The 56,009-nt window shown below is 61.4% G+C and carries 53 protein-coding genes and 1 pseudogene (1 of these 54 running past the window's edge); 24 read left to right on the plus strand and 30 right to left on the minus strand.

Annotation, left to right across the window (positions count from 1 at the left end):
- Positions 1-153 precede the first annotated feature (153 nt).
- Positions 154-1,032 (minus strand): DMT family transporter, encoded by an 879-nt coding sequence (locus CXF97_RS20605; RefSeq protein WP_101160797.1) that lies wholly within the window; start codon positions 1,030-1,032, stop codon positions 154-156.
- Positions 1,033-1,422: 390 nt separating this feature from the next.
- Between CXF97_RS20605 and CXF97_RS20610 the strand changes: the two genes are divergently transcribed.
- Positions 1,423-2,307 carry a neutral zinc metallopeptidase gene (locus tag CXF97_RS20610; protein WP_073475567.1) on the plus strand — a complete coding sequence of 295 codons (885 nt, stop codon included), beginning with the start codon at positions 1,423-1,425 and terminating at the stop codon, positions 2,305-2,307.
- Positions 2,308-3,261, plus strand: coding sequence for an alpha/beta fold hydrolase (locus tag CXF97_RS20615; protein ID WP_101160531.1), 954 nt, complete (start codon positions 2,308-2,310; stop codon positions 3,259-3,261).
- 141 nt (positions 3,262-3,402) lie between these two features.
- Here CXF97_RS20615 and CXF97_RS20620 read toward each other — a convergent pair.
- From CXF97_RS20620 to CXF97_RS20630, 3 genes and pseudogenes are all read right to left on the minus strand, one after another.
- Positions 3,403-3,995, minus strand: a pseudogene (locus tag CXF97_RS20620) (HAD family hydrolase).
- Positions 3,992-4,861 (minus strand): acyl-CoA thioesterase II, encoded by an 870-nt coding sequence (gene tesB / locus CXF97_RS20625; protein ID WP_101160533.1) that lies wholly within the window; start codon positions 4,859-4,861, stop codon positions 3,992-3,994. The pseudogene CXF97_RS20620 and the gene tesB overlap by 4 nt, the downstream one beginning before the upstream one ends.
- 111 nt (positions 4,862-4,972) lie before the next feature.
- On the minus strand, positions 4,973-5,542 hold the full coding sequence (locus CXF97_RS20630; protein ID WP_024014420.1) for a GNAT family N-acetyltransferase: 570 nt from the start codon (positions 5,540-5,542) through the stop codon (positions 4,973-4,975).
- 82 nt (positions 5,543-5,624) lie between these two features.
- Between CXF97_RS20630 and CXF97_RS20635 the strand changes: the two genes are divergently transcribed.
- Together CXF97_RS20635 and CXF97_RS20640 are read left to right on the plus strand one after the other, a co-directional pair.
- On the plus strand, positions 5,625-6,545 hold the full coding sequence (locus tag CXF97_RS20635; protein WP_101160536.1) for a histone deacetylase: 921 nt from the start codon (positions 5,625-5,627) through the stop codon (positions 6,543-6,545).
- Between the two features lie 173 nt (positions 6,546-6,718).
- Positions 6,719-7,963: a TIGR03862 family flavoprotein gene (locus tag CXF97_RS20640; protein WP_101160538.1), complete on the plus strand. Its 1,245-nt coding sequence runs from the start codon at positions 6,719-6,721 to the stop codon at positions 7,961-7,963.
- A gap of 149 nt (positions 7,964-8,112) precedes the next feature.
- Here CXF97_RS20640 and CXF97_RS20645 read toward each other — a convergent pair whose 3' ends face one another.
- The 5 genes from CXF97_RS20645 to CXF97_RS20665 all read right to left on the minus strand — a co-directional run bounded on the left by CXF97_RS20645 (position 8,113) and on the right by CXF97_RS20665 (position 12,710).
- Complete coding sequence (locus tag CXF97_RS20645; RefSeq protein ID WP_039761769.1) at positions 8,113-9,453, minus strand: DEAD/DEAH box helicase; 1,341 nt, start codon at positions 9,451-9,453, stop codon at positions 8,113-8,115.
- 52 nt (positions 9,454-9,505) lie between these two features.
- Positions 9,506-10,441, minus strand: coding sequence for a drug/metabolite exporter YedA (gene yedA / locus CXF97_RS20650; RefSeq protein ID WP_101160539.1), 936 nt, complete (start codon positions 10,439-10,441; stop codon positions 9,506-9,508).
- A gap of 247 nt (positions 10,442-10,688) precedes the next feature.
- Positions 10,689-11,294 (minus strand): PolC-type DNA polymerase III, encoded by a 606-nt coding sequence (locus CXF97_RS20655; RefSeq protein ID WP_101160541.1) that lies wholly within the window; start codon positions 11,292-11,294, stop codon positions 10,689-10,691.
- A 35-nt stretch (positions 11,295-11,329) separates the two neighbouring features.
- The gene (locus CXF97_RS20660; RefSeq protein ID WP_056790604.1) at positions 11,330-11,809 is read right to left on the minus strand and encodes an NYN domain-containing protein; all 480 of its coding nucleotides are present in this window, start codon (positions 11,807-11,809) and stop codon (positions 11,330-11,332) included.
- A 139-nt stretch (positions 11,810-11,948) separates the two neighbouring features.
- The gene (locus tag CXF97_RS20665) at positions 11,949-12,710 is read right to left on the minus strand and encodes a DUF2076 domain-containing protein (RefSeq protein ID WP_101160543.1); all 762 of its coding nucleotides are present in this window, start codon (positions 12,708-12,710) and stop codon (positions 11,949-11,951) included.
- Positions 12,711-12,887: 177 nt separating this feature from the next.
- Between CXF97_RS20665 and CXF97_RS20670 the strand changes: the two genes are divergently transcribed.
- Together CXF97_RS20670 and CXF97_RS20675 are read left to right on the plus strand one after the other, a co-directional pair.
- Positions 12,888-13,562, plus strand: a complete 675-nt coding sequence (locus CXF97_RS20670) for a YciC family protein (RefSeq protein WP_016773061.1) — start codon at positions 12,888-12,890, stop codon at positions 13,560-13,562.
- 75 nt (positions 13,563-13,637) lie between these two features.
- On the plus strand, positions 13,638-14,717 hold the full coding sequence (locus CXF97_RS20675; RefSeq protein ID WP_101160544.1) for an endonuclease/exonuclease/phosphatase family protein: 1,080 nt from the start codon (positions 13,638-13,640) through the stop codon (positions 14,715-14,717).
- Between the two features lie 11 nt (positions 14,718-14,728).
- Here the strand turns inward: CXF97_RS20675 and CXF97_RS20680 are convergent, their stop codons facing one another.
- From CXF97_RS20680 to hrpB, 3 genes are all read right to left on the minus strand, one after another.
- The gene (locus CXF97_RS20680) at positions 14,729-15,154 is read right to left on the minus strand and encodes a hypothetical protein (RefSeq protein ID WP_101160546.1); all 426 of its coding nucleotides are present in this window, start codon (positions 15,152-15,154) and stop codon (positions 14,729-14,731) included.
- Positions 15,155-15,167: 13 nt separating this feature from the next.
- Positions 15,168-15,740: a hypothetical protein gene (locus CXF97_RS20685; protein WP_101160548.1), complete on the minus strand. Its 573-nt coding sequence runs from the start codon at positions 15,738-15,740 to the stop codon at positions 15,168-15,170.
- A 130-nt stretch (positions 15,741-15,870) separates the two neighbouring features.
- Positions 15,871-18,390, minus strand: coding sequence for an ATP-dependent helicase HrpB (gene hrpB, locus CXF97_RS20690; protein WP_101160550.1), 2,520 nt, complete (start codon positions 18,388-18,390; stop codon positions 15,871-15,873).
- Positions 18,391-18,491: 101 nt separating this feature from the next.
- Between hrpB and CXF97_RS20695 the strand changes: the two genes are divergently transcribed.
- Both CXF97_RS20695 and CXF97_RS20700 read left to right on the plus strand, forming a co-directional pair.
- On the plus strand, positions 18,492-18,911 hold the full coding sequence (locus tag CXF97_RS20695; RefSeq protein WP_101160552.1) for a polyribonucleotide nucleotidyltransferase: 420 nt from the start codon (positions 18,492-18,494) through the stop codon (positions 18,909-18,911).
- A gap of 13 nt (positions 18,912-18,924) precedes the next feature.
- The gene (locus CXF97_RS20700) at positions 18,925-19,821 is read left to right on the plus strand and encodes a cation diffusion facilitator family transporter (RefSeq protein ID WP_101160553.1); all 897 of its coding nucleotides are present in this window, start codon (positions 18,925-18,927) and stop codon (positions 19,819-19,821) included.
- Here CXF97_RS20700 and CXF97_RS20705 read toward each other — a convergent pair.
- Complete coding sequence (locus tag CXF97_RS20705; RefSeq protein WP_101160556.1) at positions 19,815-20,753, minus strand: DUF6515 family protein; 939 nt, start codon at positions 20,751-20,753, stop codon at positions 19,815-19,817. The genes CXF97_RS20700 and CXF97_RS20705 overlap by 7 nt on opposite strands.
- Positions 20,754-21,203: 450 nt before the next feature.
- Between CXF97_RS20705 and CXF97_RS20710 the strand changes: the two genes are divergently transcribed.
- Together CXF97_RS20710 and CXF97_RS20715 are read left to right on the plus strand one after the other, a co-directional pair.
- Positions 21,204-21,683 carry an Lrp/AsnC family transcriptional regulator gene (locus CXF97_RS20710; protein ID WP_007909658.1) on the plus strand — a complete coding sequence of 160 codons (480 nt, stop codon included), beginning with the start codon at positions 21,204-21,206 and terminating at the stop codon, positions 21,681-21,683.
- Between the two features lie 169 nt (positions 21,684-21,852).
- Entirely contained in the window at positions 21,853-22,062 is a 210-nt protein-coding gene (locus CXF97_RS20715; protein WP_007909655.1) for a DUF2788 domain-containing protein, read from the plus strand.
- On the opposite strand, the gene CXF97_RS20720 is transcribed toward CXF97_RS20715, so the two are convergent.
- The 4 genes from CXF97_RS20720 to CXF97_RS20735 form a co-directional block, all read right to left on the minus strand.
- Complete coding sequence (locus tag CXF97_RS20720) at positions 22,057-22,692, minus strand: pseudouridine synthase (protein ID WP_101160559.1); 636 nt, start codon at positions 22,690-22,692, stop codon at positions 22,057-22,059. The two genes, CXF97_RS20715 and CXF97_RS20720, sit on opposite strands and share 6 nt — an antisense overlap.
- Positions 22,693-22,764: 72 nt before the next feature.
- A complete protein-coding gene (amn, locus tag CXF97_RS20725; protein WP_178081222.1) occupies positions 22,765-24,264 on the minus strand; it encodes an AMP nucleosidase in 1,500 nt (499 codons plus the stop codon).
- A 185-nt stretch (positions 24,265-24,449) separates the two neighbouring features.
- Entirely contained in the window at positions 24,450-26,099 is a 1,650-nt protein-coding gene (locus CXF97_RS20730; protein ID WP_101160561.1) for an acyl-CoA dehydrogenase family protein, read from the minus strand.
- 95 nt (positions 26,100-26,194) lie between these two features.
- The gene (locus CXF97_RS20735) at positions 26,195-28,543 is read right to left on the minus strand and encodes a hybrid sensor histidine kinase/response regulator (protein ID WP_101160564.1); all 2,349 of its coding nucleotides are present in this window, start codon (positions 28,541-28,543) and stop codon (positions 26,195-26,197) included.
- Positions 28,544-28,844: 301 nt separating this feature from the next.
- Here CXF97_RS20735 and CXF97_RS20740 point away from each other — a divergent pair, with 301 nt between their 5' ends.
- The 4 genes from CXF97_RS20740 to CXF97_RS20755 all read left to right on the plus strand — a co-directional run bounded on the left by CXF97_RS20740 (position 28,845) and on the right by CXF97_RS20755 (position 32,362).
- On the plus strand, positions 28,845-29,642 hold the full coding sequence (locus CXF97_RS20740; RefSeq protein WP_101160567.1) for a hydroxymethylpyrimidine/phosphomethylpyrimidine kinase: 798 nt from the start codon (positions 28,845-28,847) through the stop codon (positions 29,640-29,642).
- 18 nt (positions 29,643-29,660) lie between these two features.
- Positions 29,661-30,284, plus strand: a complete 624-nt coding sequence (gene thiE / locus CXF97_RS20745; protein WP_101160571.1) for a thiamine phosphate synthase — start codon at positions 29,661-29,663, stop codon at positions 30,282-30,284.
- 15 nt (positions 30,285-30,299) lie between these two features.
- Entirely contained in the window at positions 30,300-31,583 is a 1,284-nt protein-coding gene (gene hemL / locus CXF97_RS20750) for a glutamate-1-semialdehyde 2,1-aminomutase (RefSeq protein ID WP_101160574.1), read from the plus strand.
- A gap of 224 nt (positions 31,584-31,807) precedes the next feature.
- A complete protein-coding gene (locus tag CXF97_RS20755; protein ID WP_101160577.1) occupies positions 31,808-32,362 on the plus strand; it encodes a tetratricopeptide repeat protein in 555 nt (184 codons plus the stop codon).
- A gap of 49 nt (positions 32,363-32,411) precedes the next feature.
- On the opposite strand, the gene CXF97_RS20760 is transcribed toward CXF97_RS20755, so the two are convergent.
- Complete coding sequence (locus CXF97_RS20760) at positions 32,412-32,741, minus strand: DUF1820 family protein (RefSeq protein ID WP_016773045.1); 330 nt, start codon at positions 32,739-32,741, stop codon at positions 32,412-32,414.
- A gap of 132 nt (positions 32,742-32,873) precedes the next feature.
- Between CXF97_RS20760 and miaB the strand changes: the two genes are divergently transcribed.
- From miaB to lnt, 5 genes are all read left to right on the plus strand, one after another.
- Positions 32,874-34,202 (plus strand): tRNA (N6-isopentenyl adenosine(37)-C2)-methylthiotransferase MiaB, encoded by a 1,329-nt coding sequence (miaB, locus tag CXF97_RS20765; RefSeq protein WP_101160579.1) that lies wholly within the window; start codon positions 32,874-32,876, stop codon positions 34,200-34,202.
- Between the two features lie 214 nt (positions 34,203-34,416).
- On the plus strand, positions 34,417-35,409 hold the full coding sequence (locus CXF97_RS20770) for a PhoH family protein (RefSeq protein ID WP_101160582.1): 993 nt from the start codon (positions 34,417-34,419) through the stop codon (positions 35,407-35,409).
- A complete protein-coding gene (gene ybeY / locus CXF97_RS20775) occupies positions 35,402-35,896 on the plus strand; it encodes an rRNA maturation RNase YbeY (protein WP_101160585.1) in 495 nt (164 codons plus the stop codon). Before CXF97_RS20770 ends, ybeY begins: the two co-directional genes overlap by 8 nt.
- Positions 35,897-35,901: 5 nt before the next feature.
- A complete protein-coding gene (locus CXF97_RS20780) occupies positions 35,902-36,741 on the plus strand; it encodes an HlyC/CorC family transporter (RefSeq protein ID WP_007909641.1) in 840 nt (279 codons plus the stop codon).
- Between the two features lie 17 nt (positions 36,742-36,758).
- Positions 36,759-38,282 carry an apolipoprotein N-acyltransferase gene (gene lnt / locus CXF97_RS20785; RefSeq protein WP_101160588.1) on the plus strand — a complete coding sequence of 508 codons (1,524 nt, stop codon included), beginning with the start codon at positions 36,759-36,761 and terminating at the stop codon, positions 38,280-38,282.
- 86 nt (positions 38,283-38,368) lie between these two features.
- On the opposite strand, the gene CXF97_RS20790 is transcribed toward lnt, so the two are convergent.
- Entirely contained in the window at positions 38,369-39,130 is a 762-nt protein-coding gene (locus CXF97_RS20790) for a YdcF family protein (protein WP_101160591.1), read from the minus strand.
- Between the two features lie 104 nt (positions 39,131-39,234).
- A complete protein-coding gene (locus CXF97_RS20795) occupies positions 39,235-39,558 on the minus strand; it encodes a hypothetical protein (RefSeq protein WP_101160594.1) in 324 nt (107 codons plus the stop codon).
- Positions 39,559-39,804: 246 nt separating this feature from the next.
- Between CXF97_RS20795 and leuS the strand changes: the two genes are divergently transcribed.
- From leuS to CXF97_RS20820, 5 genes are all read left to right on the plus strand, one after another.
- A complete protein-coding gene (gene leuS, locus CXF97_RS20800) occupies positions 39,805-42,411 on the plus strand; it encodes a leucine--tRNA ligase (RefSeq protein ID WP_101160597.1) in 2,607 nt (868 codons plus the stop codon).
- An 87-nt stretch (positions 42,412-42,498) separates the two neighbouring features.
- Complete coding sequence (gene lptE, locus CXF97_RS20805) at positions 42,499-43,104, plus strand: LPS assembly lipoprotein LptE (RefSeq protein ID WP_101160600.1); 606 nt, start codon at positions 42,499-42,501, stop codon at positions 43,102-43,104.
- A gap of 39 nt (positions 43,105-43,143) precedes the next feature.
- Positions 43,144-44,181, plus strand: a complete 1,038-nt coding sequence (gene holA, locus CXF97_RS20810) for a DNA polymerase III subunit delta (protein WP_101160601.1) — start codon at positions 43,144-43,146, stop codon at positions 44,179-44,181.
- Positions 44,182-44,371: 190 nt separating this feature from the next.
- Entirely contained in the window at positions 44,372-44,536 is a 165-nt protein-coding gene (arfA, locus tag CXF97_RS20815) for an alternative ribosome rescue factor ArfA (protein WP_016773035.1), read from the plus strand.
- Between the two features lie 61 nt (positions 44,537-44,597).
- Positions 44,598-45,920: a lytic murein transglycosylase gene (locus CXF97_RS20820; protein WP_101160603.1), complete on the plus strand. Its 1,323-nt coding sequence runs from the start codon at positions 44,598-44,600 to the stop codon at positions 45,918-45,920.
- Positions 45,921-46,030: 110 nt separating this feature from the next.
- Here the strand turns inward: CXF97_RS20820 and CXF97_RS20825 are convergent, their stop codons facing one another.
- From CXF97_RS20825 to rlmH, 10 genes are all read right to left on the minus strand, one after another.
- Positions 46,031-46,981: an LD-carboxypeptidase gene (locus tag CXF97_RS20825; RefSeq protein ID WP_101160605.1), complete on the minus strand. Its 951-nt coding sequence runs from the start codon at positions 46,979-46,981 to the stop codon at positions 46,031-46,033.
- Positions 46,982-47,151: 170 nt separating this feature from the next.
- Positions 47,152-48,150: a lipoyl synthase gene (gene lipA, locus CXF97_RS20830; RefSeq protein ID WP_178081223.1), complete on the minus strand. Its 999-nt coding sequence runs from the start codon at positions 48,148-48,150 to the stop codon at positions 47,152-47,154.
- A 25-nt stretch (positions 48,151-48,175) separates the two neighbouring features.
- A complete protein-coding gene (lipB, locus tag CXF97_RS20835; protein ID WP_024014445.1) occupies positions 48,176-48,823 on the minus strand; it encodes a lipoyl(octanoyl) transferase LipB in 648 nt (215 codons plus the stop codon).
- A complete protein-coding gene (locus tag CXF97_RS20840) occupies positions 48,823-49,098 on the minus strand; it encodes a DUF493 domain-containing protein (RefSeq protein ID WP_093098020.1) in 276 nt (91 codons plus the stop codon). Before CXF97_RS20840 ends, lipB begins: the two co-directional genes overlap by 1 nt.
- Positions 49,099-49,185: 87 nt before the next feature.
- A complete protein-coding gene (locus tag CXF97_RS20845) occupies positions 49,186-50,343 on the minus strand; it encodes a D-alanyl-D-alanine carboxypeptidase family protein (RefSeq protein WP_016773028.1) in 1,158 nt (385 codons plus the stop codon).
- A 187-nt stretch (positions 50,344-50,530) separates the two neighbouring features.
- The gene (locus CXF97_RS20850; protein ID WP_101160609.1) at positions 50,531-51,541 is read right to left on the minus strand and encodes a septal ring lytic transglycosylase RlpA family protein; all 1,011 of its coding nucleotides are present in this window, start codon (positions 51,539-51,541) and stop codon (positions 50,531-50,533) included.
- On the minus strand, positions 51,541-52,551 hold the full coding sequence (mltB, locus tag CXF97_RS20855; protein WP_101160611.1) for a lytic murein transglycosylase B: 1,011 nt from the start codon (positions 52,549-52,551) through the stop codon (positions 51,541-51,543). The genes CXF97_RS20850 and mltB overlap by 1 nt, the downstream gene beginning before the upstream one ends.
- Positions 52,552-52,568: 17 nt before the next feature.
- Complete coding sequence (gene rodA / locus CXF97_RS20860; RefSeq protein ID WP_042610663.1) at positions 52,569-53,672, minus strand: rod shape-determining protein RodA; 1,104 nt, start codon at positions 53,670-53,672, stop codon at positions 52,569-52,571.
- 31 nt (positions 53,673-53,703) lie between these two features.
- Positions 53,704-55,599: a penicillin-binding protein 2 gene (gene mrdA / locus CXF97_RS20865; protein ID WP_101160613.1), complete on the minus strand. Its 1,896-nt coding sequence runs from the start codon at positions 55,597-55,599 to the stop codon at positions 53,704-53,706.
- A 10-nt stretch (positions 55,600-55,609) separates the two neighbouring features.
- Positions 55,610-56,009, minus strand: the 3' portion of a protein-coding gene (gene rlmH, locus CXF97_RS20870) for a 23S rRNA (pseudouridine(1915)-N(3))-methyltransferase RlmH (protein WP_011063671.1). The gene runs 68 nt beyond the window's last position; 400 of the gene's 468 nt are visible here — the last part of the coding sequence; its start codon lies beyond the right edge, outside the window; its stop codon occupies positions 55,610-55,612.

Here is a 56,009-nt window from a genome sequence, read left to right on the forward strand (position 1 = left end):
CTGCACCAGAGATCCTGCCGTTAGCGAATAACCTGCCTGCATCGCTTCTGTAGGAGCTGCGGAACGCTGCGATCTTTTGATGTCGCTGTTGAAGATCAAAAGATCGCAGCCTCGTTTCACTCGTCAGCTCCTACAAGGGATTTTTGCTTTTCCTCAGCGCCGGCTCTGCTGCCACGCTGCCGCCAATCCGCTGCAGCAAATCACCGCAATACCAATCACGGTCAAGCCGCTCGGTGTGTGATTGAACAGCAGCCAGCCCAACAACCCCGCGAAGACGATCTGGCAGTAGCCGAACGGCGCCAGCAATGCCGGTGCGGCGTGGCGAAAGGCTTGGGTCAGAAACAGATGTGCCGTCATTCCGCAGCTGCCCAGCGCGAGCATCAGCGCGGCATGAGTCAACGTCGGCACTTGCCAGAAGAACGGCACCAGCGCGCTCATCACCAGGGTATTGCACAGGCCGGCGAAGAAGTTGCTGGTGGTCGGGCTGTCCACTTCGGCGAGCTTGCGCGTCAGCAACTGGTAGAAGCAGAAAAACAGCGCCGAGCAGAACGGCAGCAGGATCGCCGGGGTGAACAGTTCGCCCCCCGGGTGGACGATGATCAGCACGCCGATGAAACCGCAGATCACCGCGATCCATTGCCCGCGCGTCACCCGTTCCTTGAGCAGTGGCACCGACAATGCGGTGACCAATACCGGCGCGAGAAAGTTGACCGCCGTGGCTTCCGCCAGCGGGATGTACAGCAGCGCCGTGGTGAAAAACAGACTGGTGCCGAGCAGGCACAGGGCACGGGCGAGCTGCCATAACGGCTTTTTGGTGCGTAGCACACGCAGGCCGGACTGCGGCAAAAATATCCCCGCCATCAACAGGGTGTGCACCACATAGCGCGCCCACACCACCATCACGATCGGATAAAAACCGGAGAGGTATTTCGACAACGCGTCGTGGCTGGAAAACAGGAACGTCGCCACGACAATCAGCAGGATCCCCTTGAAGGGCTGGTTGACACCGGAGAGCGGGGTGCTGACGGTCATTGGCAATCTCTGAAAAAAAACCGGGCGAACGTTCGCGCTGGCGGCAATCGTTGTGGCAATCATAGTCGGCTGAGCTTTCAGCAAACGCACAGGTTGCAATCCTGTTCGCCGGGAAACTGCCGTTGAGTACAACCGTGACGCAAGATTCCCGCCACTTCGGCGCCAGGCAAGTGTGCAACATCACAGACTGCTGTCGAAACAGCCGGTTCATGAATTCGGCGGAAGAAATTCCTCTCGGGATTGAATTTGCCGCCGGGTCAACCGTCAATACCAAGCCCGCACCACGCGAGCGCGCGTAATTGGACGGACGACCGGACTGGCGCCACACTCACACAGCGGCAACACTCATCAGCACCAGACTCATCACCCGTAATAAAAGAGGATTCCCACATGCTATGGAAAAAAGGCCGACGCAGTGACAACGTCGTCGACGCCCGGGGTGATGATGCCGGCGGTGGCGGCGGCATGCGCTTCGGTGGCGGCAAGGGCCTGAGCCTGACCGCCATCGTGCTGATCGTCGGCATCGGCTGGCTCACCGGCCAGGACCCGATGCAGATCCTCGGTCAATTGACCGGGCAGATGGAGCAACCAGCGGCCACTTCGCAAACCCGTCAGGCGCCGCCGGCCAATGATGAACAGGCCGAATTTGTCCGTTCGATCCTCGGCGACACCGAAGATACCTGGGGTCCGATCTTCCAGCAGGCCGGGCGCCAATACAAAGACCCGACGCTGGTGCTCTTCAGCAACCGGGTGAACTCGGCATGCGGCATGGCCACTTCTGCCACCGGCCCGTTTTATTGCCCGGCCGACCAAAAGGTCTATCTGGACATGGCCTTCTTTCAGGAAATGTCGCAGCGTTTCAAAGCCGCCGGCGACTTCGCTCAGGCTTACGTGATTGCACACGAAGTCGGCCACCATGTGCAGACGCTGCTTGGCGTCTCGGCGAAGATGCAGACGGCGCGCCAGCAAGGTCGGCAAATGGAAGGCGACGGCGGCTTGCTGGTCCGCCAGGAATTGCAGGCTGACTGCCTCGCTGGTGTCTGGGCGTACAACGCTCAAAAGCGCCTGAACTGGCTGGAACCGGGCGACATCGAAGAAGCGTTGAACGCCGCCAACGCCATCGGCGATGATCGCTTGCAGCAACAGGGCCAGGGCCGTGTGGTCCCGGACTCGTTTACTCACGGTACGTCAGCGCAAAGGGTGCGCTGGTTCAAAACCGGATTCGCGCAAGGCCAGGTAAGCCAGTGCGACACCTTTGCGGCGAAAACCCTGTAAATGCATAAATGGCTTGTGGCGTTACTGTTCATTGCCGGCACCGCGCAAGCGGCCGGCGTCGATGCGATCAGCCCCGGTCGCTTGCAGCTGAAGGCCGGGGAAATGGCGGTGGGGATCGGCCCGGCGCCGGAGAAGATCGAGCGTGTACTGATCGTCATTCACGGTCGCCTGCGCAACGCCGAGACCTACCGCAAAAGCGCGCAAAGCGCCGCCGAACTTGCCGGGCAGACCGCGCACACGCTGGTGATCGCACCGCAGTTTCTCAATGAAAGTGACGTCACCCTATATTCCTTGCCGCCGACGGTGCTGCGCTGGCAAGGCGACGAATGGATGGGCGGCGGCTTGTCCATCGGGCCCAATCCGCTCAGTTCCTATGCAGCACTGGATGAAATCGTCGCGCGGCTCAGCGATCGCAAACAGTTTCCGGACGTGAAGCAGATCGTGATCTTCGGCCACTCCGGCGGGGGTCAGGTGGTGCAGCGTTACGCCCTGCTGGCCAAAGCTCAGCCGGCGCTCAAGGCCAACGGCATTCGCTTGCGCTATGTGGTGGCCAATCCCTCTTCCTATGCCTACTTCAACGAACAGCGGCCAGTGGCATTCGATCACGCGCAATGCCCGGGCTTCAATCGCTGGAAATACGGGCTGGCGGACATGCCGGTGTATGCCGGCGGGCAAACGCCGTTGCAGGTTGAGAGCGCTTACGTCAAACGCGAGGTGATTTATCTGTTGGGGCAGCAGGATGTCGACCCGGAACACCCAGCGCTGGACAAGAGCTGCGCGGCCGAGGCGCAAGGGGCTTACCGCTTGATGCGCGGGAAGCTGTATTTCGGCTACTTATTGCGTCGGCACCCGGAAGGGGTCAATCAACGGCTGATTGAAGTGCCAGGGGTCGGGCATGACGGGGATGGCATGCTGACTTCGGCGGAGGGCCAGAAGGCGTTGTTTGATCAGTAGGTTTGTATTGAATGTGCCGGCCTTTTCGCGAGCAAGCCCGCTCCCACATGGGTGCTGTGCCTTGCACAAAATATCTGCGCACTGAAGATCCAATGTGGGAGCGGGCTTGCTCGCGAAGGCGCCCGGTCAGGCAATGAAATCTCAACCCTGAAGCATCCGCCGCAACTCAACACAATCCTTTGCATGCCAATCGGTCAATTCCGGCCACGGGTTATCCGGCAGATTCACCAGCACCGTCCGCGCGCCCGCCGCTCGGCCGCAATCGAGATCAAAGCGGTAATCACCCACCATCACCATGTCACTGGCCGGCACCTGCCAGGCCTCGGCCAGTTTCAGCAAACCGCCGGGATGCGGCTTCGGCGGTGCTTCGTCGCGACCCAGTACATCCTCGACCGCAAAGCAGTCGGCCAGGCCGATCGCCTCCAGCGTCACGTGCGCCAGCTCACGCGCATTGCGCGTGAGAATGCCGAGGCGATAACCGCGCGCATGCAGGTCGCGCACCAGCTCCACCGCGCCGGTGGCCGGGATCGAGCCCAATGCCAGATCGCGTTCATGCTCAAGCAACCAGGCATGCTTGGCCGCTGCTTCATCCGCTGGCAATGCAGCGAGATGGGTGAGGATGTCGTCCTCCGGAGGAATCGCCAACGCCACGCGAATCGCCGCGAAATCATGCACGGCGACAGTCAGCGTGCCGTCCATGTCGAAACCCAATGACGAACCTCGGTCAGGCTCATGCCCAGTCCTTGCGATGGCGGATCAGACCTTCCTGAGTCACCGAAGCGACCAGTTGCCCGGCACGGTTGAACACGCTGCCACGGGAAAAACCACGGGAGTTGCCGGCCCATGGGCTGTCCATCGCGTAGAGCAACCAGTCATCGGCGCGCAGATCATTGTGGAACCACAGCGCGTGATCGAGGCTGGCGACCTGCATGTCTTTCTGCCAGACCGACTTGCCGTGGGGCAGCATCGACGTGGTCAGCAGACCGAAGTCCGAGGCATAGGCCAGCAGGTATTTGTGCAGCGCCGGGATGTCCGCCAGGGCGCCATCGGCGCGGAACCACACATATTTCACCGGATCGGCCGGCTGGGGGTTGTACGGGTCTTTTTCGGTGACCGGGCGTACTTCGATCGGTTTCGGGCACAGCAGTTTTTCACGCATGTGCTCGGGAATCAGGTGCGCGCGCTGCTGGGTCAGTTCCAGCTCCGAGGGCAGGTTTTCCGGGCCGACCACCGCTGGCATCTGGCCCTGATGCTCGAAGCCTTTTTCGTCGTACTGGAATGAAGCACTGCAGGTGAAGATCGGGTGGCCCTTCTGGATCGCCGTCACACGGCGGGTGCTGAAGCTGCCGCCATCGCGCACGCGATCAACCGAATAGACCACCGGCAACTTGGCATCGCCCGGGCGCAGGAAATAACCGTGCAGCGAATGCACATGGCGCGCCTCCTCCACTGTCTGACTGGCCGCCGACAGCGACTGGCCGAGCACCTGACCGCCGAATAACTGGCGGAACCCCAGATCCTGGCTGCGGCCACGGAACAGGTTTTCTTCGATCGGCTCCAGGGTCAGCAAATCGACCAGATCTTCCAGCACTTGGCTCATTCAGACTCTCCTCACACAAAGCAATGGCCGCGCAGTCTTGGCTGCGGCGGACGATTCAGGTTCTGGCACGGGCCAAATACGATGGCGGCCATTGTAAACGTCCGTGTCGGCTTATTCATGCAAGGTTTGCAGCCATTGTTCGCGGCTGATGCGATACAGGACATGGCGGCGCAACGGGTGATCGAGCGCTAGCTTGGGGTGATCGAAATCGTCCTGCGGATCGTGGTGCATGCCAATCGCCTGCATGACCTTCTCTGACTGCGCGTTCTGCCCGGCGGTAAACGAGACGATTTCCTCCAGTTTCAACTGGTCGAAACCCGCGCGCAGTGCGGTCCACGCCGCTTCGCTGGCGTAACCCAGGCCCCAGTGTTCCTTAGCCAGACGCCAGCCGATCTCCACCGCCGGGGTAAACGGCGCATCGAAGCCGACCACGCCCAACCCGGTGAAACCGATGAACTCGCCCGTGTCCTTGCGCTCCAGCGCCCACAGGCCAAAGCCGTGCTCGGCAAAATGTCCGCGCACGCGGCCGATCAATGCGGCGCTTTCCAGCCGGGTCAACGGCGCCGGAAAGTAGCGCATCACCTGCGGATCGGCGCACATCGCGGCGAATGCCGGCAAATCCTCGTCCTGCCACTGACGCATCAACAACCGCGCGCTTTGCAACTCCAGTATCGGCTCCATCGTCCCCTCCATTTCCATGCCGTTGAGTCTACATCGCTGGTAGGATCGTTCATTCTTTCCCTGGTTCTGCGCGAAACAAGCCATGCCCTTGCCGTTGATCTATCACGAAGACTACAGCCCCGAGTTTCCCGCGGATCACCGCTTTCCCATGGACAAGTTTCGTCTGCTGCGCGATCACCTGGTCGACAGCGGCCTGACCCGCGACGCCGACCTGCTGCGCCCGCAGATCTGCCCCAACGACATCCTCGCCCTCGCCCATGACCGCAGCTATATCGAACGCTACATGTGCGGCGAGTTGTCTCGCGAAGACCAACGGCGCTTGGGTCTGCCATGGAACGAGGCGCTGGCGCGACGCACTGTACGCGCGGTCGGCGGCTCGATCCTCGCGGCAGAGCAAGCGCTGGAACATGGACTGGCCTGTCATCTGGCCGGTGGCACCCATCACGCTCACTACGATTACCCAGCTGGCTTCTGCATCTTCAATGACCTGGCAATCATCAGCCAATACCTGTTGCAGAGCGGGCGGGTCAATCGCGTGCTGATCTTCGATTGCGACGTGCATCAGGGCGACGGCACTGCGCGGATTCTGCATGACACGCCGGAGGCGATTACCGTTTCCCTGCACTGCGAAAAGAATTTTCCCGCACGCAAAGCCGAAAGTGACTGGGACATTCCGCTGCCCAAAGGCATGGGCGATGCCGACTATCTGCAGGTGGTCGATGACACGCTCAATTACCTGTTGCCGCTGTATCAACCGGATCTGGTGCTCTACGACGCTGGCGTCGATGTGCACAAGGACGATGCCCTCGGTTATCTGCAACTGACCGACGCCGGGGTGGCCGCGCGCGATGAACGGGTGATGCGCCATTGCCTGGGCCGCGACATTCCGGTGGTAGGGGTGATCGGCGGCGGCTACAGCAAGGATCGCCACGCCCTTGCCCGCCGCCACGGCATCCTCCATCACAGCGCGCAACGAGTGTGGGATTTACACGGCTGTCACTGAAACATGCTGCGTTACCCACAATGCCTGTGAATAACCCGTAGGAGCTGCCGAGGCTGCGGTCTTTTGATCTTGCTGTAAAAATCCACAGCAAAGATCGCCGCCTGCGGCAGCTCCTACAGAGAGCTCGGCTGTTAGAATGCGCGCCTTGTCCCGCCATACCGCAGCGCACGCCCATGACCCAGAATTCCGCTCCCGCCAACACCCACGTCGCCATCATTGGCGGCGGCCCCGCCGGCCTGATGGCCGCCGAAGTGCTGAGCCAGGCCGGAGTCCGCGTCGATCTTTATGACGGCATGCCCTCGGTCGGGCGCAAGTTCCTGCTGGCCGGGGTCGGCGGCATGAACATCACCCATTCCGAAGCCTACCCGGCGTTTCTCTCCCGTTACGCTGAACGCGCCCCGCAAATCGCCCCGCTGCTGCGCGCGTTCGATGCCGATGCGTTGTGCCAGTGGATTCACGAACTGGGTATCGAAACCTTCATCGGCAGCTCCGGCCGCGTGTTCCCCACCGACATGAAAGCCGCCCCGCTGCTGCGTGCCTGGCTCAAGCGTCTGCGCGACCGCGGCGTAGTTATCCACACCCGCCATCGTTGGCTCGGCTGGGATCCAAGCGGTGCACTGCGCATCGCCAGTCCGGAAGGCGAAATCAGCGTAAGCCCCGACGCCACCCTGCTCGCCCTCGGCGGCGGCAGTTGGTCGCGCCTGGGGTCGGATGGCGCGTGGATGTTGCCGCTGGAACAGCGCGGGGTGGATCTGGCGCCCTTGCAGCCGAGCAATTGCGGCTTCGAGGTGCAGGCCTGGAGTGACCTGTTGGTGAGCAAGTTCGCCGGCGCGCCGCTGAAAAATATCGCCATCGGTATGAACGACGATATCCCGCGTCTGGGCGAATGCGTGATCACCGCGACCGGGATGGAAGGCAGCCTGATCTATGCGCTGTCGGCGCCGATACGCGAGGAAATCGATCGCTACGGCGCAGCGGTTATCCACATCGATCTGCTGCCCGGCCGGCCTGTGGATAAATTGCTGGCGGCGCTGGGCAAACCACGCGGCTCGCGCTCGATGGCCAAGCATCTGCACAGTCAGGTGGGGATTGATGGGGTTAAAGCAGCGTTGTTGCGCGAGTTGACCGATGCCGAAACGTTCGCCGATCCGGCGCGCTTGGCGCGAGCGATCAAGGCGTTGCCGCTGACCTTGGTAAAAACCCGCCCGCTGGATGAGGCAATCAGCAGTGCTGGTGGCGTAAGGTTCGAAGCGATGGATGAGCGCTTGATGCTCAAGGCGTTGCCGGGGGTGTTTTGCGCGGGGGAGATGCTTGATTGGGAAGCGCCGACGGGCGGGTATTTGCTGACCGGGTGTTTCGCCAGCGGGCGCGCGGCGGGGTTGGGTATTGTGCAGTGGCTCAAGCACACAACCTTGTAGGAGCTGAAGAGTGAAACGAGGCTGCGATCTTTTGATCTTCAAAAATCAACATCAAAAGATCGCAGCGTGCCGCAGCTCCTGCAGGGAAACGCATTCCCCTTGTGGGAGCGAGCCTGCTCCGAAGGCGCCATTACAGACGCCACATCAAATCAAGGCTTGCGCTTGCGCGGCCCGGTATTGAACACCGGCACTTTGCGCACCGGCTTGATCGACGGCTCCGGTGCCGAGGTCTCGCCGCTGTCGACCCACTTGCCCAGATTGCGTTTTCCACCGCCACCGCCCGAGGCTTTCGGCTTCTTCGGTTTTTTCGGCTTCTTGATCACCTGACCACTGGCATCGGTGTCCGGCACGCGGTGCTCGGGCTCGAAATCCGGTTCGTTCTGGCGCTTCAAGGTCTGACGGGTGAGCATTTCGATTGCCGAGAGCATGTTCACTTCATCGGCACATACCAGCGAAATCGCCTCACCGGTGGCACCCGCGCGGCCAGTGCGGCCGATGCGGTGAATGTAATCCTCGGCGACGATCGGCAGATCGAAGTTGACCACCAGCGGCAGGTCTTCGATATCCAGACCACGGGCGGCGACGTCGGTCGCGACGAGAATCTGCACTTCACTGAGTTTGAACCGGTCCAGCGCGCGCTGGCGGGTCGCCTGCGGTTTGTCGCCATGGATGCCGTCAGCATTCACACCGAGGCCCTGAAGTTTTTCCACCAGCGCATCGACGCCATTGCGGGTCTTGGCGAACACCAGCACCTGCTTCCACTTGTTCTTGCGCATCAGGTGCACGAACAGTTCGGCCTTGCGTTTCTTGTCTACAGTGACGATCCACTGCTTGACCGTGTTGGCAGCGACGTTACGCGGGCTGACTTCGACGCTTAAAGGATCGTTGAGCATCTGCCCGGCCAGCAGGCGAATGTCATCGGAGAATGTCGCCGAGAACAACAGGGTCTGGCGCTTTTTCGGCAGCATGCGGTAAATGTTCGCCAGTTCTTCGGAGAAGCCCAGGTCGAGCATACGATCGGCTTCATCCAGCACCAGCGTTTGCAGCTGATTGAGTTTCAGCGCGTTCTGGCGGAACAGGTCGATCAAGCGACCGGGCGTGGCGACCAGCACATCGACGCCGCCGCGCAGCTTCATCATCTGCGGATTGATGCTGACACCGCCGTACACCGCATAAGTGCGCAGCGGCAGATTTTCCGCGTATTGGCGCACGGCTTCGTGAACCTGCTCGGCCAGCTCGCGGGTCGGCACCAGAATCAGCGCACGCGCCGAGTTGGCGGTGACTTTCGGCCCTTCCATGGCCAGCAACTGCAGCAGCGGCAAGGCGAAACCGGCGGTTTTGCCGGTGCCGGTCTGGGCCGCTGCCATCAGGTCGCGACCGGCCAGCACCGCCGGAATGGCTTGCGCCTGCACCGGCGTCGGGGTCTGGTAGCCGAGCGTCTCGAGGGAGCGCAGCAAGGGTTCGATCAGGCCAAGGGAGGCGAAAGTCATGGGAGTACCGTAGGAAAAAATGACGCGGGGATGCAATGCCGCGCAGTTTACCCTAATTCGTACGCGCTTCCGTCGGAACGGCTTTCGCTTCCGCCTGTGTCTGCTGCGCGGGACGGCGCCACTGCGGCAGGCTGATCAGCAGCACCGCGCTGATGATCACCAGCATCGCCAGCGCTTCTTCGATGCCGATGGTCTCGCCAACAAACACCACGCCAAGCAATACCGCCACCGCCGGGTTGACGTAGGCATAACTGGTCGCTGCCGCCGGGCGCACGTGTTTGAGCAGATACATGTAGGAATTGAAGGCGATGATCGAGCCAAAGAAAATCAGATAGGCCAGCGCCAGCCAGCCTTCGATCGGCGGCAGCGCTTGCAGGTGCTCGCCGCTCAGCGCACTGCCGATCAGCAAGACCACGCCGCCAACGAGCATTTCCAGGGCGCTGGCCATCGCCCCCGCCGGCAACGGCAGGTATTTGCTCCACACCGAGCCGAACGCCCAGCTCGCCGCCGCGAAAATCAGCAACGCTGCGCCGAGCGGGCTCGATTGCAGGTTGGAGCCCATGTTGAGCATGGCGATGCCGAAAATGCCCAGCGCGACCCCGGCCCATTCCAGCCGCGTATTGCGTGCGCCCCAGAAGTAACCGAACAACAAGGTGAACAGTGGCACTGTCGCCACCGCCAGGGCCGCAACGCCGGAGGCCACGCCAGTGTGCTCGGCGACGCTGACCGCGCCATTACCGAAACTGAGCAGCAGAATGCCGACCAGCCCAGCCGCTTTCCACTGCGCCCAGGTCGGCGCCGGAGCCCCACGCCAGCGCAGCCAGGCGTACATCAAGCTGCCCGCAATGACGAAGCGCACCCCGGCCAGCAACAGCGGCGGCCAATATTCGACGCCGATGCGAATCACCAGATAGGTCGACCCCCAAATAACGTACAACGCAAAAAACGCGGCGATCAACGGCAGGGAAAAACGGCGCAAAGCAGACATGGGCGGCTCGACAGTCAGATTTCTGTGGAGGTTTATTCTAGAAAGGCTGTCACGCAAAAATAAGTTACAAAACCGGTTTATCACGCCGGTACACTTTTGCATCAAAGACATCCATCTTGGATCGTTCCCACGCTCCGCGTGGGAATGCCTCAACGGACGCTCTGCGTTCGGCTTTGAAAGGGACGCGGAGCGTCCCGGGCTTCATTCCCACGCAGAGCGTGGGAACGATCAGTCGGAGTGCCTGGAATCAGCGGTAACGCTGCAGGTGTTCACCCATTTTAGCCGCAGGGACTTTCTGCAATTTGCACAGCAGGTCGTGATTCAGTTCGCGCACGCCATGCTTGCCCCGCAACTCTTGCGCCAGATGCGCCATCAGATTGGCCGCCATCTCCGCATCGGCCATGGCCCGGTGAGCCTGGCCGGTATGCGGCAACTGCGCGAAAGTGGTAAGCGTGCCGAGCTTGTGATTTGGCGCAGCGGGCATCAGCCGCCGCGCCAGCAGCAGCGAACAGGCGAAATTCTGCAGGCGCGTGCGCTTGATCCGGCCCAGTTCGAAATCCCAGAACTTCTGGTCGAACGAGGCGTTGTGCGCCAGCAGCGGCGTGCAGCCGACGAATTCGTTGACCTCCTCCATCACCCGCTCGGCTGGCGGCGCGGTGCGCAGCATGGCGTTGCTGATGCCGGTCAGTTGTTCGATGAACGCGGGGACGCGCACGCCGGCGTTCATCAGGCTCTGGTAACGCTCGACGATGCGGCCGTTCTCCAGCATGACCACGGCAATCTCCGTGGCGCGGCAGCTGCTGTTCGGCGACAGGCCAGTGGTTTCAAAGTCGATGACTGCAATGCGTTCCAAACCGGGAGGTACTCCGTTCAAATCTTCTATTCAGCTCAGCTCTTGAGCAACAGCGCGCCTTCGATCGGCACGTAGCGGCTGGCGGCGCGGATCAGCGAGTTGGCGGTAAGCCCAGGCACGCCATAAGCCACCGCTTGCACGCCGTGTTTGTTGATGATGCGTTCGAGCAGCATGTCGAAATCGCCGTCACCGGAGGCCAGCACCACTTCGTCGACATGGTCGGCGGCGTCCATGATGTCCAGGGTAATGCCTACGTCCCAGTCGCCCTTGGCCGAGCCGTCGCTGCGCTGGATGTAAGGCTTGAGCTTCACGGTGAAACCGAGGTTGCGCAGGATCTGTTGAAACTGCTGCTGCTTGCTGTCGCCTCGGTCGATGGCGTAGGCATAGGCCTCGACGATCTGCCCGTTCTTGCTGATGTCCGCCCACAGTGCGGCGTAGTTGAAGTGGCAACCATAGGCCTGACGCACGGTGTAGTAGAGGTTCTGCACATCGGCGAACACTGCGATTTTTTTCACCGGAGTTCCTGTGGGTGCGCGAGCGCACGAAGCGGGGTCAGGCGATCAGGCCCGAAAAAGGCGCTCAGTATGCCAGCCCGAAGGAGGGTTCCGCGAATAATCGGCCCGGAGCCCCGCAGGGCTCCGGACGAATGGTGAATCAGACGAAGGAGTCGTCGTCATCGAAGAACGACGAATTGTCGCTGCTGTAATCGGCGTCGCTGAAACCGCCCTGGTCATTGCCGGAAAAGCCGTTGTCCGCCACACGTTGATCATCGCCCCAGCCATTGCTGCTCTGGTCGGCGACCTGCGCCGGTTCTTCCTTGATGACCTCGACGATTTCTGCAGGTGCTTGGTTGTGATTGAACAGGCTGCTGATGCCCTGCGCCAGCATCACGCCACCGGCCACGCCGGCGGCGGTTTTCAGCGCGCCGCCGAGGAAGCTGTTGCCGGCCGCCGGAGCCGCCTGCTGCGCGTAGCTGGATGGCGCCGTGCCGAAACTCTGCTGCGGTGCCGGCGCTTGGTAGCTCTGTTGTGGGGCCGGTTCACGCCAGCCGCCAGTGGAGGACGGCGCGGCGTTCTGGCTCGGCGCCGGACGCGAATTGCCGCCGCCAAAAATGCTCGACAAGAAGCCACCGCCAGCGCTTGCTGCCGGTGCGCCATTCTGGGCCTTGGCCGCTTGCAGCTCGGCCTGCAGACGCTGGACTTGCTGGGTCAGCTGCTTGTTCTGCTCGTCGAGGCTTTTCAGCGCGGCCTCTTGCACCAGAATCGCCTGGGTCATGAAATAGCCTGCCGCCGGTTGGCGCGTCAGGTGTTCCTTGATCCGCGCCTCGGCCTGTGCGTCGCGCGGGGCTGCCTCCGTTTCGGCCTGTTGCAGCCGGGAAAACAGTCCATCGATCAGGGTTTGCTCTTCGCTGTTCATGGCGACCTCGTAGATTGCCGGTAATAACGTGCCCGCGCCCACTCCGGGCGCGGTGCTCTCCTGTAATGGAGACAGTGACAAAACGTTTCAATGACCTTTACCGAATGTTTACGTTTGTGTCGGCCCGCGTTGCATCGGTTAAAGTGAGCCACTGTTTTCGACCTGCGATACCGACTGATGAATGCCCTCGAAGTACTGCGCGACTCTTTGTATTTTTTCAAACGCCATTTGGGCAGCATCGTGCAGTTGTGCCTGCCATTGGTGATCGTCGAAGCCTTCCTGCAGCAGGCAGTCGATCACGCCACCGGGCCGGACACCTTTGCCGGGGTGAGCATCATCGTCGGCCTGCTGGTATATCCGCTGTACACCGCCGCGCTGATCCTGTTTCTCGATGCGCGCAGCCGTGGCGAGTCGCCGCGCAACCGCGACCTGCTGGCGATGGCGGCAACCCTGTGGCCGCGCTTCGCTGTGCTGACCGCCCTCAATACCTTGCTGATTCTGCTCGGCCTGTCGCTGTACTTCCTGCCGGGCCTGATGCTGATGGTCATGCTCGCCTTCGCTGAATATCTGCTGGTGCTGCGCGGTCTCGGGCCGTTGCAGGCAATGAAGGAAAGCCTGCGTCTGACCCGTGGGCATTTCTGGCGGATCCTGCTGTGCATTCTCTGTGTGATGACGCCGTTGTGGCTGCTCAAAGGCGCGACGCTGGCGGTGTACCCAGAGCCACAGAATCCATTGATCGCCGGGCTGATCGACAGCGCCCACAGCTTCCTGCAACTGTTCACCAGCGTGGTGCTGTTCCGCCTGTTCATGCTGATCAGCGAATTGCCTGACAAACGTAACGGAGCGGTCTGACCGCGCCATGCTTGGGCTTCGTTGCTGCCGTCAGGTATGCTCGGGGCCACTTTCTGTAACGCTATAAGCCGAGCCATGACCCGTCTGCTGCGCTACACCCTGCTCCTCGTCATCCTCGCCGTCGTCCTGTTCGGCGTGCTGCTGTTCAGCCTGACCTGGCGCCCCGACGCTCGCGAAACCCTGCCGGTCAGTTGCGGCACCACCGCGCCGACGCTGGTGCCCGGGCAAGCGCTGAAAGTCATGACCTGGAACGTGCAGTTCCTCGCCGGCAAGCGTTACGTGTTCTGGAATGATCTGGCTCAGGGCGACGACGAAGCGCCGACCCCGGAAGACATGGCGTTCAGCCTCGACGAAGTGGCGCGGGTCATCCGTGACGAACAACCCGATGTGGTGCTGTTGCAGGAGCTCGACGACGGCGCCAAGGCCAGCGATTACCAGAACCAGCTCAAGTTGTTGCAGGAGCGCGTCGCCGACCTGTACCCGTGCAGCACCAGCGCGTTCGACTGGAAGGCCGATTTCGTCCCTGAACCCCACATCTACGGCAGCGTCGGCCGCCAACTCGCCACGTTGAGCCGCTATCGCATCGAACACGCCGAACGTCTGCAGCTGCCCGTCGCCCCGAGCAACTTCATCAGCCGCCAGTTCCAGCCCAAAGACGCCTTGCTCGCAGTCAAACTGCCGCTCAGCGATGGCGGACAACTGACCGTGTTCAACACTCACCTGCAACGCGACAGCCAGGCGGACGGTAACGTGCAGGCGCAAGTCGCTGCGGTGGCTAAAGTGCTCGACAAGTATGAAAGCCAAGGCCTGCCCTGGCTGATCGGTGGCGATTTCAATCTGTTGCCGCTCGGCCAGTACCGTCGCCTGCCCGTCGAGCGACGCACGCCCTACTCCGCCGACAGCGAACTGCATCTGCTGTGGGACAAATACCCGATGATCCCGACCAATAACGAAGCCGGCGGCATCGACCGGGCCAAATGGCTGACCCATTACCCCAACGACCCCGGCCTCAACGGCCCGGATCGCACCGTCGATTATCTGTTCCACAGCCCGAAGCTCAAGCGCGTGCAAGCGCAGGTGCGGCAGGACGATACGTTGCGCATCTCCGATCACTTGCCGGTGATCGCGCGGTTCCTGCTACCCGCTGCGCCGTAAGCGTTTTGCCCTTATAAACCGGGCGGAACGTAACCCGGAACATAGCGAACGTTAGCGCACTTGCCGTGCAGTATCCGCCCGTCTTCGATCAGGAACTGGGCGATCTTCTTCTGCTGATTGATCTTCGCCTGCAACTTGCAGGTAGAACTGTGGCCGACCTGTTGGTAGTGCTCGGTGTAGACCATGCCATTGCCGGTATGGGTCATCGAAGTGCCGGCCGCTTCGGTGGAACTCCAGCTCGCGGACTTGTGCCAGGTCAGCACGGCCAAGGGTTCGCCGTTCGGGCCGGTTTCCTTTCCCATCGAATCGGGTGTGCCGAACAGGTCCAGTGCTTCCTGGAGATCGCGGCCTTCCCAGCGGCTCTGCGCAATGGTCGAACAGCCGCTCAAGAGTAGACCAGCCAACAGGGTTGCCAGCCACAAACGTGTGTAAGTCATTGGAGTCCCCGGCTTATTTCTTGAGTTCGAGCAGGCTGTCGATGTTGTCCATCATCTGGCTCTTTTGCTGAATCGGCGCGAGCTTGAAGAACATCTGCTGCAGCATCTCGATCATTTGCAGGTATTCCATCTTGCCCACGGCGGCCATGTCGTTTTTGGCACGACTGCCCGGTGCGCAGGCAAACTTCAGCGCTTGCTGGACCCAGAACTCTTTCGGGGTCTGCCACTGATTGGCAACTTTCAGATGACGCATGGTGTAAGCGAGACGCTCGATGGACTGGCCATTGATAAAACGTACCTTGCCCGTAGCGCATTGGGCTTCGAGGTTATAAACGTCGATCATCGGTTTGCCGGGCTCTTCATACACCAGGGTCACCGCGACCATGGTCGCGCCTTTGGTTTTCTGCGAAGGCACTACTGAGGTGGCATCGGCGACGTACATGATGTTTTTCTGGGGCACGCCGTTGCCGTAGATCATCCACCAGTCGCCAATCGGGTTGGCTTCTTCGGCCATGGCTGAACTGGAGGCGGCCAATAGCGCAGCCGACAAGAAGATCAACTTCTTGAACTTGAAGAAAGAGGTCATGGGCAGTTCCGTTCCTTGGGCACAAGTTGTCAGGCAACAAGGCTTGTTATTGTTCAGGCGGCGATTCTGCGAGCCTGAACAACCAAGGGCAATTAGCACGGATGGGCTAATGGCGCGCTGCCATTGCCGGTCAGGTGCCCCGAGGTTTCGCCCGCGCCGTGGCTTCGGCAACCAAGGGATCGTCCGGCCAATAATGCTTGGGATATCGCCCCTTGAGATCCTTCTTCACCTCGGCATAGGTGCTGCGCCAGAAGTTGGCCAGATCCTGCGTGACCTGCACCGGCCGCCGCGCCGGCGACAGCAGATGCAGCTTGACCACTTGCCGGCCACCGGCGATCCGTGGTGTATCGGCCAGACCAAACAGCTCCTGCAAACGCACCGCGAGAATCGGTGGATGTTCGCTGTAATCCAGACGAATCGATGAGCCTGACGGCACGCTCAAATGATGCGGTGCCAGTTCGTCGAGCTTCTGCGGCAGTGGCCACGGCAGCAGATTGCGCACGATGCTCGACAGATCGAGGTTGGCGAAATGGCTGAGCCGCGAGACCTTGCCCAGATAGGGCATCAGCCAGTCTTCCAGCGTATTGAGCAATGCCGCATCGCTGACATCCGGCCATTGGCTGTCGTCCTGAGTGTTCAGATCGAGCTGGCGCAACAGCGCCACCCGCGCCTGCCACTGGCGCAGTTCCGGCGTCCACGGCAACAATTCCAGGCCCTTGCGTCGCACCAGATTGACCAGCGCCTGACTGCGTGCATTTTTATCCAGACCGGTCAATGGTTCACGGCTGAGAATCAGCTCGCCGACCTTGCGCTGGCGCTCGGCGCGCAATACGCCTTCACGCTCGTCCCAGTCGAGTTGATCGACGCTGCGCACTTGCTCGGCGAGCACCGAATCGAACAGCGCCGGATCGAAATCCGCCGCCAGGTAAATGCGTTCTTCGCGCTGGCCCTGACGGCTGCCGAGGTCGGCGATGACGATCCACTCGTGCTTCATCAGGCTGTCGGCCTCAGCGAACAGCGCGGCGCGACCGTTGGCCAAACGGTATTCAGCGCCGCCGTCACGCCGTTGCTGGGCGACGCGATCCGGGTAGGCCAGCGCCAATAGTGCACCGAGCCAGCGCGGATGCTCGGCATCTTTGACCGGTTCGCTCGGCTTGCCGCGCAGATAACCGCGATATTGCCGGGCCAATTGCCGGGCACGTTGCACCCCGCCCTGTGCACCACGACCGGCGCGCTCTTCACCGGAAAGCAGGACCAATCGGCTGTGCAGATCCGCGCCAGCGCCACGCAGGATATCGCGCTCGCCGAGCAGCGCCGCCACATCGCAGGCCATCGCCGCCAGCCCCAGCGCCTGACCGCGCAACAGCAAGTGCGCAATGCGTGGATGTGCCGGCAGCTCAGCCATGGCCTGGCCGTGGGCCGTCAGCGTATCGCCCTGCAGGGCGCCGAGACGTTGCAGCAAATCCTGCGCCTGGGCATACGCGGCGGCAGGCGGCACGTCGAGCCAGACCAGTTCGCCCGGGGTGACGCCCCAGCGCCCCAATTGCAAAGCTAGACTGGCCAGATCCGCCGAGAGAATTTCCGCGCAGCCATAAGCCGCCAGTTGTTCGTGCTGATCCTGCGACCACAGGCGATAACACACGCCCGGCTCCAATCGCCCGGCGCGGCCGGCACGCTGGGTGGCGCTGGCCTTGGAGATCCGTTGCGTGTCGAGGCGGGTCATGCCGCTGCCCGGGTCGAAACGCGGCACCCGCGCCAGTCCGGCATCGATGACCACGCGCACTCCGTTGATAGTCAGGCTGGTCTCGGCGATGTTGGTCGCCAACACCACTTTGCGCTGACCGGGCGGCGCCGGATCGATCGCTGCACGTTGCGCGTTGAGGTCGAGCTCACCGTGCAGCGGGCACAGCAAAACGTCTTTGCGCCCACCGATGACGTCGGCCAATTGCTGATGCACGCGACGGATTTCCGCTTGTCCCGGAAGGAACACCAACAGGCTGCCGGTTTCATCGTGCAGCGCTTCGAGCACGGTTTGCGTAACGCGCTGATCGATGTATTCGCCCGGCTGAAATGGCCGCCCCCAGCGCATCGTCACCGGGTACATGCGTCCTTCGCTGCGCAGGATCGGCGCGTCATCGAGCAAACTGGCGAGGCGCTCGCCTTCGAGGGTGGCCGACATCAGCAGAATCTTCAGCGGCTGTTCAGTACGAAACAGCTCGCGACCGTTCAGACTGAGCGCCAGCGCCAGATCGGCGTCGAGACTGCGTTCATGGAATTCGTCAAAGATCAGCAGGCCCACGCCGTCCAGCGCCGGGTCGTCCTGCAAGCGCCGGGTGAGGATGCCTTCGGTGACCACTTCGATACGGGTCTTCGGGCCGACCTTGCTGTCGAGGCGGATGCGATAGCCGACGGTTTCACCGACCTGCTCGCCGAGCTCGCTGGCCAAACGTTCCGCCGCCGCCCGCGCAGCCAGACGCCGTGGTTCGAGCATGACGATGGTCTGCCCGGCCAGCCAGGCTTCGTTGAGCAAGGCCAAGGGCACGCGGGTGGTCTTACCGGCGCCGGGCGGTGCTTCGAGCACGGCTTCGTGGCGTGACGCGAGGGCTTCACGCAGGGCGGGTAAAACATCGTCGATCGGCAAAGAAATCATGCTGGCTCCCAAACAGATCGGCGAGTATAACGGCGAACTGTTTGGCGTAGTCTGAACTCAAAACAGTAGCCGTTATTGTTCAGCTCTCAGGAGACATTTCCATGCGCTTACCCTCTCGCCTGATCGGCAGTGTTCTAGTCGCCACTCTGCTCACGCAACTCTCGGCGTGCGGTTCGATTTTCTACCCGGACCGGCGCGGCCAGATCGACGGCAAGATCGACCCGGCGATCGCCGTGCTCGATGCCGTCGGCCTGCTGTTCTACATCATCCCCGGGCTGATCGCGTTTGCCGTCGACTTCGCCACCGGGGCGATCTATTTCGAACCGGGCCACACCGCGCAGATCGATCCGGCCAAGCTCAAGCAAGCCATCGGCCCGGATGGTCAGGTCGACAATCACAAGTTGCAGGCGATTCTTGAGAGCGAACTGGGTAAAGACTTTCCTCTCGACGACCCACGCCTGATCCAGCACAAGGGCAGCACTCAGCAACTGGCGATGTTCGGCCTGCAACCGGCCGCTTGAATAAGGACGTTCAATGACCTCCAGCCCCGAACACGCCCGCCTGCTGCGGCTGGCGACCCGCGCCTCGGTGGCGGTCGCCTGCACGCTGATCGTCGCCAAGGCAATTGCCTGGTGGTTCAGCGGATCGGTGAGCATGCTCGCCGGCCTCACCGACTCGGCGCTGGATGGCGTCACTTCGATGCTCAATCTGCTGGCGGTGCATTACGCCTTGCGTCCGGCCGATGACGATCACCGTTATGGCCACGGCAAAGCGGAATCGCTGGCGGGCATGGCGCAGGCGTTGTTCATCGGTGGCAGCGCGGTGTTGATCGCGTTTCAGGCCTACCAACGCTTGCAGACACCGGAGCCGCTTGGCGCGCCTTGGTTGAGCATCGGCGTGATCGTATTTTCGCTGTTGCTGACGGCGGCGCTGCTGATGTTGCAGCATCGGGTGATCAAGCAGACCGGCTCCAATGCCGTGCGCGCCGACTCGCTGCATTACCGTTCAGACCTGCTGCTCAACGGCAGCATCCTGATCGCGCTGCTGTTGGCCGGAATGGGTTTTGCGCAACTGGACGCGTGGTTTGGCCTGGGGATCGCCGCGTATATTTTCTGGAGCGCGATCCAGATCGCCCGGGAGAGTTTTTCGGTGCTGATGGACGAGGAACTGCCGACCGATGTCAGCCAGCACATGCTTGAGCTGGCATGCAGCGTGCCCGGCGTGCTGGGTGCGCATGACTTGCGCACGCGAATTTCCGGCAACCACTGGTTTGTGCAATTGCACCTGGAATTGCCGGGCGAACTGACATTGTCAGTCGCCCATGGCATCAGCGACCAAGCGGCGGCGGCGATTCACAAGGCCTATCCGAAGGCCGAGGTGCTGGTGCACGCTGACCCACAGGAAGTGGTGCTCGCCGCACGCGCTCAATAATTGACCTGATAACCGCGACTGCTCAGGCAGTTGCCCTGCGCTTGGCGATAGGCTTGAACCACTTCGGGCGCCGGTTGGTAGGTCGCGGTGCGCGGGTCGAAACCGCTTTGCTGCACCGCATACTGAGAGCACTGGTAACCGTCCTGCTGCACTTGCTGCGGCGACTGGCCGTTGGCCGGGTAGGCTTCGACGTCATAGCCCTGAGCTTGCGGTTGCGACGGTTGCTGCAGCGGCGGCTCGACCACCACGTAATCCTGAGTCGCCTCTTGATAGGCGTAATACGAGCCGGCGGCGAGGAACAGCAGCGAGCCGCCGATCCACACTTCACGGGCGTAATCCGGCAGATATTGAATGCGGATCCCGCGCGGTGGCTGCACGACGATGTAGCGCGGGCCTTGCGGGCGATACCAGTAGCCGCCGGAATAGAAGTAATCCTGACCGCGATACGGCACGCGGTAATCACGATCCGGGAAACGGTCGATCACATGGCCCGGACGATACTGCGGGCCAGGCCCCCAGCCATTGCCATGACCGTTCGGCCGTCCCGGCCAGCGGTTGCCATCGGGACGCGGCGGCGTCTGCCATTGCTGATTGTGGTAACCGTTCTGCGGGCGCTCGTCGCGGTAGTAACCCTGACGCGGCTCCTGAGTCTGGTGCACAGCGTCGGGACGTGGCTGGATCGGCAGGTTGTTGCCCGGCTGGCGAGGTGGCTCTGGCCGATCATCAGGACGGTTGCGGTTCTGCCATTGACCGTCATTGCTGCGCGGCTGTCCGTTGTGCTCGAACTGACGGCTGTTGTCGCCACGAATGATTTCATTGTTCTGCGGCCCATTGCCGGGCCCGCGACTCTGCGGCTCATCCGCCAGCGCTTGCACACTGACACCCACACAGAGCAAACCAACACCGGCCAGACGCCAGATGCGCGAATTCATGCTTTTCCTCACTGCGGGAGCCTGTCGTTGGCAGGGCTTGTTGCTGAGACTCGAAACAGCCCCACCGGGTTCTGCAACAGGTTATCAGTCGCGCGACCTATTTATTGAGGCGTCTGCATGAAATCGCAGGCAAGAAAAAAGGGAGACCCGTCGGCCTCCCTTCTGGAGAACTTCGTCCTGGCTCGACGCTTTTGACGTCGGCTCACCTCACGCCGTCTTCTGGACAGAGTGCAGCTCGGGGGCCGGCACATCCCCGGTGGGGGTGGCGGCCGCGGCGGGCCTGATTGGGCGGGCCGCATGGACTGTGTTACCGAGCAGTGATTCTGGTGATAAGAATAGGCCTGAAGCCGCGACAGAGGATTGCGAAAATTGCTCAATTAAACACTGCTTGCGCAATTTTTAACCCTGGATAGATAATCCGCCGCAATAGTTACAGCCAAGGACAGATTGATGAGCAAACTCGACCGTTACGACCTGAGCATTTTGGCGGAATTGCAACGCGACGCCCGCATCTCCAACCAGGAGCTGGCCGAGCGCATCGGTCTGTCGCCCTCGCCGTGCTCGCGCCGGGTCAAGCAACTGGAAGACGACGGCTACATTTCGCGTCAGGTTGCGCTGCTCGATCGCAAGATGCTCGGGTTGAGCCTGACGGCCTATGTGCTGATCGGCATGGATCGGCATACACCGGAGCGCTTCGAGAATTTCGAAGCGGCCATTCGGACATTGCCGCAGGTGCTGGAGTGCAGTCTGGTGACGGGCGTGGATGCCGATTACCAGTTGAAAGTGGTGGTGCCGGATATGGATCACTATCAAAAGTTGCTGCTGGGGCATCTGACCCGGATCGAGGGGGTCACCAGCGTGCGGTCGAGTTTTGTGCTGAATCAGGTCCTCAACAGCACCGAACTGCCGCTGACCCATTTGCGTAGCTGATTTCGCTTTCGCGAGCAGGCTCGCTTTCACAGGGGATGCATTTCAACCTGTGGGAGCGAGCCTGCTCGCGAAGAGGCCGGCACAGGCGACACAGATCAATGCCCCGCCATCCGCCCTTGGCGTATACTCGCCGCCGCCCTTTCAGCCCGCCCCGCGCCGGAGATCGCCAATGGATCCAGCACTGCTCGAAGAATGGATGATGACCGGTCTGGTCAGCATCCTGATCATTTTCATGGGTTTCATCGTCTGGGATCTGGCGAAGAAGTCCAAGGCCGGGCGGTTCGGCTCGTTCATTCTGTTTTTCGTGCTGGGCCTGGGCGTGGCCGCGTTCATCATCAAGAGTGTGGTGATCGGCCTGATCGAGTCCGGCGCCTTATAAGCGCGCCGGCACTTCCCGCCACTGGCCCTGATCCAGCCCTTCAATCGTCCAGTCGCCTATCCTGACCCGCACCAGCCGCAACGTCGGTAAGCCGACCGCAGCGGTCATGCGCCGCACCTGACGGTTGCGTCCCTCGCGAATCACCAGTTCCAGCCATGCAGTCGGGATGGTCGCGCGAAAGCGTACCGGCGGGTTGCGCGGCCACAACTGGGGCTCATCCAATTGCCGCGCTTCGGCGGGCAGCGTCATGCCGTCATTCAACTCGACGCCATCACGCAGGCGCTGCAACTGCTCGGCCGTCGGCTCGCCTTCCACCTGCACCCAATAAGTCTTCGCCAGTTTGTGTTTCGGATCGGCGATGCGCGCCTGCAACTGGCCGTCGTTGGTCAGCAGCAATAAACCTTCGCTGTCGCGATCCAGACGTCCGGCCGGATAAATCCCCGGCACATCGATGTAATCCTTGAGCGTCGCCCGCCCTTCGCCGTCGCTGAACTGCGTCAGCACATCGAAGGGTTTGTTGAACAGGATCAGCTTCGGCTCGGCCGGCGGCGCTTTGGCGACACGGCGTGGCGAGGAAGACTGCGGCTTCGCACCGGGACGGCGCGAAGGTGGACGTGGCGGACGGGACATAAGAAAGAGAACATTTAGCGATCAGGGCTGACAATGCTAGTGCCCCGACCGCCAAATGACCACGACTAACCGTTAGCGGAACGGCGGCTCGTCGAAGCTGCGCAGTTTGCGCGAGTGCAGCGAATTGAGTTCGGTGCGCAGCAGATCCACCGCTTCGATGCCGATCTTCAAGTGCTGGCTGACCGCGCGTTCATAGAAAGCGTTGGCCGAGCCCGGCAGTTTGATTTCGCTGTGCAGCGGTTTGTCCGAAACGCAGAGCAACGTGCCGTACGGCACCCGCAGGCGATAACCTTGCGCGGCGATCGTGCCGCTTTCCATGTCCACCGCCACCGCGCGGGACAGGTTGATCAGCGGTCGCTCCTGGGCCCAACGCAGCTCCCAGTTACGGTCGTCATAGGTCAGAACCGTGCCGGTGCGCAGGCGCTTCTTCAGATCGTCGCCCTTCTCGCCGGTGACATTCGCCGCTGCCTGTTGCAGGGCAAGTTGCACTTCGGCCAATGCCGGGATGGGGATATTCGGCGGTACCACGCGATCGAGAATGCCGTCGCGACGCATATAAGCGTGAGCCAATACGTAATCGCCGATGGTCTGCGACTGACGCAGGCCGCCGCAGTGGCCGATCATCAACCAGCAATGCGGGCGCAACACGGCCAGGTGATCGGTGATGTTCTTGGCGTTGGACGGGCCGACGCCAATATTCACCAGCGTGACGCCGTGACCGTCATTGGCGATCAAGTGATACGCAGGCATCTGATAACGGTGCCAGACCACACCGGCGGCGATTGCGGATGCCTCACCGTGGTCCATGCTCTTGTCGATGATCACGTTGCCCGGCAGGACCATGCGCACGAAACGCGGGTCGTTGCGCAGTTGCTCCAGGCCATGGACGATGAACTGATCGACGTAACGGTGATAGTTGGTCAGCAGAATCCACGGTTGTACATGGCGCCAGTCGCTGCCGGTGTAATGCACCAGACGGCGCAAGGAAAAGTCCACGCGCGCGGCGTCGAACAGCGCCAATGGCAGCGGATCGGTGTTTTCCCAATCGTAGAGACCGTCGGCAATGCCATCGGTGGCGGCGGACAGGTCGGTACTCGGGAACACTCGCGCCAGCACCGCCGCAGTGACGCCGGAACCGGCCAGTTCATCGCCCTGCTCGACCACGTACGGATACGGAATGTTCTGCTGGCTGACGCCGACTTCGACGGTCACGGTGAAGTCATGCATCAACGGCGTCAGTTGTTCGAGCAGGTATTTGCGAAATGCTGCCGGGTGGGTGACGGTGACGCTGTAAGTGCCCGGCAACTGCACCTTGGCGTACGCCCGGGTGGTCTGCGGGACTTCGCCCTGGCAGTGGTAGGTCAGACGCAGTTCGGGATAACGAAACAGGGCACGCTGTTCGGCGTCGGGCTCGACGCGGTCCTTGAGGTAACGCTTGAGGGCAGAATTCAGCGCGTTGGTGGCCCGCTCATGCAGCTCGGCCAGACGATCCACGGCTTGTTCGGCGGTTTGAACGACAATAAACGCTTCGGTCACGATCAGCTTCCTGTGTTCTGACTTGCAGAGCTTCATCTTGCCTGCATCGTGGTCGCACGGGAACAGTGGCATGTTGGCAATGCGTTCATCTGCGCATAAATCCTGTGGGAGCGGGCTTGCTCGCCAATTCGGTTTGTCATTCAACTTGGATGTCGACTGATACACCGCTATCGCGAGCAAGCCCGCTCCCACAGGGTTTTGTGGTGTTTGGAAGATTGGGCTTAGAAAAGCTGTGGGGTCGAGCGGGCGACGATGGCTTCAACGTCCAGCCCACGCGGCAATGCCCCGTAGACGCGGCCGCCACCACTCAAGCGGCTGGCAATAAAAGCATCACTGACGGCTGAATTTCCGGCCTCCAGCAAAAGCCTGGCCTGCAAACCGAGCGCGATGTCTTCGGTCAATTGCCGCGCCCGATACTGAATGTCGCTGGTGTCCCTGAACTGCGCCTGCAAGCGCTGAATATGCTCAGCCAAACGCTTGTCGCCATGGCCATCGCCCAGTTCGCTGAACAGCACATCCAGCACGCCTGGCTCCTTCGACAGTGCGCGCAGCACGTCGAGACACTGCACATTCCCCGACCCTTCCCACGTCGAATTCACCGGTGCTTCGCGGTACAGGCGCGGCAGGATGCTGTCTTCAACATAACCGGCACCGCCCATGCATTCGGCGGCTTCGTTGATCATCGCCGGCGCGCGTTTGCAGATCCAGTATTTGCCCACCGCCGTTACCAGCCGCGCAAATTGCGCTTCGTGGCGATCATCGAGGTGATCCAGCGCCTTGCCCATGCGCAGACTCAGGGCCAGCGCGGCTTCGCTTTCCAGCGCCAGATCGGCCAGTACGTTTTGCATCAGCGGCTGCTCGCTGAGCAACTTACCGCCGACCTTGCGGTGCGCGCAGTGATGGCTGGCCTGGGTCAGCGCCTGGCGCATCAGCGAGCTGGAACCGACCATGCAATCGAAACGGGTCATCGCCACCATTTCGATAATGGTCGGCACGCCGCGCCCCTCTTCGCCGATCATCCACGCCAGCGCGCCACGGAACTCCACTTCGCTGGAGGCGTTGGACTGGTTGCCGAGTTTGTTTTTCAGACGCTGGATGTAGAACTGATTACGCGAGTCATCCGGGCGATGGCGCGGCAGCAGAAAGCAGCTCAGACCCTTGTCGGTCTGCGCCAACGTGAGGAAGGCGTCGCACATCGGTGCCGAGCAGAACCACTTGTGCCCGACCAGTTCATAAGCCTGACCCGGGCCGCTGGCACCGACCGGATAAGCCTTGGTGGTGTTGGCGCGCACGTCGGTGCCGCCCTGCTTCTCGGTCATCGCCATGCCGATGGTCACGCCGGCCTTGTGCGCCATACCGACATTGCGCGGATCGTATTCGGTGGCGAGGACTTTCGGCAGCCACTGTTCGGCCAGGTCCGGCTGCAAGCGCAGGGCCGGCACGCTGGCGAAGGTCATCGTCAACGGGCAGCCACTGCCGGCTTCAGCCTGGCTGTGCAGATAGGTCATCGAAGCGCGGGCAACCTGTGCGCCGTCCTGCGGGTGTGCCCACGGCAGCGAGGTCAGGCCATGTTCGATCGCGGTGCGCATCAGCTCGTGGTAAGCGGGGTGAAACTCGACCAGATCAATGCGATGGCCGTAGCGGTCATGGCTGGCAAATACCGGTTTGTTCTGGTTGGCGAGAAACCCCGCTTCCATCAGCGGCCCCCCCGCCAGTGCGCCGTAGGCATCGATCCGCGACTCGGCCCAACCGGCACCGAAGCGCCGCGACCACTCCTGTAGCGGCAGGTCGATGCGGTACAGGTTGGTGCCGTCCAGCGATGGCGGCTGATTGGTGACTTCGTGGGTTTCGGCGAACTGATGCAGGTTCATGACGGCGCTCCGTGTTCAGCAATGGCACCAGTTAAGCACTGGTGCTTTTTTGAACAAAGTGTCATACGCGCCGTTTTTGCGGCGCTTTTACCCCATCAGCAACTGAGCACGCGGCGCTGCAACGCAGCCTGCAGATCCTCGAATTTCACCGGTTTGTGCAGATAGTCGATGGCCGCACCCGGGGCGCATTGCTCGCGGTCAGCGCTCAACGCGAGCATGAACACCGGCAAATGCGCACAGCCCGGCAGCGCATGGATCTGGCAGCACAGCGATGCACCTTCGTGGCAGGGCAACTGGCAATCGATCAGCACCGCATCGAAGCTTTCCCGCTGCAGACAGTCCAGTGCGGCGGCGCCGCTGTCGGCGCTGCGCACACGAAAACCGAGCTTGAGCAGCATGCCGCGCATCACCAGTTGGTTGACGCTGTTGTCGTCCACCAGCAGCACCGTGCAATCCTGCGGCGCACGAATGCAATCGCGGGCGGGCTGATCAGCAGCCGCTTCGATAATTGGCAGTTCGAATTCGACATCGAGCTGGAATCGGCTGCCGCATCCAGGCTCGGAGCGGTGAGTAAGTTTGCCCCCTAGCAGTTCGACCAGTTGTCGGCAGATCGCCAGCCCCACCCCCAGGCCGCCGTATTCGCGAGTCATCGAACCGTCGAGCTGGAAGAAGCGCTGATACAGCGTGGCCTCGCCCAGATCGGTGAAACCGATGCCGGTGTCGATCACCGCAAACGACAGCGCCATGCGGTTATCCGTCGACGGCCGCCCCGTGACGCGCAGCGCCAGACCGCCGACACGGGTGAACTTGATTGCATTGTCCAGCAGGCATTCCAGACACTGCGCCAGTTTCGCGCCGTCGCCGTGCAGGCGATCCGGCAGGATCGGCAGCACCTCGACCTTGAAGTCCAGCGACTTGCTCGCCGCATTACCTTCGAACTGCACGCGCAGCGCCTCAACTACCGCACGCAGGCTGAAACTGCCTGGCGTGACCTTGAGCTTGCCGGCCTGCAATTCAGTAAGCGTGAGGATACCGTTGACCATGCGCATCATGTCGCGGGCGGAACCGGCGGCGGTCTGTTGATATTGCTCAAGCTCGGGATCGAGGTCGACGGTCTGCATCAGCTCCAGCGAACCGATCACCCCGTTCATCGGCGTGCGCAGTTCGTGGGTCAAAGTGGCGAGGAATTCATCCTTGAGCTTGTTGCTGTGGGCCAGTTGCTGGTTGAGCACTTCGAGCTTCTGCCCGGCGTCATACAAGGTCTGCGCCTGTTGCTCGCGCATGGCGTTGATGCGGTCGGCCAGCGCCAGCGACAGCAGCGCGACCTCGATCGCCGAGCCGATCTGGCTGGCGTACATGGTCAGGAACACATTGGGCAGCAGGCCCAGCACCATCAGCGTGTTGACGATGCCGCCGAGCAGGAATGCCGACCAGGCGATAATGAAGTAACGCGCCACCCGCAAGCCGCGCCACCAGGCGAGGATCCCGGCCGCAAAGATCACCACGGTGAAGGTCAACGCCAGTGTGGTCGCCAGGCGCAGGGCCAGGGCGTAGCTGGTCATCAGCGACAGACCGATCACCAGCGCACTGAAGGCAATCAAACCGATCAGCAAGCGATCCAGCCAGGCGCTGTGGGTTTTGGTCTGCAAAAAGCTGCGGGCAAACTGGCTGCCGAACAGGCCGGCGCAACCGATGAAAAACGGCGTCGCGGCGTTGGCCCACCATGGGTTGTCCGGCCAGAAATACTCGACCGCCGCGCCGTTCACCGACAATTGATAGAGGCCGAACGAGCCGATATAGAAGATGTAATAGAGGTAACTTGTGTCGCGCACGCTCAGGTAGATGAACAGGTTGTAGACCAGCATCCCCAGCAGCACGCCATAAATGATGCCGAGTACATACAGGCGCACCGGCTGATCTTCAAGGTACGCGGTGCTCGACCACAACGTTACCGGTGCCTGAATCGAGCCTTCACTGGCCAGGCGCAGGTACAGCGTTTGCTGTTGATCCGGTTTGAACGGCAAGTCGAACAGGTAATTGTTCTGGCGGATCTCGCGGCTGGCGAACGGCAATGCATCGCCGGTCTGGCGCACCAGTCGGTATTCGCCGCTGGCGTCGGGCAAGTACAAGTCGAGGTGATCAAGCGGCGGATACGCCAGTTCCAGCAGCCAGGTGCGCTGGGCGGCCGGGTTGCTCGGGCGGTAATGCAGGTCGATCTTCAGCCAGAACGCCGAACGTGAGTAACCGGCATTGAGCGTGGCTTTGTCGTGGGCTTTGAACTGGCTGGCATCTTGTGCGCGGACGTCGGCAATCGTCGCCTGACCGCTCGGGTCTTCGAACACTTGCAGCGATCGGCCCAGTGGCAGGCTCTGGGTGAATTCGTCGAATTCGACGGCGCTCGCCATGAGCGGCAAGCAGAACAGCAACATCAGCAAATAGCGCATTGAAGCCCCAGCGTGGCTCGTCCGGTTGTGTCAGGAAGCCCCCCATTCCCTTTGAGTAGACGTAAAACCGGTATTACCTGTGATTGTTTGGATCCAGCCTAGCATAGCCGTTGATGGCCATTGAGCACCATGGAAATTTTTCCTACAACGGCTCTAGAACGGGCGTTACAGGGCAAAGCACCGAGATAGAGCTGTTGGAATGGTCAGGAACGTCAAAGATTGCAGCCTCCGGCAGCTCCGGCATTTATCTTGCTCTGCCACCCACACCCGTAAATCAGCTTTGGTGGTAAGCTCGCGCACCATGAATATCTACAGCTCCCGCCCCGTTGTCCTCTGTCTCTCCGGCCACGACCCCAGTGGTGGCGCCGGCTTGCAGGCAGATATCGAAGCCTTGCTTGCGCAGGGTTGCCATGCGGCTCCGGCCGTCACCGCCCTGACCGTGCAAGACACCGTCAACGTCACTGACTTTCGCGTCCTCGACCGCGAGTGGGTACTGGCTCAGGCCAACGCCGTGCTCAACGACTCCGAAGTCGCGGCGGTGAAACTGGGCATGCTCGGTTCGCTGGAAATGGTCGACACGGTTGTCGAACTGCTCTCGGCCCACCCGCATCTGCCGGTGGTCTGCGACCCGGTGCTGCGTGCCGGCGGCGGCGGACGCCTGGGCAAGGACGAGGTCGGCTATGCGATGCGCGAGCGTCTGCTGCCGCTGTCGATCATTGCTACCCCGAATCTTCCCGAGGCACGCATCCTCGCCGAACTGCCCGAAGGCACGGCCGACGAGTGCGCGGAAAAACTCCTGCCATTCATCAAAAACCTGCTGATCACCGGCGGCCACGGCGACGAGACTGAAATCCACAACCGCGTGTACAGCCGCGACGGCCTGCGTGAAACCTTTATCTGCCAGCGCCTGCCGGGCAGCTATCACGGCTCGGGTTGTACGCTGGCCAGCGCCCTCGCCGGTCGCCTGGCTCAGGGCGAACACCTCGCCAGCGCCGTGCGCAGTGCGCTGGATTACACCTGGCGGACCCTGCGCGACGCGGAACAACTGGGCCGAGGCCAGTTCGTGCCGCGTCGCCTGCCGCTGGATTTCTGCTCGTAACGTCGTGAGGTCTGTCCGATGAAACTACGTGGCCTGTATGCCATTACCGACAGCCAGTTGCTGGCGGGCAAGTTTCTGTCTTACGTGGAGGCGGCGCTCGATGGCGGCGTCACCCTGCTGCAATACCGCGACAAAAGCAGCGACGAGGCGCGCCGCCTGCGCGAGGCCGAGGCGCTGCGCAATCTGTGCGAGCGTTACAAGACGCAGTTGATCATCAACGATGACGCTGAGCTGGCCGCGCGCCTCAATGTCGGCGTGCACTTGGGCCAGACCGACGGCCCGCTATCGCCGACCCGCGCCCTGCTCGGTTCGAAAGCGATCATCGGTTCGACCTCTCACGGGCAAATCGCCCTGGCTGAACAGGCCGCCAAAGAAGGTGCGAGTTACGTCGCCTTCGGCCGCTTCTTCAATTCCACCACCAAACCCGGTGCGCCGAGTTGCAGCCTCGACTTGCTCGACGAAGCCAAACGCACGCTGCACTTGCCGATTTGCGCGATTGGCGGCATCACCCTCGATAACGCCGCGCCACTGGTCGAGCATGGGGTCGATCTGCTCGCCGTGATCCACGGCCTGTTCGGCGCCCAGAGCTGCGCCGAAGTGACCCGCCGCGCCCGCGCCTTCAACGAACTTCTGAAAATCTGATTTGAGAGCCCGATCATGTCTCGTTCCGAAACCCTGTTTGCCAATGCTCAGAAACACATCCCCGGCGGCGTCAACTCGCCGGTGCGCGCGTTCAAGAGCGTCGGCGGCACCCCGCTGTTCTTCAAACACGCCGAAGGCGCTTACGTCACCGACGAAGACGACAAGCGTTATGTCGATTACGTGGGTTCGTGGGGCCCGATGATCCTCGGCCACAGCCATCCGGACGTGCTCGACGCGGTGCGCAATCAACTGCAGCACGGCCTGTCCTACGGCGCGCCGACGTCGATGGAAACCGAGATGGCCGATCTGGTCTGCTCGCTGGTGCCGTCGATGGACATGGTGCGCATGGTCAGCTCCGGCACCGAGGCGACCATGAGCGCGATCCGTCTGGCCCGTGGTTTCACCAGTCGCGACAGCATCATCAAGTTCGAAGGCTGCTACCACGGTCACTCTGACAGCCTGCTGGTCAAGGCCGGTTCCGGCGCTCTGACCCAGGGCGTACCGAGCTCCGCCGGCGTCCCGGCTGCATTCGCCAAACACACCCTGACCCTGCCGTTCAACGACATCGAAGCGGTCGAGCAGATGCTTGCCGAAGTCGGTGAGGACGTCGCCTGCATCATCGTCGAGCCGGTCGCCGGCAACATGAATTGCGTGCCGCCAGCGCCGGGCTTTCTCGAAGGCCTGCGTTCGCTCTGTGACAAGCATGGCGTGGTGCTGATTTTCGACGAAGTGATGACCGGTTTCCGTGTCGCTCTCGGCGGTGCCCAAGCGCATTACGGCGTGACGCCGGACCTGACCACCTTCGGCAAGATCATCGGTGGCGGCATGCCGGTGGGCTGCTTCGGTGGCAAGCGCGAGATCATGCAGCGCATCGCCCCGCTGGGCCCGGTGTACCAGGCCGGTACGCTGTCGGGTAATCCGCTGGCGATGGCGGCCGGCCTGACGACTTTGCGTCTGATCAGCCGCCCGGGTTTCCACGCCGAGCTGACCGACTACACCGCGCGCATGCTCGACGGCCTGCAGCAGCGAGCCGATGCTGCGGGCATCCCGTTCGTGACCACCCAGGCTGGCGGCATGTTCGGTCTGTACTTCAGTGGCGCCGACGACATCGTCACCTTCGACGACGTGATGGCCAGCGACGCAGCACTGTTCGGTCGCTTCTTCCACCTGATGCTGGAAGGTGGCGTGTACCTGGCGCCGAGTGCCTTCGAAGCTGGGTTCACGTCGATCGCCCACGGCGAAGCCGAGTTGCAACTGACGCTGGACGCTGCCGAGCGTGCCTTCGCCGCGTTGAAATAATCGCCGCACCGCTGACGTTGGCTATGGCCAGCGTCAGCTTTCACCTACATCCGCTTGGTTTTTCCAACGTGCCTGCGCAAATCCTGCCTGAATCGGGCGATATATTCCCCACGCAGCAGAAAAACGAGTAAAGACTTTGTAAGGTTGGCCCTGCTTATTTCATAATGCGCGCTTATTGGATCCCTCGACGGGTCCGCGTGCCCTTCAGAGGTAAGTCGATTCCCATGAACCGCACCGGCCGCACCCTTGCATTGGGCTGCCTGTTGCTCCTTCAGCCCCTGCTCGCGCATGCACAAGCAGGCGGCAACTCGTTGTTGATCCCGGCGATGGGTCGTTGCACCCTCAATACTCAGCCGCAAGACGTCACGCAGGCACTGGCCGCCTGCCAGAAAGCGGCGGACGAAGGGGACGCGCAAGCGCAATACGAGTTGGGTGAGTTCTACTACGACGGCAAGAACGCGCCGCGCGACCTCAATCAGGCCCTGAGCTATTTCGAAAAGGCCTCGTTGCAAGGCCACGCCCAGGCGCAATACAAGCTCGGCAGCATGTTCTTCCACGGTGAAGGCGTGCAGGCCAACAATATCCAGGCCTACATCGTGCTGAAGATGGCAGCAGTCAACGGTGCCGAAGAGGCGCTGGACACGGCTGACGAAGTCTCGGAAAAGATGTCCCGCGAAGATCTGGAAACCGCTACCCAGGTGCTCGGGCAGATCTTCCGCAAATACCTGATGGAACTGCAAAGCGCCGACGGGCGTACGCCGTTTTCGCCGCTTCCCTGACTATTGATCGTTCCCACGCAGAGCATGGGAACGATCATCTGAAACCGGTTTACTTTTCGGGCATCGGCATCGGGAACGGCATGACATTGCCGACCGCGCCGCGGGCTTCGCTGATTTTCGGCGTGCCCAGACGCTCAACCTCGTCGATGCGAACAATCGAATGCATCGGCACAAAGCTGCGCACCACGCCTTCGAATTGCGCCTTGAGCTTTTCTTCGCTCGGATCGACGACCATTTGCGTGCGCTCGCCAAAGACGAATTCTTCAACTTCCAGGAAACCCCACAGATCACTCTGATAGATCTGCTTGGCGTACATTTCGAACACCTGGCCCTGGTTGAGGAAAATCACCTTGTAGATTGGAGCTTCGCGTTTGGTCATGGCGGGCGGATAACATCGGGGTAAAAATGGGGGCGCGAACTATAGCATAGCCACCGGACGCACAGCGGTAGGAACCTGACGGCTTGTTCCCTATAATGCGCGGTTCTTTGAATCACGTGACGACCCGAATCCATGGCCAAGAAGCTTTACATCGAAACCCACGGTTGCCAGATGAACGAGTACGACAGCTCGCGCATGGTCGATCTGCTGGGCGAACATCAGGCCCTGGAAGTCACCGCCCGCGCGGAAGACGCCGACGTGATTCTGCTCAACACCTGCTCGATCCGCGAGCGCGCGCAAGATCGCGTGTACTCGCAGCTCGGCCGCTGGCGCGAACTGAAGCTGGCCAACCCGGAGATGGTGATCGCCGTCGGCGGTTGCGTGGCGAGCCAGGAAGGCGCGGCGATCCGCGATCGCGCACCGTACGTCGACGTGGTGTTCGGCCCGCAGACCCTGCACCGCCTGCCGGAAATGATCGACGCCGCACGCATCACAAAGCTGCCGCAGGTTGACGTGTCGTTCCCGGAAATCGAAAAATTCGACCACTTGCCCGAGCCGCGCATCGATGGCCCGAGCGCCTATGTGTCGGTGATGGAAGGTTGCAGCAAATACTGCACGTTCTGCGTGGTGCCTTATACCCGAGGCGAAGAAGTCAGCCGACCGTTCGATGATGTGATCGCCGAAATCATTCACCTCGCCGAAAACGGCGTGCGTGAAGTGACCTTGCTCGGGCAGAACGTCAACGGCTACCGCGGCCAGACCCACGACGGTCGTCTGGCCGATCTGGCCGAACTGATCCGCGTGGTTGCCGCTGTCGATGGCATCGACCGCATTCGCTACACCACCTCGCACCCGCTGGAGTTCTCCGACAGCCTGATCCAGGCCCACGCCGAAGTCCCGGAACTGGTCAAGCACCTGCATCTGCCGGTGCAGTCGGGCTCGGACCGGATTCTCGCGGCGATGAAGCGCAACCACACAGCGCTGGAGTACAAATCCAAGCTGCGTAAACTGCGCGCCGCCGTGCCGGGGATCTGCATCAGCTCGGACTTCATCGTCGGCTTCCCCGGTGAAACCGAAAAAGACTTCGAACAGACCATGAAGCTGATCGCCGATGTCGGCTTCGACTTTTCCTACTCGTTCGTCTACAGCCAGCGCCCCGGCACCCCGGCGGCAGACCTGGCTGACGACACCCCGGAAGAATTGAAGAAAGAACGTCTGAACGCGCTGCAACATCGCTTGAATCAGCAAGGCTTCGAAATCAGCCGACAAATGGTCGGCTCGATCCAGCGCATTCTGGTCACCGATTATTCGAAGAAAGACCCGGGTGAGCTGCAGGGGCGCACGGAGAATAACCGTATCGTCAACTTCCGCTGCGACAATCCCACCCTGATCGGTCAGTTCGCCGACGTGCACATCGACGCCGCGCAGCCACACTCGCTGCGTGGTTCTTTAATTCAATAGCACCACATTTCCCTTGTGGGGGCGGGCCTGCTCGCGAAAACGGTGTATCAGCATCGTCGATGGAGGCTGACACGACGCTTTCGCGAGCAAGCCGCTCCCACAGGTCAAGCGCAGCGGCGCTTATCGGCTGAGCTGATTTAAGAGCTTTCGCACCCACGCCACTGGCGTTATCCTTGATTTCACTTCAATTGCCCCAGGGCGGCTAAATACGACCTTGAACGCACCTATCGAACCACATCGCTTTCTCCTCGAGCCGTTTGAGGCTCGCCGCTTCGCCAATCTGTGCGGGCAATTCGACGAGCATTTACGCTTGATCGAACAGCGCCTGGCCATCGAGATCCGCAACCGCGGAAACCAGTTCGAGCTGATTGGCGATCCAAAACTCACCACATCTGCGGAAAACCTGCTGCGCCGCCTGTACCGGGAAACCAAGGGTACCGAGCTTTCGCCAGATCTGGTGCACCTGTTCATTCAGGAATCAGCAGATCTCGACAACCCCGCCCCTGCCGAAGCGACCGTCGCCCTGCGCACCAAGAAAGGCATGATTCGCCCGCGCGGCTTGAATCAGCAGCGCTACGTGAAGGAAATCCTCGGTAACGACATCAACTTCGGCATAGGCCCGGCCGGTACCGGCAAGACCTATCTGGCCGTGGCCTGCGCGGTTGACGCGCTGGAGCGCGAGCAGATCCGCCGCATCCTGCTGGTGCGTCCGGCGGTCGAAGCGGGCGAAAAACTCGGCTTCCTGCCCGGCGACCTGTCGCAGAAGATCGACCCGTACCTGCGCCCGCTTTACGACGCGCTGTACGAAATGCTCGGCTTCGAATATGTCGCCAAGCTGATCGAAAAACAGGTGATCGAAGTCGCACCGCTGGCCTACATGCGCGGTCGCACGCTGAACAACAGTTTCATCATTCTCGACGAGAGCCAGAACACCACGGTCGAGCAAATGAAGATGTTCCTGACGCGCATCGGCTTCGGCTCGACCGCCGTCATCACGGGTGACATCACCCAGGTCGACCTGCCGCGCGGCACCAAGTCCGGGCTGCACCATGTCATTGAAGTGCTCAAAGACGTGCCGGGCATCAGCTTCACCCACTTCCAGCCCAAGGACGTCGTGCGCCACCCGTTGGTGCAGCGGATTGTCGAGGCCTACGAGCGCTTCGAGACCCGCGCCGAAGCCGCCAGGGAAGCCTCGCGCGATGCTTGAGCTGGATCTGCAAATCGCCACCGAGGCCAGCGCGCCAAGTGAAGCCGAGTTCCGCCAATGGTGCGAACTGGCTCTGCGTCAGCGCAGCGCCGACTCGGAGATGACCATCCGTCTGGTCGACGAGGAAGAAGGCCGCGAGCTTAACCACACCTGGCGCCACAAGGATTACGCGACCAATGTGTTGTCATTCCCGGCCGAAGTACCCGACGAGTTTCTCGATATTCCGCTGCTCGGCGATCTGGTGATCTGCGTGGCCGTGGTCGAACGCGAAGCCGCCGAGCAGGGCAAGGAACTAAAGGCCCACTGGGCACATCTGGTCATTCACGGCTGCTTGCATCTGCTCGGTTACGACCATATAGATGACGACGAAGCCGAGGAAATGGAAGCACTGGAACGCGAGTTGCTTGCTGAACTGGGCTATCCCGATCCGTACGCGGACGACGAAACCGAACCAACCCCCATCGTTACAACAAAGGATTCAGAGTAATCGCTATGAGCGAAGATCGATCGAGCAACGGGCAGAAGTCATGGCTGGGTAAACTGACCCAGGCTTTTGCCCACGAGCCGAAGAACCGTCAGGAGCTCCTCGAGCTGCTGCGTGATGCACATCAGAACAAACTGCTGGACAGCGAAGCGCTGGCCATCGTCGAAGGCGCCATCCAGGTGGCTGACCTGCAAGTACGCGACATCATGGTCCCGCGCTCGCAGATGATCAGCATCAAGGCGACCCAGACCCCCCGCGAATTCCTCCCTGCTGTGGTCGACTCGGCCCACTCGCGCTACCCGGTCATCGGCGAAAGCCATGACGACGTGATGGGCGTGCTGCTGGCCAAGGACCTGCTGCCGCTGATCCTCAAGGAGAACGGCGACAGTTTCAACATCAAGGACCTGCTGCGCCCGGCCACTTTCGTGCCGGAGTCCAAGCGTCTCAACGTGTTGCTGCGTGAATTCCGCGCCAACCACAACCACATGGCCATCGTCATCGACGAGTACGGCGGCGTGGCCGGCCTGGTGACCATCGAAGACGTGCTCGAGCAGATCGTCGGCGACATCGAAGACGAGCACGACGTCGAAGAAGACAGCTACATCAAGCCGCTGCCCAGCGGTGACTTCCTGATCAAGGCACTGACGCCGATCGAAAACTTCAACGAGTTCTTCGACAGCGAATTCTCCGACGACGAGTTCGACACCGTCGGCGGTCTGGTGATGAGCGCGTTCGGCCACTTGCCAAAACGCAACGAAATCACTGAAATCGGCGCCTATCGTTTCCGCATCCTGAATGCCGACAGTCGTCGGATTCATTTGCTGCGACTCACGCCAATCGCTCGGTAACAAACTTAAGGACTGAAATGCGCTGGACTACCCGCCCCGGCTGGCCCGGTAACCTGCTGGCCGTGGCGGCCGGTGCTATCACCACGTTCGCTCTCGCCCCGTTCAACATCTGGCCGCTGGCATTGCTGGCGGTCGGTCTGTTCTATGCCGGCTTGCGTGAACTGAGCCCGCGTCAGGCGCTGGGCCGTGGCTGGTGCTTCGGCTTCGGCCTGTTCGGCGCCGGTACCAGCTGGATCTACTACAGCATTCACCACTTTGGCGGCGCTTCGGTGTTACTCGCCGGGTTCCTGATGCTGCTGTTCACAGCGGCAATTGCCTGGTTCTTCGCCCTGCCCGCCTGGCTGTGGGCGCGCTGGTTGCGCCGTAACGAAGCACCGGTCGCCGATGCCTTGGCCTTTGCGGCGTTGTGGGTCGGGCAGGAAGCGTTTCGCGGCTGGTTCCTTACCGGTTTCCCATGGCTGTATTCGGGTTACAGCCAGCTCGACGGCCCGCTGGCCGGGCTCGCACCGGTGGGCGGCATGTGGCTGGTGTCGTTTGTTCTGGCACTTACCGCAGCGCTGATCTACAACGCGCCGCGCCTGTTGCAGGCGCGGCGCAAGGGTTTTATCGCGGCCGGTCTGGTGCTTCTGGTCGGCCCTTGGGTGACGGGTATCGCTCTTAAAGGCCATGCCTGGACCAGCCCGTCCGGTGCACCGCTGACGGTCGCCGCGATTCAGGGCAACGTCGCGCAAAGCATGAAATGGGACCCAGCCGAGCTCAACGCGCAACTGGCGCTGTACCGCGACTTGAGTTTGCGCTCCAAACCGGTCGATCTGCTGATCTGGCCGGAAACCGCCGTGCCGGTCCTGAAGGAGTCCGCCGAGGGCTACCTGACGATGATGGGCAACTTCGCCGCAGAGCGTAAATCGGCGCTGATCACCGGTGTGCCGATTCGCCAGACCGTGCATCACGAACGGCGCTTCTTCAACGGCATCACCGTGGTCGGCGAAGGCGATGGCACTTACCTGAAGCAGAAACTGGTGCCGTTCGGGGAATATGTTCCGTTGCAGGATGTGTTGCGCGGCTTGATCGCATTCTTCGACCTGCCAATGTCGGACTTCGCTCGCGGCCCGTCCGATCAGGCGCTGTTGCAAGCCAAGGGTTACCAGATCGCACCGTTTATCTGCTACGAAGTGGTCTATCCGGAATTCGCCGCCGGGCTGTCGGCACGCAGTGATCTGTTGCTGACGATCAGCAACGACACCTGGTTCGGCACCTCGATCGGCCCGCTGCAGCACTTACAGATGGCGCAGATGCGCGCACTGGAGGCCGGACGCTGGATGATCCGCGCGACCAACAACGGCGTTACCGGCCTGATTAACCCGTTCGGCCAGATCACCGAGCAGATTCCGCAGTTCGAGCAAGGCGTGCTGTACGGCGAAGTGGTGCCGATGCACGATCTGACACCCTATTTGCAATGGCGCTCGTGGCCGCTGATCGTGTTGTGCATGCTGCTGTTTGGCTGGGCGCTGATGGCCAGCCGGATGTCGAAGACTCTTTAAAGCAAAAGATCGCAGCCTGCGGCAGCTCCTACATGGGATTGAGATTCCCTCTGTAGGAGCTGCCGCAGGCTGCGATCTTTTGATCTTCAGCGGTAAAACAGCGAATACCCCACCTGCCCCACCGCCTCATTGAGCAGTTGCCCGCTCTGCCAGATCGATTTGAACTCGGGCAGCCAGCCGCCAAACGGCCGGGCGTTATCAGTGCCGAGGAAACCAACCGGCGCCGGTACCACCTCGAATCCCGCCTGTTCAAAGCTCCACACCGCGCGCGGCATGTGCCACGCCTGCGTCACCACGACGACCCGCTTGATCTCCTGCGGCAACAGAATATCTGCCGTCATCCTGGCGTTTTCCCATGTGGTGCGGCTCGCGCCTTCCTGCCAGCGCACGGTCACGTCGAAGTCATCGCGCAGTGAATCCGCCATCAATTTCGCCTCGGTCGGTGGCGTGCCGTAATGCAGGCCGCCACTGGTCAGGATCGGCAAGCCCGAGGCTTTGGCCAGGCGTGCGGCGTATCGCTGACGCTCAAGGCCGACGCCGGTCGGCTGGTCTTCGCCCCAAGCCAGATCACCGCGCTCACGCCCCGAACCCAACACCACAATCGCATCGGCGCGTTGCGCCAGGGTCGTCCACTCTGACCGCGCTAGCGGCGGCTCACGTTCCAGCGCCTTGGCGCCCCACTGCACCACCACCGGCAGGCTCATCAGCAGCAGGCCACCAAAACCAATGCCGAAACATACGCCCGCCAGGCGCGGCCGCGAGCGGCGCAGCCACCAGGCGGCCAGCAACAGCAGCAGAAGAATGCCGGGCGGCAATAAAAGTTGTTTGATGAAATATCGAAAGGGCATCGGGCATCTCCAAAGATGCCCGAAGCCTAAGAGTGTTGATTACGAGTTACAACCAATAGGCGGGATCCTGTTGCAAAAGATCCGTGTCCTGACCTGCCATGCGCTTACTTGGCCTGCACAGAACGCACCTTGCCGGTGTCTCTGCGCGGCGCCTTGTCCTTGAGCCAGATGACCTTGGCCGAATGTGTCGCATCGAGCTGCTTCACTGCTTGAGACAGGCATCCCTGCGTTTCACGTTCACTGCGATCCAGATAGGCCTTGACCAGTTTGAACTCGGCGGGGCTCAAGCCACGCAATTCCAGTTCCAGGGGGCGCTCGTCGCGCAGCCGGCCAGCGGTTTTCACGGCGTCCAGCGCCATGCCCAGACGATCGATCAACCTTTCGTACAACTCGGGTTTCGTTACGTTATTTTTCCGTTGCTCCACCATCCCTCACCTCATTGAAGATAAGACTCACTCCCCAGTTAGAGCTTAGCTTCGCTGCACGAACCGGCTACACGCCGCGACCAACGGCCCTCGCCACTCAAACGCTCGGGCAAACAGCTGTAATCAGGGTTTCCCTCGGTCAAGCGCGGTCATGTATGCTACGGCGCTTCCTGTCATTCCACTTCCAGCGCATCCCGGATGCCGCCGTCGAAGAGGATTAGGCCACCCCTATCCAGTACAAAAGTAGCCATGCACGAACAATATCAGCCCCGTGAGATCGAAGCCGCCGCCCAGTCCTTCTGGGATGAGCAAAAGTCCTTTGAAGTCAGTGAACAGCCAGGCAAGGAAACCTACTACTGCCTGTCGATGTTCCCTTACCCCAGCGGCAAGCTGCACATGGGCCACGTGCGCAACTACACCATCGGCGACGTGATCTCGCGTTACCAGCGCATGCAGGGCAAAAACGTTCTGCAGCCAATGGGTTGGGATGCGTTCGGCATGCCGGCGGAAAACGCCGCGATGAAGAACAACGTAGCGCCCGCCAAGTGGACCTACGAAAACATCGCTTACATGAAGTCGCAGCTGCGCAGCCTCGGCCTCGCCGTGGACTGGTCCCGTGAAGTGACCACCTGCAAGCCGGACTATTACCGCTGGGAGCAATGGCTGTTCACTCGCCTGTTCGAAAAGGGAGTGATCTACCGCAAGAACGGCACCGTGAACTGGGACCCGGTCGACCAGACCGTACTGGCCAACGAGCAAGTCATCGACGGGCGCGGCTGGCGCTCCGGCGCGCTGATCGAAAAGCGCGAAATCCCGATGTACTACTTCAAGATCACCGCTTACGCGGACGAGCTGCTGGAAAGCCTCGACGAACTGACGGGCTGGCCAGAACAGGTCAAGACCATGCAGCGCAACTGGATCGGCAAGTCCCGTGGCATGGAAGTGCAGTTCCCGTACAACGTCGATTCGATCGGCGAAGCCGGCACTCTGAAAGTCTTCACCACCCGTCCGGACACATTAATGGGCGCGACCTATGTCGCCGTGGCCGCCGAGCACCCGCTGGCTACCCTGGCCGCGCGGAACAACCCTGAGCTGCAAGCGTTCATTGCCGAGTGCAAGGGCGGCAGCGTCGCTGAAGCCGATGTCGCCACCCAGGAAAAGAAAGGCCTGCCCACCGGCCTGTTCGTCGAGCACCCGCTGACCGGTGAAAAACTGCCGGTATGGGTCGCCAACTACGTGCTGATGCACTACGGCGACGGCGCGGTCATGGCCGTACCGGCGCACGACGAGCGCGATTTCGAATTCGCCCACAAGTACAACCTGCCAGTGAAATCGGTGGTGCGCACCAGCTCCGGTGACACCAACCCCGCGCCGTGGCAAGACGCCTACGGCGAGCATGGCACGCTGATCAACTCCGGTGAGTTCGACGGCCTCGACTTCGCCGGCGCATTCGACGCCATGGAAGTGGCCCTGATCAAGAAAGAGCTGGGCGCCTCGCGCACCCAGTTCCGCCTGCGCGACTGGGGCATCAGCCGCCAGCGCTACTGGGGTTGCCCGATCCCGATCATCCACTGCGCTGCGTGCGGTGATGTACCAGTGCCGGAAGATCAGTTGCCTGTCGTTCTGCCGGAAGACGTGGTCCCGGACGGCGCCGGTTCGCCGCTGGCGCGCATGCCCGAGTTCTACGAATGCAGCTGCCCGAAATGCGGCGCACCGGCCAAGCGTGAAACCGACACCATGGACACCTTTGTCGAGTCGTCCTGGTACTACGCCCGCTACGCCTCGCCGCACTTCGAAGGAGGTCTGGTCGAGAAATCCGCCGCTGATCACTGGCTGCCGGTGGATCAGTACATAGGTGGTATCGAACACGCCATTCTGCACCTGCTCTATGCGCGTTTCTTCCACAAACTGATGCGCGACGAAGGTCTGGTCAGCTCCAACGAGCCATTCAAAAACCTGCTGACCCAGGGCATGGTGATCGCCGAGACTTACTATCGTCGCGAAGCCAACGGCGCCTATACCTGGTTCAACCCGGCCGACGTAGAACTGGAACGCGACAGCAAAGCCAAGGTCATCAGCGCCAAACTGAAAACCGACGGCCTGCCGGTGGAAATCGGCGGTACCGAGAAGATGGCCAAGTCGAAGAACAACGGCGTCGACCCGCAGTCGATGATCGACCAGTTCGGCGCCGACACCTGCCGTCTGTTCATGATGTTCGCCTCGCCGCCTGACATGAGCGCGGAATGGTCGGACTCCGGCGTTGAGGGCTCGCACCGCTTCCTCAAGCGCGTCTGGCGTCTGGCGCAAGCTCACGTCACTCAGGGCTTGCCGGGCAAACTCGATATCGCCGTTCTGAGCGACGAGCAGAAGACCGTGCGTCGTGCGATCCACCTGGCGATCAAGCAGGCCAGCCATGACGTCGGCCAAAACCACAAATTCAACACGGCCATCGCTCAGGTGATGACGCTGATGAACGTACTGGAAAAAGCCGCGCAAGGCAGCGAACAGGACCGCGCGCTGCTGCACGAAGGCCTGGAAGCGGTGACCCTGCTGCTAGCGCCGATCACCCCGCACATCAGCCATGAATTGTGGAAGCAGTTGGGCCACGCCGATGCCGTAATCGACGCAGGCTGGCCGGCCGTGGATGAAAGTGCTCTGGTGCAGGACAACCTGACCCTGGTCATTCAGGTCAACGGCAAGCTGCGTGGGCAGATCGAAATGCCCGCCATCGCCACTCGCGAAGAAATCGAAGCCGCCGCGCGCGTCAACGAAAACGTGCTGCGTTTCGTTGACGGCCTGACCATTCGCAAGGTGATCGTGGTACCGGGCAAACTGGTCAACATCGTCGCCAGCTAAATTGGATCGGGTGCCGGGTCGCCTGGCACCCAGTTAAACCTTTCGGGCCGCAGAGTCGGCTCACCTGGTTTCAAGGGGAGCAACACAATGATCAAACGCAATCTGCTGGTGATGGGCCTCGCCGTTCTGCTGAGCGCCTGCGGTTTCCAGTTGCGTGGTACCGGCACCAACGAACTGTCGATCAAGGAACTCGACCTGAGCGCGCGCAATGCTTACGGCGAAACCGTGAGACAGCTGCGTCAGACGCTGGAGTCCAGCGGCGTCAAGGTCTACACCGGTGCGCCGTACAAGCTGTATTTGGCTGACGAGCAGGAAAGCCAGCGCATCCTCAGCTATGCCGGTGCCGGTCGCACGGGCGAGTACCAGGTCAGCACCGTGCTGAGCTATGACATCCGCGGCGACAAGGATCTGTCCCTGCTCAGCGACAAACTCGAAGTGCAGAAGGTCTTCATTCACGACGGCAACAACCTGGTCGGCTCCGATCAGGAAGCCAACGACGCCCGTAATGAAATCCGCCGCGAGCTGGTGCAGCGCATGATGCTGCGCCTGTCGCAGCTGACCCCGGGTCAGTTGCAACAACTGCAACAAACCGCCAATGACCGCGCCAAGGCTGAGGCCGATGCGCTGGAAGCGGCGCAAAAGGCTGAAGCGGAAACCCCGCGTCAGTCGCCGCTCGAAATCCCGCAGCAGTAAGCCGGCCGGGGCGCCCAGGCGCCCCGCTCGCCCTTCCTTATGAAGCTCGCTCCCGCGCAACTCGGCAAACACCTGCAAGGCGCACTTGCGCCGGTCTACATCATCAGCGGCGATGACCCGTTGCTGTGTCAGGAAGCCGCCGACGCCATCCGCAGTGCTGCTCGCCAGCAAGGTTTCGATGAACGCCAGGTCTTCGCCGCCGACGCCAATTTCGATTGGGGCACGTTGCTGCAAGCTGGCGCGAGCATGTCGCTGTTCGCCGAAAAACGCCTGCTGGAGCTGCGTCTGCCATCAGGCAAACCCGGCGACAAAGGTGCTGCGGCGCTGATCGAATACTGCTCGCGCCCCGCTGAAGACACTGTTCTGCTGATCAGCTTGCCCAAGCTCGATGGCAGCGCGCAGAAAACCAAATGGGGCAAAGCGCTGGTCGAAGGCCCGCAAACCCAGTTCGTGCAGATCTGGCCGGTGGATGCCAATCAGTTACCGAGCTGGATCCGTCAGCGCCTGTCGCAGGCAGGCCTGTCGGCCAGCCAGGACGCGGTCGAACTCATTGCTGCGCGTGTCGAGGGCAACCTGCTCGCCGCCGCGCAGGAAATCGAAAAGCTCAAGCTGATGGCCGAAGGTGGGCAGATCACCGTCGAAACCGTGCAGGCTGCGGTAGCTGACAGTGCACGTTTTGACGTGTTCGGCCTGACCGACGCGGTGCTCAACGGCGAGCCGGCCCACGCCTTGCGCATGCTTGAAGGTTTGCGCGGCGAAGGCGTCGAGCCGCCGGTGATCCTCTGGGCGCTGGCGCGGGAGTTGCGCCTGCTGGCCAATATCTCCCTGCAATACAGTCAGGGCACGCCGCTGGACAAGTGCTTCAGCCAGTCGAAACCGCCGGTCTGGGACAAGCGCAAGCCACTGATGAGCAAGGCTCTGCAACGCTATTCGGCGCAACGCTGGGCGCAGTTGCTGCTCGAAGCACAGCGTATCGATGCACAGATCAAGGGCCAGGCAGCCGGTTCGCCGTGGATGAGCCTCAGTCGCCTGGCTCTGTTGATGGCAGGCCAGCGCCTGTCTTTGCCTGCCGAATAAGATCAAGAGATCGTCCGAACGCGGCCCGAGCCTTCGGCTGCTCTTACACCAATCCTTGCAGGAGCTGCGGCACGCTGCGATCTTTTGATCTTGTTTTCCCACAAACATTACCCATATTTGCCCTATAGACAGACGCGTCACATCGGCAGACTATTTCCCCCGCAAAATCCACCTCACCGAGAGAATCTTCATGAGCAAAAAGCCAGCAAAGCATGGCCCCAACAAGGCCAAATCCATCGTCGCCCAGCCCTTGTTCCGCAGCCGCCAGGAACGACCAGCCAAGGGCAAAGGCAGCTACCGCCGCGAAGCCTTCCGGTCTGACAACCGGGAGGCTTTTTACTTTCTGGCTGCCTGAGGCGCACTACCCCCCGCTCATGTTAAGGTCTGCACCTGATTCGTTTCCCCTGGAACTGTGCATGCCCCCAAGTCTTTCCCGTCGATGGCCCGTGCGCCAATTGATCGCTGCCTCCAGCTTCATCCTGCTTGTCGCCTGCGCGGAAAAACCCACCGCCGCCGATGCACAACCGCTTCAAGCCGCCCCGGTCACCACGGCCCCAGCGATCATCCCGCCGGTAGTGCCGTCCGCTGATCCGCTCGATATTCAACCGACCCAGACCTTCGCCGAATGGCAAGCCGGTTTCCGCAAGGATGCCCTGGCCGCCGGGATTCGCCCCGAGCTGTTCGATCAGGCATTTGCCAATGTCAGCTTCGACGCCAGCGTGATTCGGGCCGACCGCAGTCAGCCGGAGTTCTCCCGCCCGGTGTGGGAATACCTCGACGGTGCGTTGTCACCGTTGCGCGTGCGTAAGGGTCAGGCGCTGATCAATCAGTACGCCGACATTCTGCAAAGCATCGAGCAGCGTTATGGCGTTGATCGTCAGGCACTGGTCTCGGTGTGGGGCATGGAAAGCAATTTCGGCCAGTTTCAGGGCAGCAAGTCGGTGATCAACTCGCTCGCTACCCTCGCCTACGAAGGCCGTCGTCCAGGCTTTGCCCATGCGCAATTGATCGCCGCCCTGCAGATTCTGCAACAGGGCGATATCACCCCGGAGAAAATGCTCGGCTCGTGGGCCGGAGCAATGGGCCAGACCCAGTTCATTCCGACCACTTACAATACTCACGCCGTGGACTTTGACGGCGACGGTCGCCGCGACATCTGGGGCAGCCCGGCCGATGCGCTGGCCTCGACCGCTCACTACTTGCAAAGCTCGGGATGGCAGCGTGGCCAGCCGTGGGGCTTCGAAGTACAGCTGCCGAGTGGCTTCAACTACACCCTGGCCGATGGCGCGATTCGTAAAAGCGTCGCCGAATGGCGGCAACTGGGCGTGAACCTGCCCAATGGCGCGCAGGTGCCAGCCGGCTCCGAACAACTCTCCGCTGCCCTGCTGTTGCCGGCCGGTTATCGCGGCCCGGCGTTCCTGATCCTCGACAACTTCCGCGCGATTCTCAAGTACAACAATTCCTCGTCCTATGCACTGGCGGTAAGCCTGTTGTCCGAGCGCTTTGAAGGCGCGGGTCTGATCAATGGCAATTGGCCGAAAGATGATCTGCCGCTAAGCCGCACGGAACGCATCGAACTGCAAACGCTGCTCAGCGCGCGCAACTACGACGCCGGCACGGCGGACGGGATTATCGGCGCCAATACGCGCAAAGCGATTCGCAGTGCCCAGCAAGCGCTGGGGTGGCCGGCAGATGGTTATCCGACGCACAAGTTGCTTGAGAGCCTTCGCGCCCAATAAAAGCTTTCGGGAGCAAGTCCCCTCTCACATTCGACGGTGTTCCAACTGAGGGACGCGTTCAAATGTGGGAGGGGCTTGCTCCCGAAGACAATTTGTCTATCGACAAATCTTCAATCTTTGATGACTACATCCTGCTCCAGCAGCAACTCCTGCTTCCCCGCATCCAGCCGCACCAGCGCGCCCAACGGCAGCGTCAGGTTCGGGTCGCAATGGCCACAGCGCCAACCCGACAACACCGGAATCCGCAACGGCCCAAAGGTTTGCTTGAGCAAGCGATTCAGCGCGGTGACATCCACCCCGGCGATATCACCAACCAGCACACCGCGCAGTCGGGCCAGCTTGCCGGCCAGACGCATCTGGGTCAGGAGCCGGTCGATGCGATACAACGGCTCGTTGATGTCTTCAATGAACAGAATCACCCCTTCGACGTCGATTTCGTAAGGCGTGCCCAGGGTCGCGGCGATCATCGCCAGATTGCCGCCGAGCAAGCGCCCATGCGCGATGCCCGGTTCGACGGTTGATAACGGATACGCCACCGGATGGCTCAGCACACTCCCCGTCCTCATTTGCCCGCGCAGCATGGCGAAAAATGAAGTCACCGTCGGCGGCTCCTTGTCGCCCAGCAAGTCGGCATTGAGCAGCGGTCCGTGAAAGGTCACAAAACCGGCGTAACGACTGATCGCCAGGTGCAACGCGGTGATATCGCTGTAGCCGACAAACGGCTTGGCATGACGGCTCAGCAGATCGTAATCGATGCGGTCCAGCAGACGCGGTGTGCCGTAGCCGCCGCGCAGACAAATGATCGCGTCGACTTCGGGATCAGCGAACGCCGCGTGCAGATCGCGCAGGCGTACCGCGTCACTGCCGGCCAGATAGCCATCCTTTTCATAGACGCCGGCAAAGACTTTCAGCCCATAACCACGGGCGCGCATCCATTGCACCGCCTTATCAGTGTCCAGAGCACCAGGGCCGGCAGGTGCAATGACACCGATCAGCCCTTCCGAGGGCAGTGCGGGCACCGCTTTGTGAGGGCAAAGTGTATGGGGCGGTCGAACGGTCATCCTTGGATCTCCCTGTAAATTGATGCTCACACATTAGTCAGGAACGTGAACAAACAGAAGAGGATCACTCACGCCGTACCTCGAAGGAAAAAACAGCAATGAATGTAAGTCGGGCAAAAAAATGCCCGCCGGGTTTCAAACCTCGGCGGGCATTTTTCTCTGGTGCTGAATCAGGAACCCAGCAGCTCGGCCTTGACCAGCTTCGCCTGCTCGTCGGCGTGGTACGAGGAGCGTACCAGCGGGCCCGAAGCGACGTTCTTGAAGCCCATCTTGTAACCTTCCTCGGCGAACCAGGCGAAGGTGTCCGGGTGCACGAAACGCTGCACCGGCAAGTGGCTGCGCGACGGCTGCAGGTACTGACCGAGAGTCAGCATGTCGATGTCGTGTTCGCGCATGCGCTTCATGACTTCGATGACTTCGTCGTCGGTCTCGCCCAGCCCCAGCATCAGGCCGGACTTGGTTGGAATGTGCGGCATCATCTGCTTGAAGCGTTGCAGCAGGGTCAGCGACCACTGGTAATCCGAACCCGGCCGCGCGGCCTTGTACAGACGCGGCACGGTTTCCAGGTTGTGGTTGAATACATCCGGCGGCTCGGCGGCGGTAATTTCCAACGCAATGTCCATGCGCCCACGGTAGTCCGGGACAAGGGTCTCAAGCTGCACGTTGGGCGACAGTTTGCGGATTTCGCGGATGCAGTCGGCAAAGTGCTGAGCACCGCCGTCACGCAGGTCGTCGCGGTCAACCGAAGTGATCACCACGTATTTGAGCTTGAGGTCAGCGATGGCGATGGCCAGGCTTACCGGCTCGTTGACGTCCAGTGGCTTCGGACGACCGTGGCCAACGTCGCAGAACGGGCAGCGACGGGTGCAGATGTCGCCCATGATCATGAAGGTCGCGGTGCCGCCGGAGAAGCATTCGCCTAGGTTCGGGCAGGACGCTTCTTCGCAGACACTGTGCAACTTGTGCTTGCGCAACAGGCTCTTGATGCGGTCGACTTCCGGCGACACCGGGATGCGCACGCGGATCCAGTCGGGTTTCTTCGGCAATTCGGTGGTCGGGATGATCTTGACCGGGATGCGTGCAACCTTCTCGGCGCCGCGCAGCTTGACGCCGGCTTCAACCTTGGGACGCGGGGCCGGGCGCTCGGTCACGTCGAGCGTCGGGATCATGGTTTGCACTGCATCAGTAGTCATATCAGTCGATTCCGCCCGTGAGGGTCGTCTGCTCAGCATAGTCGAGGTGTTTGACGAGCTGCGCGCGCAGCCGGGCACTTACCTCGGCAAATTCAATCGATCCTGCGTGATCGCTCAGCTGGGTCATGGCCAGCCCGGCGTAGCCGCAGGGATTAATCCGTCGAAACGGTTCCAGGTTCATATCCACGTTCAGGGCCAGGCCATGAAAGGAACAACCGTGGCGAATGCGCAAACCCAGAGAAGCGATTTTCGCTCCGTCGACATAGACGCCGGGAGCATCCGGCTTGGCCGCGGCGGTGACGCCGTAGCTGGCCAGCAGTTCGATCAGGCAGGCTTCCATGCGGCTGACCAGGTCGCGCACGCCGAAACCCAGCTTGCGCACATCCAGCAACAGATAGGCCACCAGTTGCCCGGGGCCATGATAAGTCACTTGGCCGCCGCGATCGACCTGCACGACTGGAATATCTCCCGGCAGCAACAAGTGTTCGGCCTTACCGGCCTGGCCCTGCGTGAACACCGGCGGGTGTTCGACGAGCCAGATTTCGTCGGCGGCAGCGTTGCCGCGTTCGTTGGTAAAGCGCTGCATGGCATGCCAGACCGGCTCGTAAGCCATCTGGCCCAGCTCGCGAAAGCCCAGCGTGCCGTGCATCACAGCACCATGTGCACGAAGCCGGTCGCCCGCAGTTCGCTGTTGATGTTGTACAGCTGATCCTGATCGGTGGCGACAATGTGCAGCTGGATGGTGGTGTACTTGCCGGTGCTGCTTTGACGTTCGTCGATGCGCTCATCATTGATGGTCGCGTGTTTCTTGACGATCTCGATGATCTGGTCTTTGCGGCCGACGCCCGTATCGCTGATCACCTTGACGGGATAATCCGTAACAGGGAATTCGATCTTTGGCGCCTTTACTTCGGTATCGGTCATGGCGTAACGGCCTCTAATAGCACAAGCCGTGGTAACGCACATGGCCCCGCTCCGGATCGGGGCGGGGCCATGCAGGTCAACACTGAATCAGTTGAACAAGCCGTAGAAGAATAGTCGGATGCTATCCCACATGCGGCGGAAGATACCACCCTCCTCGACGCCATCCAGAGCGATCAGGTCGGCGCTGTGCACCACCTTGTCTTCCAGTTTGACTTCGACTTTACCGATCACGTCGCCCTTGGCGATGGGTGCGACCAGTTGCGGGTTCATGGTCATGCTGGCAGCGAGCTTCTTCAGCTGGCCTTTTGGCAGAGTCATGGTCAGGTCTTGCGCCAGACCGGCCTTGACCTGGCTGGTGGTGCCTTTCCATACCGGCGCCTGCGCCAGTTCAGTGCCCTTCTGATAGAAGGTCTGGGTTTCGAAGAAGCGGAAACCGTAAGTCAGCAGCTTCTGGGTTTCAGCGGCACGGGCCACTTCGCTGTTCGTGCCGAACACTACAGCGATCAGGCGCTGGCCGTCACGTACCGCCGAGGACACCATGCAGTAGCCGGCTTCGTCGGTGTGGCCGGTTTTCAGACCGTCGACGGTCTTGTCGCGCCACAGCAGCAGGTTGCGGTTAGGCTGCTTGATGCCGTTCCAGAAGAACTCTTTCTGCGAGTAGATCGCGTAGTGAGCCGGGTCTTCGTGGATGATTGCGCGAGCAAGGATCGCCATGTCGTGAGCGGACGAATAGTGCTCAGGGTTCGGCAGACCGGTCGGGTTCATGAAATGGGTATTGGTCATGCCCAGTTCGGTGACGGTCTTGTTCATCAGGTCGGCGAAGGCGTCTTCGCTGCCGGCGATGTGCTCGGCCAAGGCGACGCTGGCGTCGTTACCGGACTGGATGATGATGCCGTGCAGCAGGTCGCTGACAGTCACCTGCGAGCCAACCTTGATGAACATCCGCGACCCGCCGGTGCGCCAGGCGTTTTCGCTGACAGTCACCGGGTCATTTTCACCGATCTGGCCGCGACGGATTTCCAGGGTCGCGATATACGCGGTCATCAGCTTGGTCAGGCTGGCCGGTGGCAGACGCTGGTCGCCGTTGTTTTCGACCAGTACGTTGCCGCTGCTCGCGTCCATCAGAACGTAGGCCTTGGCGGCCAGTTGTGGTGGCGACGGCATCATCTCGGCCGCGAAGGCGGCTGGCGAGAGGAGCAGCGGGACTAGCAGACACAGGCGTTTGGCAAAGGTGGTGATGTTCATCCGTCTCTCGAAATCGCTAATGGAAACTTGCCCGAAGGCAAAACTTATTCAGACAGCCTTCTAACGGGCCATCGCGTGTTCAGTTGCTCACTCCAGTCACCCTTGCCGGGCTTTTGTTCTTCGACGAGCCAACAACCTGGTTCACCCCCCGAATACCGCAAGTGAACCGTCAATCAAGGTCTACGTATTACTCGGTGACCACGCTGGGCGAACCCAGGTTGGCCAGACGCACACTGTTCTGCACCTGGGCGATCTCACCCGGCGAGCCGATCGGCCCCAGGCGTACCCGGTGCAGGGTCTGCTGATTGCGCACGATCGAGCTGATGAACACCGGCGCGCTCACCATCCCGCTGAGCTTCGACCTCAGCAACTCGGCAGCGTCCGGGTTGGCGAACGCGCCCACCTGCAGATACTGGCCAGACGCTGGTGCAGAAGCGTTTTTTTTTGCATCGATCTGCACGGGCACCACGGCCGCGGCATGTTGCTGCGGCGGCGGCGTCCATTGCTCGACGGTGCCGGCCGAAGCCGTAATCACTGGCGCGCTGGTCTGCGCCACTTGCGGCTCGTTGAGCATCAGCGGCGCCGGACGCCCCTTGGCCGCCCACCACTGCTGCGGATCAATGCCTTCGACCTTGACCCGCGCGGTGCCGGTCTCGGCATAGCCGAGCTTCTTCGCCGCCGCGTAGGACAAGTCGATGATGCGATCGGAGTAGAACGGGCCACGGTCGTTGACGCGCAGGATCACCGTCTTGTTGTTGTCCAGGTTCGTCACCCGAACGTAACTTGGCAGTGGCAAAGTCTTGTGCGCGGCGCTCATGCCGTACAGGTCATACACTTCGCCGTTGGCGGTGTTCTGACCATGGAACTTGGTGCCATACCAGGACGCCGTGCCCGAAGCCACGTAGGTCTTGGATTCCTGCAGCGGGAAATAAGTCTTGCCCAGCACGGTATACGGGTTGGCCTTGTACGGGCCGGTGTGCAGGGTCGGCGTCGCATCGGGGATGCGCGAGACATCGACATCCCACCATGGCGCGCCGTCTTTGTGCGCACGGTTGATGTCCAGGCCCGGTTTGGCGCGGACAGCGGTGGACGGGGTTTTCTGCGTCGGCGTGCGGCTGGTCGTGCAACTGGCGACCAAGACTGCCAACGCAGCGAAAGCCACCAGCTTCAGGGGTTTATTGTTAGGCAATGCCTGCATTACTTGACGCCCCGTGCTTGTACCAGCTGTTCAGACAGTTGATGTACGGCCATGGCGTACATCACGCTGCGGTTATAACGCGTGATCGCGTAGAAATTCTGCAGGCCCATCCAGTATTCAGGGCCGTTGTCGCCTTCGAGGCGAAATGCGGTAACCGGCATATCATCGCGCAGCGCATCATGACTTGACCAGCCCAGCGCCCGCAACTCTGCGACCGTCTTCACTGGTTCAATGCCGGTGGTCAGGCCTTCATCGACCTGCTCGCCGCGCACATCGGCGCGGCTGACCACCGGTTCACCGGCGACCCAGCCATGACGCTTGAAATAGCTGGCGACACTGCCGATCGCATCGTCCGGGTTGTTCCAGATATTGATGTGGCCGTCACCGTCGAAGTCCACCGCGTAGGCGCGAAAGCTGCTCGGCATGAACTGCGGCAGGCCCATCGCCCCGGCGTATGAGCCTTTGAGGGTCAGTGGGTCGACTTGCTCTTCACGCGCCAGCAGAAGGAACTCACGCAGTTCCTTGCGGAAAAAGTCGGCACGCGGAGGATAGTCGAAGCCGAGGGTCGATAGAGCATCGATCACCCGGAAATTTCCGGTATTACGTCCGAAAAAGGTCTCGACGCCGATGATCGACACGATGACTTGAGCCGGCACGCCATATTCCTGCTCGGCACGCGCCAGCGTCGCCTCGTGCTGGCGCCAGAAATCCACACCGCGGGCGATGCGCGCGTCGGTAATGAACATCGGACGATATTCGTTCCACTGTTTGACCCGTTCGGCGGGCTTGGAGATGGCGTCGAGGATCGACTGCTTGCGTTGCGCCTCGCGGAACACACCCATCAGTTGTTCACCGGCGAAACCATAGTCGCGGGTCATTTCACCGACGAATTCGGCCACCTGCGGCGAGCCTTCATAGTCGCCGGCCAGCGCTTCCTGCACGCCCCCCAGCAGGCCCATCAGGCCAACCAGCGGCGCGCATCGAGTCGCCCAGCCACGCATTACTTGCATTGCACTCTTCACCTTATTCAAACCTGTGCGATCCACTTGCGATGGGTATGGATCGACATCAAAACCCCAAACGCTGACAGCAGCGTCACCAGCGAAGTTCCTCCGTAGCTAATGAACGGCAACGGCACCCCTACGACCGGCAACAGGCCACTGACCATACCGATGTTGACGAAAACGTAAACAAAAAAAGTCATGGTCAACGCGCCAGCGAGCAATTTGCCAAACAGCGTTTGCGCCTGGGCGGTGATTACCAGCCCGCGACCGATCAACAACAAGTAGATCAGCAGCAGCGCGCAGATACCCACCAGACCGAACTCTTCGCCAAGCACGGCAATGATGAAATCGGTATGGCTTTCCGGGAGGAAGTCCAGGTGCGACTGGGTGCCAAGCAGCCAGCCTTTGCCGAATACGCCACCTGAACCGATGGCGGCTTTCGACTGGATGATGTTCCAGCCGGTACCCAGCGGATCGCTTTCCGGATCGAGGAAGGTCAGCACGCGCTGCTTCTGGTAGTCGTGCATGACGAAAAACCACATCGCTACCGACACCGGCACCGCCGCCGCCAGTACGCTGAGAATCCAGCGCCAGCGCAGGCCACCCATGAACAGGACGAAGGCGCCACCGGCGAGAATCAGCAGCGAGGTACCGAGGTCCGGCTGGCGCACGATCAGAATGAACGGCACGCCAATCAGCATCAGGCTGATGCCGACATGTTTGAGTTGCGGTGGCAAGGTGCGTTTGGACAGATACCAGGCGATGGTCGCCGGCATCAGGATCTTCATGAACTCCGAGGGCTGGAAGCGGATTACCCCGGGAATGTTGATCCAGCGCGTGGCGCCCATGGCGTTGTGGCCCATGATGTCGACGACGATCAGCAAGACCACGCCGATGACGTAACCGAGCGGTACCCAACGGGCCATGAACCGCGGCTCGAGCTGGGCGATGACAATCATCGCGACCAGGCCGATGCCGAACGACGTGGCCTGCTTGCCGAGCAGATCCCAGCTTTTGCCGCTGGCCGAATACAGCACGAACAGGCTGCCGGCGGCGAGGATCAGCAACAGGATCAACAGCGGGCCATCGATATGCAGCCTTTGCAGCAACGTCGCGCGGCGACGCATCACATCCTCGCTGGAGAGCATGCGATCGAAATTATTCATCACGGGCCGTGGCCTCCGAAGTGATAGGGCTGGCGTACTCGGCTTTCAGATGGCCGTTCTGGTCGAGCAACCAGGCGTCCATGACCTGGCGCACCACGGGCGCGGCAACGCCGGAACCGGACTCACCGTTCTCGACCATCACCGAAACCACGATTTTCGGATCATCAGCCGGGGCGAAGCCGACGAACAGGGCGTGGTCGCGATGGCGCTCCTGGACCTTGGAACGGTCGTATTTTTCGCCCTGCTTGATCGCCACCACCTGCGCGGTACCGGATTTGCCGGCGATGCGGTATTGCGCGCCGATCGCCGCTTTGCGCGCGGTACCACGAGCACCGTGCATCACCTGCTGCATGCCGTGGTTGACCTTGTTCCAGTCGGACGGGTCACGCAGGACGATGTTCGGCATCGGGTTGTCATCCACCGGTTTCACCCCGTCGAGGGACTTGGCCAGATGCGGCCGGTTCCAGATGCCTTTGTTGGCCACCAGCGCAGTGGCCTGGGCCAGCTGCAGCGGCGTCGACTGCATGTAGCCCTGGCCGATCCCGAGAATCAGGGTCTCGCCGGGGAACCACGCCTGTTTGCGCGTTGCGCGTTTCCATTCGCGGGACGGCATCAGGCCCGGGGACTCTTCGAACATGTCCAGCGAAACCTTCTGGCCGATGCCGAACTTGTTCATGTAGGTCGACAGCCGATCAATGCCGAGCTTGTGCGCCAGGTCATAGAAGTAGGTGTCATTGGATCGCATGATCGCTGTGTCGAGGTCGACGAAGCCGTCACCGGTGCGGTTCCAGTTGCGGTACTTGTGATCGTAGTTGGGCAGCATGTAATAGCCCGGGTCGAATACCCGGCTGGATGCCGTGACCACGCCGGCGTCGAGACCGGCAATCGCCACCGCCGGCTTGATCGTCGAGCCCGGCGGGTACAGACCGCGCAACACGCGGTTGAACAGCGGCCGGTCAATGGAATCACGCAACTCGGCGTAAGCCTTGAAGCTGATCCCGGTGACGAACAGGTTGGGATCAAAACTCGGCTGACTGACCATCGCCAACACTTCGCCGGTTTTTGGATCGAGCGCCACCACCGCGCCACGCCGCCCGCCCAGCGCGGCCTCGGCGGCTTCCTGCAACTTGATGTCGAGGCTCAGGACGATGTCCTTGCCGGGAATCGGATCAGTGCGCTTGAGCACGCGCAATACGCGGCCCCGGGCGTTGGTCTCGACTTCTTCGTAACCGACCTGACCGTGCAATTCCGGCTCGTAGAAACGCTCGATACCGGTCTTGCCGATGTGATGGGTGCCGCTGTAATTGACCGGATCCAGCGACTTCAGCTCTTTCTCGTTGATCCGCCCCATATAGCCCACCGAGTGCGCAAAATGCGCGCCCTGCGGGTAATGCCGGACCAGTTGCGCAACCACTTCCACCCCGGGCAGGCGGAACTGGTTCACCGCAATCCGGGCGATCTGCTCTTCGGTCAGCTCGAACAGGATCGGCACCGGCTCGAACGGCCGGCGCCCCTGACGCATGCGCTTCTCGAAGATCACACGGTCCTCGGGCGTCATCTCCAGCACCTCGACGATGACGTCGAGCACCTGTTGCCAGTCGCCGGAGCGCTCGCGGGTCATGCTCAGGCTGAAGCTCGGCCGGTTGTCGGCCACGACCACGCCGTTGCGGTCGAAAATCAGCCCGCGCGTCGGCGGAATCGGCTGCACGTGGACGCGGTTGTTTTCCGACAGGGTCGAGTGGTACTCGTACTGGATAACCTGCAGGTAATACAGGCGCGCGATCAGCACACAGATCAGCGTCACGATCACGATCGCACCGAACACGACACGGCTGCGCACCAGACGGGCGTCCTTTTCGTGGTCCTTGATGCGGATCGGCTGAGACATGAGGGCAGGCTTACTTGTGGTAAGGGTGGCCGGACAACACGGTCCAGGCACGGTACAACTGTTCGCCGATCAGGATCCGCACCAGGGGGTGCGGCAAGGTCAGCGGCGACAACGACCAGCGCTGGTCAGCGCGGGCACAGACTTCCGGTGCCAGCCCTTCCGGGCCGCCCACCATGAAGTTGACCGTGCGCGAATCCAGGCGCCAGCGATCGAGTTCGACCGCCAGTTGCTCGGTGCTCCACGGCTTGCCGTGAACCTCCAGCGTGACGATCCGCTCGTTGTGCCCGACCTTGGCCAGCATGGCTTCGCCTTCCTGGCGGATGAAACGGGCCACGTCGGCATTCTTGCCACGGGTGTTGAGCGGAATTTCCACCAGTTCCAGCGCCAGTTCGGACGGAAGACGCTTGGCA

It is taken from the genome of Pseudomonas sp. Choline-02u-1 (genome assembly GCF_002836515.1).
Lineage (GTDB): Bacteria > Pseudomonadota > Gammaproteobacteria > Pseudomonadales > Pseudomonadaceae > Aquipseudomonas.

Excerpts from the sequence above, each read along its gene's own strand:
- CXF97_RS20630 (WP_024014420.1), bottom strand. The coding sequence starts at position 5,542 with ATGGAGCCGATACTGGAGTTGCAAAGCGCGCGGTTGTTGATGCGTCAG.
- CXF97_RS20685 (WP_101160548.1), bottom strand. The coding sequence starts at position 15,740 with ATGACCTCTTTCTTCAAGTTCAAGAAGTTGATCTTCTTGTCGGCTGCG.
- CXF97_RS20695 (WP_101160552.1), top strand. The coding sequence starts at position 18,492 with ATGCGCTTACCCTCTCGCCTGATCGGCAGTGTTCTAGTCGCCACTCTG.
- hemL (WP_101160574.1), top strand. The coding sequence starts at position 30,300 with ATGTCTCGTTCCGAAACCCTGTTTGCCAATGCTCAGAAACACATCCCC.
- CXF97_RS20645 (WP_039761769.1), bottom strand. The coding sequence starts at position 9,453 with ATGACTTTCGCCTCCCTTGGCCTGATCGAACCCTTGCTGCGCTCCCTC.
- CXF97_RS20840 (WP_093098020.1), bottom strand. The coding sequence starts at position 49,098 with ATGACCGATACCGAAGTAAAGGCGCCAAAGATCGAATTCCCTGTTACG.
- CXF97_RS20605 (WP_101160797.1), bottom strand. The coding sequence starts at position 1,032 with ATGACCGTCAGCACCCCGCTCTCCGGTGTCAACCAGCCCTTCAAGGGG.
- lnt (WP_101160588.1), top strand. The coding sequence starts at position 36,759 with ATGCGCTGGACTACCCGCCCCGGCTGGCCCGGTAACCTGCTGGCCGTG.
- CXF97_RS20635 (WP_101160536.1), top strand. The coding sequence starts at position 5,625 with ATGCCCTTGCCGTTGATCTATCACGAAGACTACAGCCCCGAGTTTCCC.
- CXF97_RS20705 (WP_101160556.1), bottom strand. The coding sequence starts at position 20,753 with ATGAATTCGCGCATCTGGCGTCTGGCCGGTGTTGGTTTGCTCTGTGTG.
- CXF97_RS20715 (WP_007909655.1), top strand. The coding sequence starts at position 21,853 with ATGGATCCAGCACTGCTCGAAGAATGGATGATGACCGGTCTGGTCAGC.
- CXF97_RS20845 (WP_016773028.1), bottom strand. The coding sequence starts at position 50,343 with ATGAACATCACCACCTTTGCCAAACGCCTGTGTCTGCTAGTCCCGCTG.
- CXF97_RS20610 (WP_073475567.1), top strand. The coding sequence starts at position 1,423 with ATGCTATGGAAAAAAGGCCGACGCAGTGACAACGTCGTCGACGCCCGG.
- CXF97_RS20700 (WP_101160553.1), top strand. The coding sequence starts at position 18,925 with ATGACCTCCAGCCCCGAACACGCCCGCCTGCTGCGGCTGGCGACCCGC.
- yedA (WP_101160539.1), bottom strand. The coding sequence starts at position 10,441 with ATGTCTGCTTTGCGCCGTTTTTCCCTGCCGTTGATCGCCGCGTTTTTT.
- rodA (WP_042610663.1), bottom strand. The coding sequence starts at position 53,672 with ATGCGTCGCCGCGCGACGTTGCTGCAAAGGCTGCATATCGATGGCCCG.
- CXF97_RS20820 (WP_101160603.1), top strand. The coding sequence starts at position 44,598 with ATGCCCCCAAGTCTTTCCCGTCGATGGCCCGTGCGCCAATTGATCGCT.
- arfA (WP_016773035.1), top strand. The coding sequence starts at position 44,372 with ATGAGCAAAAAGCCAGCAAAGCATGGCCCCAACAAGGCCAAATCCATC.
- CXF97_RS20720 (WP_101160559.1), bottom strand. The coding sequence starts at position 22,692 with ATGTCCCGTCCGCCACGTCCACCTTCGCGCCGTCCCGGTGCGAAGCCG.
- CXF97_RS20615 (WP_101160531.1), top strand. The coding sequence starts at position 2,308 with ATGCATAAATGGCTTGTGGCGTTACTGTTCATTGCCGGCACCGCGCAA.
- CXF97_RS20730 (WP_101160561.1), bottom strand. The coding sequence starts at position 26,099 with ATGAACCTGCATCAGTTCGCCGAAACCCACGAAGTCACCAATCAGCCG.
- CXF97_RS20710 (WP_007909658.1), top strand. The coding sequence starts at position 21,204 with ATGAGCAAACTCGACCGTTACGACCTGAGCATTTTGGCGGAATTGCAA.
- miaB (WP_101160579.1), top strand. The coding sequence starts at position 32,874 with ATGGCCAAGAAGCTTTACATCGAAACCCACGGTTGCCAGATGAACGAG.
- CXF97_RS20680 (WP_101160546.1), bottom strand. The coding sequence starts at position 15,154 with ATGACTTACACACGTTTGTGGCTGGCAACCCTGTTGGCTGGTCTACTC.
- mrdA (WP_101160613.1), bottom strand. The coding sequence starts at position 55,599 with ATGTCTCAGCCGATCCGCATCAAGGACCACGAAAAGGACGCCCGTCTG.
- tesB (WP_101160533.1), bottom strand. The coding sequence starts at position 4,861 with ATGAGCCAAGTGCTGGAAGATCTGGTCGATTTGCTGACCCTGGAGCCG.
- thiE (WP_101160571.1), top strand. The coding sequence starts at position 29,661 with ATGAAACTACGTGGCCTGTATGCCATTACCGACAGCCAGTTGCTGGCG.
- CXF97_RS20780 (WP_007909641.1), top strand. The coding sequence starts at position 35,902 with ATGAGCGAAGATCGATCGAGCAACGGGCAGAAGTCATGGCTGGGTAAA.
- CXF97_RS20675 (WP_101160544.1), top strand. The coding sequence starts at position 13,638 with ATGACCCGTCTGCTGCGCTACACCCTGCTCCTCGTCATCCTCGCCGTC.
- ybeY (WP_101160585.1), top strand. The coding sequence starts at position 35,402 with ATGCTTGAGCTGGATCTGCAAATCGCCACCGAGGCCAGCGCGCCAAGT.
- CXF97_RS20755 (WP_101160577.1), top strand. The coding sequence starts at position 31,808 with ATGAACCGCACCGGCCGCACCCTTGCATTGGGCTGCCTGTTGCTCCTT.
- lipA (WP_178081223.1), bottom strand. The coding sequence starts at position 48,150 with ATGATCCCGACGCTCGACGTGACCGAGCGCCCGGCCCCGCGTCCCAAG.
- CXF97_RS20640 (WP_101160538.1), top strand. The coding sequence starts at position 6,719 with ATGACCCAGAATTCCGCTCCCGCCAACACCCACGTCGCCATCATTGGC.
- CXF97_RS20795 (WP_101160594.1), bottom strand. The coding sequence starts at position 39,558 with ATGGTGGAGCAACGGAAAAATAACGTAACGAAACCCGAGTTGTACGAA.
- lipB (WP_024014445.1), bottom strand. The coding sequence starts at position 48,823 with ATGCACGGCACGCTGGGCTTTCGCGAGCTGGGCCAGATGGCTTACGAG.
- CXF97_RS20735 (WP_101160564.1), bottom strand. The coding sequence starts at position 28,543 with ATGCGCTATTTGCTGATGTTGCTGTTCTGCTTGCCGCTCATGGCGAGC.
- hrpB (WP_101160550.1), bottom strand. The coding sequence starts at position 18,390 with ATGATTTCTTTGCCGATCGACGATGTTTTACCCGCCCTGCGTGAAGCC.
- CXF97_RS20760 (WP_016773045.1), bottom strand. The coding sequence starts at position 32,741 with ATGACCAAACGCGAAGCTCCAATCTACAAGGTGATTTTCCTCAACCAG.
- CXF97_RS20825 (WP_101160605.1), bottom strand. The coding sequence starts at position 46,981 with ATGACCGTTCGACCGCCCCATACACTTTGCCCTCACAAAGCGGTGCCC.
- CXF97_RS20740 (WP_101160567.1), top strand. The coding sequence starts at position 28,845 with ATGAATATCTACAGCTCCCGCCCCGTTGTCCTCTGTCTCTCCGGCCAC.
- CXF97_RS20670 (WP_016773061.1), top strand. The coding sequence starts at position 12,888 with ATGAATGCCCTCGAAGTACTGCGCGACTCTTTGTATTTTTTCAAACGC.
- mltB (WP_101160611.1), bottom strand. The coding sequence starts at position 52,551 with ATGCAAGTAATGCGTGGCTGGGCGACTCGATGCGCGCCGCTGGTTGGC.
- CXF97_RS20790 (WP_101160591.1), bottom strand. The coding sequence starts at position 39,130 with ATGCCCTTTCGATATTTCATCAAACAACTTTTATTGCCGCCCGGCATT.
- holA (WP_101160601.1), top strand. The coding sequence starts at position 43,144 with ATGAAGCTCGCTCCCGCGCAACTCGGCAAACACCTGCAAGGCGCACTT.
- amn (WP_178081222.1), bottom strand. The coding sequence starts at position 24,264 with ATGAAGCTCTGCAAGTCAGAACACAGGAAGCTGATCGTGACCGAAGCG.
- lptE (WP_101160600.1), top strand. The coding sequence starts at position 42,499 with ATGATCAAACGCAATCTGCTGGTGATGGGCCTCGCCGTTCTGCTGAGC.
- leuS (WP_101160597.1), top strand. The coding sequence starts at position 39,805 with ATGCACGAACAATATCAGCCCCGTGAGATCGAAGCCGCCGCCCAGTCC.
- CXF97_RS20665 (WP_101160543.1), bottom strand. The coding sequence starts at position 12,710 with ATGAACAGCGAAGAGCAAACCCTGATCGATGGACTGTTTTCCCGGCTG.
- CXF97_RS20850 (WP_101160609.1), bottom strand. The coding sequence starts at position 51,541 with ATGCAGGCATTGCCTAACAATAAACCCCTGAAGCTGGTGGCTTTCGCT.